The organism is Flavobacterium sp. W22_SRS_FP1 (genome assembly GCF_052113685.1).
GTDB lineage: Bacteria > Bacteroidota > Bacteroidia > Flavobacteriales > Flavobacteriaceae > Flavobacterium.
The window spans coordinates 1-57,671 of the sequence record NZ_JBGQOE010000005.1; the positions used below are offsets into that span (position 1 = coordinate 1).

The 57,671-nt window shown below is 35.5% G+C and carries 50 protein-coding genes (1 of these 50 running past the window's edge); 40 read left to right on the plus strand and 10 right to left on the minus strand.

Annotated features, from left to right (window positions below; all coding sequences use genetic code 11):
* Positions 1–858 precede the first annotated feature (858 nt).
* The 4 genes from ACEN2H_RS04315 to ACEN2H_RS04330 form a co-directional block, all read right to left on the minus strand.
* Complete coding sequence (locus ACEN2H_RS04315; RefSeq protein WP_441730745.1) at positions 859–1,914, minus strand: NAD(P)-dependent alcohol dehydrogenase; 1,056 nt, start codon at positions 1,912–1,914, stop codon at positions 859–861.
* Between the two features lie 49 nt (positions 1,915–1,963).
* Entirely contained in the window at positions 1,964–3,058 is a 1,095-nt protein-coding gene (locus tag ACEN2H_RS04320) for an alkene reductase (RefSeq protein WP_441730747.1), read from the minus strand.
* A gap of 444 nt (positions 3,059–3,502) precedes the next feature.
* The gene (locus ACEN2H_RS04325; RefSeq protein ID WP_441730749.1) at positions 3,503–3,697 is read right to left on the minus strand and encodes a hypothetical protein; all 195 of its coding nucleotides are present in this window, start codon (positions 3,695–3,697) and stop codon (positions 3,503–3,505) included.
* A 337-nt stretch (positions 3,698–4,034) separates the two neighbouring features.
* Complete coding sequence (locus ACEN2H_RS04330; protein WP_441730751.1) at positions 4,035–4,709, minus strand: NAD(P)H-dependent oxidoreductase; 675 nt, start codon at positions 4,707–4,709, stop codon at positions 4,035–4,037.
* Between the two features lie 363 nt (positions 4,710–5,072).
* Here ACEN2H_RS04330 and ACEN2H_RS04335 point away from each other — a divergent pair, with 363 nt between their 5' ends.
* The gene (locus ACEN2H_RS04335) at positions 5,073–7,328 is read left to right on the plus strand and encodes an FUSC family membrane protein (RefSeq protein ID WP_441730753.1); all 2,256 of its coding nucleotides are present in this window, start codon (positions 5,073–5,075) and stop codon (positions 7,326–7,328) included.
* A gap of 354 nt (positions 7,329–7,682) precedes the next feature.
* Here ACEN2H_RS04335 and trhA read toward each other — a convergent pair whose 3' ends face one another.
* The 3 genes from trhA to sbcD form a co-directional block, all read right to left on the minus strand.
* Positions 7,683–8,330: a PAQR family membrane homeostasis protein TrhA gene (trhA, locus tag ACEN2H_RS04340; protein ID WP_441730758.1), complete on the minus strand. Its 648-nt coding sequence runs from the start codon at positions 8,328–8,330 to the stop codon at positions 7,683–7,685.
* Between the two features lie 366 nt (positions 8,331–8,696).
* A complete protein-coding gene (locus ACEN2H_RS04345) occupies positions 8,697–11,714 on the minus strand; it encodes an AAA family ATPase (protein WP_441730760.1) in 3,018 nt (1,005 codons plus the stop codon).
* 23 nt (positions 11,715–11,737) lie between these two features.
* Complete coding sequence (gene sbcD / locus ACEN2H_RS04350) at positions 11,738–12,955, minus strand: exonuclease subunit SbcD (RefSeq protein ID WP_441730762.1); 1,218 nt, start codon at positions 12,953–12,955, stop codon at positions 11,738–11,740.
* 720 nt (positions 12,956–13,675) lie between these two features.
* Between sbcD and ACEN2H_RS04355 the strand changes: the two genes are divergently transcribed.
* Positions 13,676–14,398, plus strand: a complete 723-nt coding sequence (locus ACEN2H_RS04355; protein ID WP_441730764.1) for an SDR family oxidoreductase — start codon at positions 13,676–13,678, stop codon at positions 14,396–14,398.
* Between the two features lie 1,505 nt (positions 14,399–15,903).
* Positions 15,904–16,236 (plus strand): hypothetical protein, encoded by a 333-nt coding sequence (locus ACEN2H_RS04360; protein WP_441730766.1) that lies wholly within the window; start codon positions 15,904–15,906, stop codon positions 16,234–16,236.
* A 360-nt stretch (positions 16,237–16,596) separates the two neighbouring features.
* Here the strand turns inward: ACEN2H_RS04360 and ACEN2H_RS04365 are convergent, their stop codons facing one another.
* On the minus strand, positions 16,597–17,076 hold the full coding sequence (locus ACEN2H_RS04365; RefSeq protein ID WP_441730768.1) for a hypothetical protein: 480 nt from the start codon (positions 17,074–17,076) through the stop codon (positions 16,597–16,599).
* Positions 17,077–17,485: 409 nt separating this feature from the next.
* Here ACEN2H_RS04365 and ACEN2H_RS04370 point away from each other — a divergent pair, with 409 nt between their 5' ends.
* The 17 genes from ACEN2H_RS04370 to ACEN2H_RS04450 all read left to right on the plus strand — a co-directional run bounded on the left by ACEN2H_RS04370 (position 17,486) and on the right by ACEN2H_RS04450 (position 34,607).
* A complete protein-coding gene (locus ACEN2H_RS04370; protein ID WP_441730770.1) occupies positions 17,486–18,283 on the plus strand; it encodes a sulfite exporter TauE/SafE family protein in 798 nt (265 codons plus the stop codon).
* A gap of 83 nt (positions 18,284–18,366) precedes the next feature.
* Positions 18,367–19,641, plus strand: a complete 1,275-nt coding sequence (locus tag ACEN2H_RS04375) for an FAD/NAD(P)-binding oxidoreductase (RefSeq protein WP_441730772.1) — start codon at positions 18,367–18,369, stop codon at positions 19,639–19,641.
* Between the two features lie 172 nt (positions 19,642–19,813).
* Positions 19,814–21,214: an MBL fold metallo-hydrolase gene (locus ACEN2H_RS04380; protein ID WP_441730774.1), complete on the plus strand. Its 1,401-nt coding sequence runs from the start codon at positions 19,814–19,816 to the stop codon at positions 21,212–21,214.
* Between the two features lie 18 nt (positions 21,215–21,232).
* Positions 21,233–21,502: a rhodanese-like domain-containing protein gene (locus tag ACEN2H_RS04385; RefSeq protein WP_441730776.1), complete on the plus strand. Its 270-nt coding sequence runs from the start codon at positions 21,233–21,235 to the stop codon at positions 21,500–21,502.
* A 263-nt stretch (positions 21,503–21,765) separates the two neighbouring features.
* Positions 21,766–22,074 carry a DUF202 domain-containing protein gene (locus tag ACEN2H_RS04390; RefSeq protein ID WP_441730778.1) on the plus strand — a complete coding sequence of 103 codons (309 nt, stop codon included), beginning with the start codon at positions 21,766–21,768 and terminating at the stop codon, positions 22,072–22,074.
* Between the two features lie 45 nt (positions 22,075–22,119).
* A complete protein-coding gene (locus ACEN2H_RS04395; protein ID WP_441730780.1) occupies positions 22,120–23,331 on the plus strand; it encodes an MFS transporter in 1,212 nt (403 codons plus the stop codon).
* 22 nt (positions 23,332–23,353) lie between these two features.
* Complete coding sequence (locus tag ACEN2H_RS04400; protein WP_441730782.1) at positions 23,354–23,923, plus strand: redoxin domain-containing protein; 570 nt, start codon at positions 23,354–23,356, stop codon at positions 23,921–23,923.
* A gap of 487 nt (positions 23,924–24,410) precedes the next feature.
* Positions 24,411–24,980, plus strand: a complete 570-nt coding sequence (locus tag ACEN2H_RS04405; RefSeq protein ID WP_441730783.1) for a YeeE/YedE family protein — start codon at positions 24,411–24,413, stop codon at positions 24,978–24,980.
* 12 nt (positions 24,981–24,992) lie between these two features.
* Complete coding sequence (locus ACEN2H_RS04410; protein ID WP_441730785.1) at positions 24,993–25,490, plus strand: DUF6691 family protein; 498 nt, start codon at positions 24,993–24,995, stop codon at positions 25,488–25,490.
* 6 nt (positions 25,491–25,496) lie between these two features.
* Positions 25,497–26,570, plus strand: coding sequence for a c-type cytochrome (locus ACEN2H_RS04415; RefSeq protein ID WP_441730787.1), 1,074 nt, complete (start codon positions 25,497–25,499; stop codon positions 26,568–26,570).
* Between the two features lie 13 nt (positions 26,571–26,583).
* The gene (locus tag ACEN2H_RS04420; RefSeq protein ID WP_441730788.1) at positions 26,584–27,012 is read left to right on the plus strand and encodes a DsrE family protein; all 429 of its coding nucleotides are present in this window, start codon (positions 26,584–26,586) and stop codon (positions 27,010–27,012) included.
* Between the two features lie 516 nt (positions 27,013–27,528).
* Positions 27,529–28,809: an OmpP1/FadL family transporter gene (locus ACEN2H_RS04425; protein WP_441730790.1), complete on the plus strand. Its 1,281-nt coding sequence runs from the start codon at positions 27,529–27,531 to the stop codon at positions 28,807–28,809.
* A gap of 29 nt (positions 28,810–28,838) precedes the next feature.
* On the plus strand, positions 28,839–30,539 hold the full coding sequence (locus tag ACEN2H_RS04430) for a bifunctional metallophosphatase/5'-nucleotidase (protein ID WP_441730792.1): 1,701 nt from the start codon (positions 28,839–28,841) through the stop codon (positions 30,537–30,539).
* Between the two features lie 104 nt (positions 30,540–30,643).
* On the plus strand, positions 30,644–32,074 hold the full coding sequence (locus ACEN2H_RS04435; protein WP_441730794.1) for an OprD family outer membrane porin: 1,431 nt from the start codon (positions 30,644–30,646) through the stop codon (positions 32,072–32,074).
* Between the two features lie 444 nt (positions 32,075–32,518).
* The gene (locus tag ACEN2H_RS04440; protein WP_441730796.1) at positions 32,519–33,583 is read left to right on the plus strand and encodes an L-dopachrome tautomerase-related protein; all 1,065 of its coding nucleotides are present in this window, start codon (positions 32,519–32,521) and stop codon (positions 33,581–33,583) included.
* Between the two features lie 103 nt (positions 33,584–33,686).
* Positions 33,687–33,908 carry a hypothetical protein gene (locus ACEN2H_RS04445; RefSeq protein WP_441730797.1) on the plus strand — a complete coding sequence of 74 codons (222 nt, stop codon included), beginning with the start codon at positions 33,687–33,689 and terminating at the stop codon, positions 33,906–33,908.
* Between the two features lie 273 nt (positions 33,909–34,181).
* Positions 34,182–34,607, plus strand: coding sequence for a hypothetical protein (locus ACEN2H_RS04450; protein ID WP_441730798.1), 426 nt, complete (start codon positions 34,182–34,184; stop codon positions 34,605–34,607).
* Between the two features lie 424 nt (positions 34,608–35,031).
* Here ACEN2H_RS04450 and ACEN2H_RS04455 read toward each other — a convergent pair whose 3' ends face one another.
* A complete protein-coding gene (locus tag ACEN2H_RS04455) occupies positions 35,032–36,078 on the minus strand; it encodes a zinc-dependent alcohol dehydrogenase family protein (protein WP_441730800.1) in 1,047 nt (348 codons plus the stop codon).
* A gap of 510 nt (positions 36,079–36,588) precedes the next feature.
* Here ACEN2H_RS04455 and ACEN2H_RS04460 point away from each other — a divergent pair.
* The gene (locus ACEN2H_RS04460; RefSeq protein ID WP_441730802.1) at positions 36,589–38,055 is read left to right on the plus strand and encodes a glycoside hydrolase family 130 protein; all 1,467 of its coding nucleotides are present in this window, start codon (positions 36,589–36,591) and stop codon (positions 38,053–38,055) included.
* Positions 38,056–38,152: 97 nt separating this feature from the next.
* Here the strand turns inward: ACEN2H_RS04460 and ACEN2H_RS04465 are convergent, their stop codons facing one another.
* Entirely contained in the window at positions 38,153–38,920 is a 768-nt protein-coding gene (locus ACEN2H_RS04465) for an XRE family transcriptional regulator (protein ID WP_441730804.1), read from the minus strand.
* 87 nt (positions 38,921–39,007) lie between these two features.
* On the opposite strand from ACEN2H_RS04465, the gene dinB reads away from it, so the two are divergent.
* The 19 genes from dinB to ACEN2H_RS04560 form a co-directional block, all read left to right on the plus strand.
* Positions 39,008–40,189, plus strand: a complete 1,182-nt coding sequence (gene dinB, locus ACEN2H_RS04470; RefSeq protein WP_441730806.1) for a DNA polymerase IV — start codon at positions 39,008–39,010, stop codon at positions 40,187–40,189.
* Positions 40,190–40,193: 4 nt separating this feature from the next.
* Positions 40,194–43,247, plus strand: a complete 3,054-nt coding sequence (locus tag ACEN2H_RS04475) for a DNA polymerase III subunit alpha (protein ID WP_441730808.1) — start codon at positions 40,194–40,196, stop codon at positions 43,245–43,247.
* A 329-nt stretch (positions 43,248–43,576) separates the two neighbouring features.
* Positions 43,577–43,987: a rhodanese-like domain-containing protein gene (locus ACEN2H_RS04480; protein ID WP_441730810.1), complete on the plus strand. Its 411-nt coding sequence runs from the start codon at positions 43,577–43,579 to the stop codon at positions 43,985–43,987.
* Positions 43,977–44,579, plus strand: a complete 603-nt coding sequence (locus tag ACEN2H_RS04485) for a TIGR04282 family arsenosugar biosynthesis glycosyltransferase (protein WP_441730812.1) — start codon at positions 43,977–43,979, stop codon at positions 44,577–44,579. The genes ACEN2H_RS04480 and ACEN2H_RS04485 overlap by 11 nt, the downstream gene beginning before the upstream one ends.
* Positions 44,580–44,587: 8 nt before the next feature.
* Positions 44,588–45,460, plus strand: a complete 873-nt coding sequence (locus ACEN2H_RS04490; RefSeq protein ID WP_441730814.1) for a sterol desaturase family protein — start codon at positions 44,588–44,590, stop codon at positions 45,458–45,460.
* 69 nt (positions 45,461–45,529) lie between these two features.
* Positions 45,530–46,288: a DUF547 domain-containing protein gene (locus ACEN2H_RS04495; protein ID WP_441730816.1), complete on the plus strand. Its 759-nt coding sequence runs from the start codon at positions 45,530–45,532 to the stop codon at positions 46,286–46,288.
* On the plus strand, positions 46,281–46,973 hold the full coding sequence (locus tag ACEN2H_RS04500; RefSeq protein WP_441730817.1) for a TIGR04283 family arsenosugar biosynthesis glycosyltransferase: 693 nt from the start codon (positions 46,281–46,283) through the stop codon (positions 46,971–46,973). The genes ACEN2H_RS04495 and ACEN2H_RS04500 overlap by 8 nt, the downstream gene beginning before the upstream one ends.
* A gap of 73 nt (positions 46,974–47,046) precedes the next feature.
* Positions 47,047–47,802: a hypothetical protein gene (locus ACEN2H_RS04505; protein WP_441730819.1), complete on the plus strand. Its 756-nt coding sequence runs from the start codon at positions 47,047–47,049 to the stop codon at positions 47,800–47,802.
* Positions 47,803–47,889: 87 nt separating this feature from the next.
* Positions 47,890–49,185: an NAD(P)/FAD-dependent oxidoreductase gene (locus ACEN2H_RS04510; protein ID WP_441730821.1), complete on the plus strand. Its 1,296-nt coding sequence runs from the start codon at positions 47,890–47,892 to the stop codon at positions 49,183–49,185.
* Between the two features lies 1 nt (position 49,186).
* Positions 49,187–50,779, plus strand: coding sequence for a 4Fe-4S binding protein (locus ACEN2H_RS04515; RefSeq protein WP_441730823.1), 1,593 nt, complete (start codon positions 49,187–49,189; stop codon positions 50,777–50,779).
* A gap of 1 nt (position 50,780) precedes the next feature.
* Positions 50,781–51,182 carry a toxin-antitoxin system YwqK family antitoxin gene (locus ACEN2H_RS04520; protein WP_441730825.1) on the plus strand — a complete coding sequence of 134 codons (402 nt, stop codon included), beginning with the start codon at positions 50,781–50,783 and terminating at the stop codon, positions 51,180–51,182.
* Positions 51,179–51,868: a glycosyltransferase family 2 protein gene (locus ACEN2H_RS04525; RefSeq protein ID WP_441730826.1), complete on the plus strand. Its 690-nt coding sequence runs from the start codon at positions 51,179–51,181 to the stop codon at positions 51,866–51,868. Before ACEN2H_RS04520 ends, ACEN2H_RS04525 begins: the two co-directional genes overlap by 4 nt.
* 4 nt (positions 51,869–51,872) lie before the next feature.
* Positions 51,873–53,354 carry a cellulose synthase family protein gene (locus ACEN2H_RS04530; protein ID WP_441730827.1) on the plus strand — a complete coding sequence of 494 codons (1,482 nt, stop codon included), beginning with the start codon at positions 51,873–51,875 and terminating at the stop codon, positions 53,352–53,354.
* Complete coding sequence (locus ACEN2H_RS04535) at positions 53,351–54,694, plus strand: glycosyltransferase 87 family protein (protein ID WP_441730829.1); 1,344 nt, start codon at positions 53,351–53,353, stop codon at positions 54,692–54,694. Before ACEN2H_RS04530 ends, ACEN2H_RS04535 begins: the two co-directional genes overlap by 4 nt.
* 26 nt (positions 54,695–54,720) lie before the next feature.
* Positions 54,721–55,302, plus strand: a complete 582-nt coding sequence (locus ACEN2H_RS04540; RefSeq protein WP_441730831.1) for a sigma-70 family RNA polymerase sigma factor — start codon at positions 54,721–54,723, stop codon at positions 55,300–55,302.
* Between the two features lie 22 nt (positions 55,303–55,324).
* Entirely contained in the window at positions 55,325–55,594 is a 270-nt protein-coding gene (locus tag ACEN2H_RS04545) for a hypothetical protein (protein ID WP_441730833.1), read from the plus strand.
* Between the two features lie 123 nt (positions 55,595–55,717).
* Entirely contained in the window at positions 55,718–56,743 is a 1,026-nt protein-coding gene (locus ACEN2H_RS04550) for a glycoside hydrolase family 113 (RefSeq protein ID WP_441730835.1), read from the plus strand.
* Positions 56,744–56,753: 10 nt separating this feature from the next.
* Positions 56,754–57,443: a haloacid dehalogenase type II gene (locus tag ACEN2H_RS04555; protein ID WP_441730837.1), complete on the plus strand. Its 690-nt coding sequence runs from the start codon at positions 56,754–56,756 to the stop codon at positions 57,441–57,443.
* Positions 57,436–57,671 carry the 5' end (the start) of a helix-turn-helix domain-containing protein gene (locus ACEN2H_RS04560; RefSeq protein ID WP_441730838.1) on the plus strand. 565 nt of this gene lie beyond the right edge of the window, so only the first 236 of its 801 coding nucleotides appear in the window; its start codon is at positions 57,436–57,438; the stop codon falls past the right edge of the window. The genes ACEN2H_RS04555 and ACEN2H_RS04560 overlap by 8 nt, the downstream gene beginning before the upstream one ends.

Genomic DNA, 57,671 nt, shown 5'->3' on the forward strand with positions numbered 1-57,671 from the left:
CTTTAATGTCCTTTCTTTTGAAAAAATTATCCTATCCCTTTTCCTGAGAGTTGCATTAACTAATTGAATCTAGTTTTAAAGAAATATATTGATTTAAATGTTCCAAAAGATAGAGTTTCTAATTTGTTGGCGCCCGCATTAATAGCCTTTAAAATATAGTTTTGTAAAGCATCAAATCCATTGGCTTGAAGCGAATAACTAAAGAACATCTTTACCTAATTCTCTGGATAGTTCTGAGATATTAGCTCTCGAATAACTCAATTGAACTGTTTTCTGCGCGAGTGAATTGCCCTAAATCTTATAAAAAGGCGCTAGGTTTTTTTATACAAAATATCTCTACAATCAATTCCTTTTATTTTTTATTAACTTTAAAATAAAAATGGAATCACATAAATTATCCGTAAAAAAATTTCCTATCGATTTACTTGCATCAACAATAAATTGAAAATGCATTTCAATAACAAAACTGAATATGGAACCCTCATAAATTTCCTTACCGAAAAATATTATTATAATGATGACGATATCCCTTATAAGCTGTTTGTTATTTTAGCCCACGAATAAAAAATATTTGGGAAGACACGAAAAAATGAAACAATTGACATGACGAGTTCATGCATGCTTTTGGCCCTTCTGGTTGGAGCCATGATGGAAGTTCCCCCCTTACCATAAAGCAAATAAGGAGCGAAATGGTAGAAGAGTAAGCAATGTATCAACATAAATTTATAGGCTGTAAATCTGACCCATTTTAAGAAAAAGAAATGGAACTTAATTTAACTCGGTTGTTTACTGCAAATAAAAACAGCATCTAAAAGTACTTTTAGATGCTGTTTTTTTAATACGCTTTAAAAATCGTTTTTATTTAAGCGATTTCATGTCAATTACAAATCTGTATTTAACATCATTTTTTGTAACACGATCATAAGCTGTGTTAATATCTTGCATATTGATAAGTTCAATATCACTAGTAATATTATGCTCACCACAGAAATCTAACATCTCTTGTGTTTCTTTAATACCTCCAATTAAAGAACCAGCAATACGCTTACGTCCGAAAATGATATTTCCTCCATGAAATGGCTTTAACGGCTCTACTGCACCAACTAAAACCATTGTTGCATCAATTTTAAGTAGCCCTAAATAAGGATCCATCTCATGCCCTACAGGAATAGTATTTAAAATGAAATCAAAACTATTTTGGTGTTTTTTCATGTCGTCTTCATCTTTCGACACTAAAACTTCATGAGCACCTAAACGTGTAGCATCTTTTCCTTTTTCTGGAGATGTTGTAATCATAACCACATGTGCGCCTAAGGCATTGGCAAATTTAACACCCATATGACCTAATCCTCCTAAACCTACTACTCCTACTTTATCTCCTTTTTTTACGTTCCAATGACGTAACGGTGACCAAGTAGTAACTCCTGCGCATAATAGCGGTGCTGTTGCTGCCTCGTCTAAATTTTCTGGAATGCGTAGTACAAATTTTTCATCAACAACTACTGACGTTGAATAACCTCCGTAAGTTTGTTTGCCTTCAAGATGTTTGTCTGGACTGTTGTAAGTAAATGTTGCTCCATTTTCGCAAAATTGTTCTAAATCTTTCTGACAAGAAGAACATGTCTGGCAAGAGTCTACCATACAACCTACTCCAACTAAATCACCTACTTTATGGCTACTAACACCATTTCCTACCTCAACTACTCGACCAATGATCTCATGCCCAGGTACTACAGGATAGGTTGATCCATTCCATTCATTTCTTGCCGTATGTATATCACTGTGACAAACACCACTATAAGTGATATCAATTTTTACGTCATCTGTTCCTACAGCTCTTCTTTCAATATCTAAAGGTTTTAAATCTTCTGTTGGTGCTGTCGTACCATAAGCTTTTACTGTTGTAGTCGCCATTGTTATGTTGTTTTTAAAGTTACTATTAATTCGATTTCTGTATTACTATTTATTTAGAAGCTGCTGGATAATCTGTATACCCTTCTGCTCCTCCTGCGTAGAATGTGTTTTGATCCCATTCTGCTAAATCTAAGTTATTTTCAAAACGTTCTACTAAGTCTGGATTAGAGATGTACGGCTTACCGTAGGCTACTAAATCAGCATATCCGTCTTCAATTACTTTATTTCCTTTTTCCTGATCAAATGCCGAGTTAATCATTAATGTTCCGTTATATAAAGGACGGAAATGTTTAGCAATTTGTGTCACAGCATAAGGTATTTCTGAAACGTCTGTAAAAGGTTCAGAAAGATGCACATATGCTAAATTATAATCATTCAATTTTTTAATAATGTATTCAAACGTTGGGATTGTTTCTTCATCCATGGTCGTTCCGAATGGACCGTTTAATGATGGATTAAATCGGGCTCCAATTTTTTCCTGCGGAATAACTTCTTTGATCGCGTCTAGAACTTCAAAAAATATACGGGCTTTGTTTTCAATACTTCCACCATACTCATCTGTACGGTGATTAGACGTTCCGTTAAAGAACTGCTGAAACAAATAGCCATTAGAGGAATGTATCTCTACTCCATCAAAACCCGCTTTTACCGCATTTGCAGCTGACTTTTTAAAATCTTGTACCGTAGTTTTAATATCTTCAACAGACATTTCTCTTGGCGTAACAGTAATTTTAAATCCTTCAGGGGTAAATGCTTTATCGTTAGGATTTATAGCTGAAGCGGATAATGGTAATGCTCCATTATGAAAATCAGGATGAGACATACGTCCTACATGCCACAATTGGATAAAGATTTTCCCTCCTTTATCATGTACACGTTTGGTTACTTTTTTCCAACCTTCTACTTGCTCATCTGTATAGATACCAGCTGTATTGATATAACCTACAGCATCACTAGACACTTGAGAGCCTTCTGTAATAATTAAACCTGCTGATGCACGTTGCTCGTAATACAAGCCATGTAGCTCATCTGTGGCAACATTGCCTTCATTATCTGCTCTACCACGTGTCATAGGCGCCATGACAACTCTGTTATTTAGGTTTATATTTTTGTTATATGGTGTTAATAAATGTTGCTTGCTCATATTGTTTTTTATAAATATTAATTTATACAAATTTACATTACTGTAGCACGAATATCATTGACCTATATCAATTAAGATGGATTTAACTGTTTTCCTAACTCTACTCAAGTTTTCTGGAGTAACTCTTAAATAGTTTCTACCTATTCTAGCTTAAAATGAATAGCTTGTTCCAAGACAAAGGGCACTATTCCTGAAAGTGTTTTTAAGCCATTTGCTCAAGTACGAAGCACGATCGATTTTATGCCCCTTCTTGAGAGTCAAATATTGGGCTAAATCTTATTCTGTCTTTGTGATTAAAAGCCATTGCGGAGTTTCTTCTGAATCAAATGGGTTATAAACCAAATGTCCTTCATCTAGAAAAATTGAAAAAAAAGATCTGTTTTTGTAAAAATGCTCTTAATATCATTTTCGGCAACTTTTGTATTAGTGAAGTTGCTGTAAATACTACCTACTTTTGCACCTACATTTTCTTTCTGTAATCGATATGTAAAAGGAATCGCTCGTCCAGTACATCCTAAATTCGTTGTTATAGAGTATGTCCAAAATAGGTTTCCTTTGGTACTCTTTTGCAAGATCGATTGGGTTGCCGTTAAAATCCTGAACCGAAATTAAATCAACAGCTCTGCCTCCTCTATTCATTTATTTCGGTTTTGATTTTAGCTTACTATTACAAAATAGATGAAACGGAGTTATCCATTAGTTGTTATTGTTCTTTTCTGATAATTTTTATTTGTTTCAAGTAATTTTGTATCTAAAATTGATCAGTTAAGAAGAAAAATCTCATTAAAAGGGCTATTCCACTATTTTAAATATTTATCGCCAGCGGTTAACAAAGTTATGGTTTAATAGCTTCTAGCGGAACATTTTCTTTAGATCCTATCGCTTTCCTTTTTATATTTATATTAAAAATGGTTCCAAAGTTGTGACACTTTGGAACCATTAATTATATTTTGGACTAAAAGTAAACAGTTAGAAATTACATCCAAGTGATAATATCTTCTGTATTTCTTCTTGATTTAGGATTTGCTGGATCTGCTTTTCTGTAACCAAAAGCAACCATAAAGGACAAACCGTATTTGTCTGTGTCAACACCAAACTTTTCTCTCAATAAAGCTTCTGCTTTTTCTTGATGAAAACCTTCAATAGGGCAGCTATCAATACCTACTAGAGCGGCTGATGTCATCATATTTCCCAAAGCAATGTAGGTTTGCTTTGATGACCAATCGAATAATTTTTTATCCGTATCTAAATCAAAGTCATTCTCTTGAAATTCTCTGTAGAATTTAGTATACATTTCTATAGTCTCTGTTGGCCATTGTTTGACGTCTTTCATCATCGACATGATATAATCAGCATCGTATTTCACCATTGGTGCTTTCATAGACAAACCTAATACAAAATGACTTGCAGTATCTAATTTTGCTGGGGCTCCCCAAGCTACTGGTTTTATCAATTCACGCAACTCTTTATCTTGTACAACAATAAAATGCCAAGGTTCAAAACCAAAAGAACTTGGCGATAAATGTGCGGTTTCTAAAATAAATTCCATGTTTTCATCTGAAATAATTTTAGTAGCGTCAAACTCTTTGGTGGCATGTCTAAATTGAAATGCATTGATAATGTCTTCTTTTGCTATGTTAGGTGTGCTCATATTCTGTTTTATAAATTTTTAATGGCTGCAAATTTACAATACTCTCGCAGAAACCTACTTGACCTAAATCAAGTAAAAGAGATTTAATATTTTACTAACTAAGTACCTTTTGAGTTTGACTCATACGTTTGTAGTCCTAAATAACGTGGACTTTCTATTTCTTTTTTTGTAGTGCAAAGAGAAAAGTGAACTTCCTCAAAAAAACAGTGCAGCCGAGCTGGATATTGGCAATAATATGCGAAATCAGTCGACTTCCAATAGGTTTTATACAGCTAATTCACATTCCGCAATTCTTTTAAATCTATTAACTAGACCATACTTCACCACAAATATTCTACCTTTAGAATAAAATTAGAAACCTGCTTGAAAGAGAAACTCAAACAATTAGAATTATTTTTAAAGAGCTCAAGCTTTGACCGAGGAATTCGTATTGGATTTGGGATTGCCGTACCCCTTGCAGTGTTGTATCTTTTAGGGTATTTTGAATATGCTCCAGCTGTTGTTATCGGTGCTTTTTTAAATGCGCCAGGCGACATTCCAGGCAGCACCAAGCGTAAAGTCAATGCCATTTTAGTCAGTATTGGATTAACAATGATTATTACTACTGTAATCCTATTTTCAAAACCTTTCCTACCCCTATTATTGGTGGCACTTACAATTATTACGTTTGCTGTATCGCTGCTTTCAGTTTATGGTTTTAGAGCCTCTTTAGTGTCCTTTTCTGGCTTGTTGTCAATGGTAATAGCAATTGCCATTCAAAAAGAAACAGCCTATGATATTTTAGTTCAAGTTGCCTTAATGGGAGTTGGAGGTCTTTGGTATTTAGTCGTATCCTATGTTTTTCAAAAACTCGCGCCTGTAAAAGATCAAAATCAGCTCTTGTCAGATACGCTTCTCCTTATTGGTGAATACCTAAAAATACGAGCTAAATTATTAACAAAGAAAACCGAGCGCGACGAATACCTTAAACAAAGCTTAGTCCTGCAAAATCAAATAAACGAAAAGCAGGAAACACTCCGAGAGACACTGCTTACCGCACGTAAACGTTCCGGACGTTCACATTATGAAGAAAAGCAACTATTAATCTTACTCTCTTCTATTAATATCTTCGAATTGATAGAGGCTAAACATTTGGATTATAAAATGATCGATACTATTTTTGGCGAGCACAAAGAATTTCTAAGAGCTTCCAAAAATCTGAGTAAAATCATGGGCAACCACCTCATCCGTTTGTCTGAATTATTGATTCAAAAGGATAAAATACCAAATAAAGATAGTCTATTAAGTGCATTAGCAGAAGCGAACGAGTCTATCAAAAATTACGTCGATACCGTCAAATTACCTGAAGCGCGTGAAGGTGCTTTAGTATTAAAAAATCTATATGATTACCAGGAGCAACTGCTACAAGAAATCAGAGTTATTAGACGTGTAATGGCCAATGTAAAAGAGGCTTCCAAAGTGTCCTTAAAAAGACAAGATTCGAGTCAGTTTTTAACGCTCCACGAATACAGGCTGAATGTCCTTATTGAAAATTTCAGTTTGGATTCCACTATGTTTAGACATTCATTGCGCCTTACCATTGCGGTAATATTTGCCTATCTGTTGGGCTTTCTTTTTGACATCCAAAACACCTATTGGATTTTGCTGACCGTCATTGTTATTATGCGACCTAGCTATGGTCTAACCAAAGAGCGATCCAAAGATCGTATCATCGGTACACTCATTGGCGCGGCTATTGCTGTTGGTATTGTACTGCTTACCCAAAATGTAGTGGTTTATGCAGTATTGGCATTTGTTTCATTGGTATTCGCATTTGCATTGATTCAGCAGAATTATAAGTTTGCCGCCGCATTAATAACCATTAGTATCATCTTTGTGTATTCCTTAATCAATCCTGATGCATTTGAAGTGATTCAATACCGCGTCATCGACACTGTCATTGGAGCCACTATTGCTGTCGTTGCAAATTATATACTTTTGCCAAGTTGGGAAGCCAATAATCTAAAACAGGTACTTTTGAACGCTTTAAAAAGGAACAAAGAATATCTTTTAGCAACACAAGAGCTGTATCAAAATCCTTCAAAAAACAAAGTATCCTATAGTTTAGCAAGGAAAGAAGCCTTTCTTGCTATTAGTAATTTAAATGCTGCCTTCCAGCGATTAACCCAAGACCCAAAATCGAAACAGAAAGAATTTCAACTGATTTATGAAATTGTGACGCTTAACCAGACAATGGTTTCTGCTATCGCATCCATCGGTAATTTTATCAGTAATCATCAAACCACTCCTGCTTCTATAGAATTTAATGTGCTAATCAAAAAAATCTCCAATACGCTACAGATGTCATTCGACAGTTTAGACGATACTCAAATAAAGAAAAAAGTCGCTAAAGAACCTGCCGAAGATGCAGAGGAAAAGTTGATGGGTAAATACCAACAATTATCAAATTTGCGAGATGAAAATATCAGATTAGGCCACACCGAATTAGATACCGAAACGCTTCATGGTCTTCAGGAAGCTTATTTGATTGCCAATCACATGACCTGGTTAAAATCCCTTTCAGAAAACCTACAAAAGACAACGGAACGCTATCGTTCAGCTATTATAGAGGAGGAGTAGCAATTCTATTGGGTTTTAGTCAGTAATTCCCAACCTGACTGTAAGTACTACGACAGCACTTCCTCACGAACTGAATTTGACAGTTGTCAACATCATCTTTTATCTACTTTAATTGCATTCAGTCGTCATCTTATTTGACAACTTGAATTACCTAAAGACGAAAAAAAACAACTCCCGATTTATAAGATAGCTATTTCTTATTACTGCCGCTTTCTACTATTTGGTTTATCCTATTTCGGAATTCGAACTTCCTTTTAATCGAATATCAATTGGTTTATGTTTACAATTAACCTCTTCATTGCCACCATTAAGCTTGGCTTTTTTGTTTTCTGACAAATCGAATTCATTTTAGACTCAATTGGACGCAACCGCCATTAAAATGGCCACGTAATGACAAACAGCAGCTGCGAGCACAAAAAAGTGCCAGACAGCATGGTTGTACAGATATTTCTTCCATAAGTAAAAAACAACACCTATAAGGTAAAGTCCGGCTCCAATTAAGATCATTGTGAGGATATTAGTAGGAATACTTTCAAAGAAAGTACGTCCGCCAACAACCATAATCAAACCCATTCCTATATAAATTATTGTAGATAAAATCTTCCATTTTCCTATAAAAAAAATCTTATAAATGATACCCAACACGGTAAGACCCCACAAAACCGATAGCAAGCTTATACCAAAAGAATTAGGCATATACATTAGTAAAAACGGAGTGTAAGTACCTGCTATCAAGAAATAAATACTGATGTGATCAAGAATTTCAAGTGTGCGCTTTGCCTGAGCGTGCTGGATTCCGTGGTAGAGTGTAGAAAAAGTAAAAAGTTGTAAAAAACAAAATCCATATATAGCCGCTCCGATAATGCCAGAAGTATTATCACTTTTAATAGCAAAGGCGATTAAAATAGGAATACTTACTATACCAAAAATAATTCCAAAACCATGTACGATACTGTTTACGAGTTCTTGCCTGATTCGTATATTTGAATTTTGAGTTTGCATAAAATTGATTTGATAAGGCGTATTGTTTTACCCCCCTTTTGGTAAAATTACTCAAATCTAATCCTAACTTAGTCTTAATGGCTATATAATTTACCATTTACTTCCTATCTATTCTACTTCCAAGAGGTCCCCAACTCTCGGATGAATCCTTTCGTATGGTTTATTTCCCTTAGTGACTTTAACTTCCATCTCCAACATATTGAACAATTTACTTTTTCGTCTTTAGTTGATTTAATAGCCCTGAAATATCATAGTTGACTTTCTATTGCTACTTTTATATTACAAAGAGATGTTGTCACATTTTATGATAATATAATTGTTCTTTTATTGTGAGTTTTAGTTGATCGGTACTTTATGTTTAGTCAGCTATTCTATTTCAATCGTACTGTAACCAGCCCCGGTTCGAACTAATTTGATTTTCGAAGCAATACGGTCCTTCAATTCTCCAACATGTGATATGATACCAATTGATTTGTTACTTTCATTTTGCATGTTCTCGAGTATGCTTATCGCCTGATCTAATGATTCTGGATCTAAAGAGCCAAAACCCTCATCAATAAATAACGACTCAATTTCAACATTTCGCGCCGCCAAATCGGATAATCCGAAAGCCAATGCTAGGCTTAATTTAAAGGTTTCTCCCCCTGACAAAGAAGATACAGAACGTTTGGTATTTCCCATATACGTATCAATCACTTTTAAACCATCAGAATCATTGGCAACATCCAATAAATAGCGGTCTGAAAACCCTCTGAGACGCTGGTTACCATATTCAAGTAACTGTCTCAATGTTAAGTCCTGTACAAAGTTGGAAAACTTTTTACCCATAGCGTCTCCAATAAGCATATTCATTTTATTCCAAAGAGACAAATCTTTAGTTAAAGCATCCAGAAGTTCCTGACTACTCTTTTGCTTCGCTCTATTTTGTGTGTCAATTTCAATTCGCTTCTCTTGGTCCCAAATGTGTTTTTGAAGTTCAGTCAATTCTTGTACAAGTTTCGGCAGTACTTCCTTTAGTTCATCCAGCGTAACCGAAGTATCATTTAATCGTTCTTCTTCGGCCAAAGCTTCATCAATTGCCTTAAGATTAGTCTGCAGTCGGATCTCGTTGTTCTTAAGTATTTGTAGCTTTTTACGAATTTGGTTTGCAGTAGATTCCTCCAGTATTTTTGATTTTAACATTACCAATGAATCAATCTCCTTTTTTTGAAGTTCAGGTATAAGAACGGCTAATAATTGCTCTTTTAAATCTGAAGTTTTGGTTCTACTGGCTGTAAATTCGACAAGCTGTGTCCTCAGTCCGTTGATTTCCGAACGGCATACGCTGAATTTACTGTTCAAATCACTAACAGCCGTATTAATATCATTCTTGTTATAAACAGATACTAGCGTTTCCTTTGCTTGAAAATAAGCCTTTTTCAAAATGGAATAACTCACGTTTAGGACTTCAATTTCGTTCAATACCACTTTGGCCCGTATGTATTTCTCTAATTTTTCTAATTCTGTCTGCTCTAGCTGTAATGCTGTAAACTCGGATTGCCATTTTTCAAGCGTATCTTCTTTATTCCAATTCAATTGTGAACACAATTTCGCGATATCATTTTCTAAAACCTTAAAAGCTACTTCCCTTTTTTCCAAGTCAAATTCGTCCTTTAAATTACTGGCTTGCAAACCTGCTTTCTTTGCTTCGGTTTGAACCAAAGTTGATTTTAACTCTTCTAATTTTTTGCTGAGTTCATCCGCTTTTTCCTGCAAGCTGCTAACCAAAACATCTTCAACACTTTCTGCATAGGGATGGTTTTCAGATCCGCATAACGGACAAGGCTCGCCGGGTTCAAGCTCAGAACGATGTTGATCAAGACTTTTACGTTGCTTCCAGTCTTCCAACTCCGACTTTGCTTTTTCAACTATTGGAAGAAGATTTTCTAGTTCCACTTTTTGGAGTTTTTCGCTTGCGATAAAACCACCGATTTCGGTGAATTCCTTCTTTATTTTCGTTTTTAATTCCGCTATCCCCCTATTTTTTTCATCATATAATTTTCGCTCGCCAATCAATTGATTGGCGGGCAAAACCAATTTTGAAAGCTCGTCCTTTTTTTCGCGAACGGCATCAATGGTCGAGAGCCCTTTAAGTGTTACCTCAGCTTCAATAATTTTTAATTCCTGTTCAATTTGCAGCGGCAGGTTTTCGTTTTCCATTAAAGTTATTCCGTAGCCTTTAAGTTGCTGCAACTTGTCCTTAATGCGCTGTGCTTCCAGCCTGGCTTCATTCAATTTTTCCTTTTCTGATTCCTGCAGAGAAACTACTTTTTTCCTGAACTCCTCGAGTAAAAACTCTAGTTTATCTTCAGTCACTTCTTTGGCTGTCAATTCACAGGCTACCTTAATCAACTCCTTTTTTGTCGTTTCAAAATCTAATGCACGTAGTTTTCCTTTTTCTACTTGCGCGGAAAGTTCTACTACCGTTTTATCTGCCTGTTCTATCTGAAGCATTTGGTCTTTAAAAACCACAAGCTTATCATGGACTTCCAGTTGTCTTTCCTGAGTTGCAACTTCTTTTTTATCCGTCAAAAAAGTGCTCCATTCGGTTTGGTTTATCTCTCTTCTTTGGTTGTTTTTAAGGATACTTTCTTTCAGTGCTTTTTTACTTTCGAGTTCCTTTAATTTTGCCTCATTAGCAATAAACAAAGGCTTTTTATCTACTATATCATCTTTGATCTCTTTTAAAACTTCAGCAGCCAACAAAACCGTTTCCCCCATTTTAATCTGTTGGGTTTTTACGGCCTCTTCCACTCCCCTGAATCTTTGGAATACTGCCCTACCTATTTTTCGATAAATGGAAGATCCCGTTATCTCTTCCAGAAGCGCATTTCGGTCATCTTTTTTAGCCAAAAGTAATTTGGAAAACTGACCTTGGGCAAGAATCATCGATTGTACAAACTGATTGTAATTCAGACCGATGATGCGTTCGTTTTCACTTACCACCTCGTTTACGCCCGAAACCAAAATTTTGCCCGTTGAAACTTCCGTCAATTCTTGTTTTCTTTTGTCTAACGAGCCCGTTCTGGTTCTGCGAATGGACCAGGAAGACAGGTATCTCTTGCCCTTAACCGCATACTCCACTTCCGCATAACAATCCAGGGCATTTTTAGTCAGCACAACTCCTTCCTCCTCAATCACTTTTTCAGTAATTGATTTTTCTATTCTGGGAATTTTATTGTACAAAGCCAAAGTGATCACATCCAAGATGGTTGATTTACCAGTTCCAGTCGCGCCCGTAATCACAAAAAGCCCCGCTTCCCCGAGAACGCCATTTTCAAAATCGATGGTATGCTCCCCTTTCAGGGCGTGTATATTTTTAAATTTTATTTTACAAATTTTCATAGGACGGTTTTATTGGTGGGCTATTAATCGATCGAATCCGAGGATTGCAAAGATTCCATTATTTCCTTAAAGGCATTTACAAAATCCTGGCTGCTTTCTATGGAGGCATCCTGCTCCAAGCGCTTTTCGAACAATTGCACTGGTGAAAAATCATTAATGTCTTCTCCTTTTGTCAGTAATTTTGAAGTTCCAGCAATCTCATTCTTGAATATTATACTGCCCTTTAAAATCTGTAGTCCATTTAGCGGTTCGGTGGTCAGTAATTCCTCCAATGTTCTAATGTGTTCAATATTCTCATTTTCCTCTTCAATCAGGACTTCGGCCAAATCGATTAACGGGGATTCTGATCTGTAGTTTGAAATTACTTTTTTTACTTCTTCAACTGTCCCCTTGATAGATATCAACTTTCTGAACTTTGGTATTGGAAGCGAAGAAATATTAAAATTATTTCCTTCCAATTCTAAAATAGTAACTTCTTTACGGTCTTCTTTTTCGCTGAAACTCAATGCGATTGGCGAACCGCTGTATCTGATATGAGATTTTCCTACAATTTGCGGTCTGTGGATATGTCCTAAAGCGACATAATCAGGTTCGTCTCCAAAAATTGCAGATTCAACACCCGCCTGGTTTCCAATTTGAATTTCGCGTTCACTTTCTGATACAGAAGCACCCTGAGCATACAAATGTGCCATAACAATAAATGGAACACCATTGTGATTGGCAGTATAATATTCATTTACTTCACTAAAATACGTGGCAATTCCATGTCTGATGAGTTCAATTTTGTCGTCATAAGATTCTCCGGGAGCTACATTACGAATATCTTTATCCCGTAAAAAAGGAACTGCGGCAACAACCACTTTTTGGCCCTCCATTTCGATTTCGACGAACAATTCAGAAATTGTCTCAGGAACACCTCCTACGACTTTAATGTCTAGGATTTCCAAAAGTTCTTTTGGAGCATTGATAACATGGGGAGAATCGTGATTCCCACCAGTTAAGACAACCTTGCATTTTAAGGGCAGCAATTGTTTTAAAAAATAGTAGTACTGCTTCATTGCCATCTGTGACGGATTTGCCTGATCAAACAAATCCCCCGACATCAATAATACATTTATATTATTCTCCTCAATACATTTGATCAACCAATCAAAAAAGAGATTCATATCCTCTGCAAAATCAATTTTCAGTAACTGCTTACCAATGTGCCAATCGGCAGTATGTAAAATCTTAATACTCATCTCTTAGTTGTTATATTTATGCAATTACTGACATAATTGCTGTCTTATGAAAATCGTTTATCTTTTAGCATGTTTCACTTTGCTGTACTAGCTATCTTTTTGTAATAAATATTCGAAAACTATTTTTAAAGTTTCTGCATACCACAGGCTAATCACAAATACTTCGCTCGATAATCCAACCGTCAAATATGTGACTTAAAATAGGCCTGCGCAATACCCACTTTTAATGATATTCAACGGGAATGCTGACATTTTTTTCTACGATTCCTTAATATCAAAGGGATTTCATTTGCCAACGATGAAATCACAGTAAACATAAACTTTAAAAAGAGAAAAACTTTATGGTTTTACGTAAAATAGCAGTTTTCTTTGCACAGCTGCCCCCCTAATTCTTACCATTTTATGTTGCACCTAAGCAACAGTGGTACTTACTCTGAACATATGTACTATTGACAAAGCAAACAGACTTTGTTTTATCTAGCTAAAAAAGCACGATCAAACGTCTAATTCACAAGCAACATATTATTAGTCAAACGATCGCAGCATTAAAAAGTCATTTTTACAATTTGAAGGTAATTATTCCTACTTTAGCATAGCATAAAAACAAGACAAACAAAACGACTCAGATGAAGTTGCGTTGCGATAATTTTAGCAGAACGAAATTCAAAGCGCTGATTATTGTCCGACAACCATTGAGTATTTATAAAAGAAACAATTATCATGAAGTTAACAAACAACAAGATTCTAATTACAGGAGGAGCAAGTGGTATTGGCTTAGGGCTTACCGAGCGCTTTATTCAAGAAAACAATACAGTAATCATCTGCGGCAGACGAGAAGCAATATTAAAAGAAGTAAAGAACAAATTTCCAACAGTCATTACCAAAGAGTGTGATTTATCCGTTGAAAAGGAACGTATTGATCTTTACAATTGGGTTGCTGAAAATCATTCTGACTTAAATGTTCTGGTAAATAATGCAGGCATTCAAAATTGGATGTCGATTTCAGATACTGACTTTTACCAAAAAGCAACAAATGAAATTAATACAAATGTTATTGCTCCCGTCCACTTAACAACACTCTTTATAAATTTAAAGTCCCTAGACACGATTATCAACGTAACATCAGGCTTAGCATTTGTTCAACTATCAAAAGTGCCTGCCTACTGCGCCACAAAAGCCTTTTTCCATTCCTTTACACTGTCCTTAAGGCACATGCTAAAGTCAAAGAATATTGAAGTAATCGAAATGATACCACCGGCACTAAATACAGACCTTGGTGGCAAAGGAATACATGATGGCCAGCCAGAAGTCTCTGATTTTGTAAATGCAGTATTCCAGCAAATGAAAGAAGGAAAAACAGAATTAACCTTTGGCTTTAGTGAAATAATGTCAAAAGCAGCTCCAGATGTAATCCATGAAACTTTCAACAAAATGAATCCCTAAATTACGGACTCTTTTTTATCCACTTAAAACCTGATACAACAAAGACAATCTAAAAAATATATTGCAAAACCTTGACGATTAAAAAAAAGGGAAATGAAACCAAATCTGGTATTGGAGTAATTATAGTGAAAAGACAGCAAAGTTCTACTCGGTAGAACAAAAAATGCAGATGCTAAAAGAAACTATTGGCATTCGTAATACCTAAGAGCTATAACCAAGCATCTATTGTTGGCTCAATTTCAAAATGAAGGGTTCTCATCTCCTGTTTCAATTTTGGCAGTCAAAGTGTACTTTCTTATTTCTTTGTCCTTGGCCCATGATGGTATTAAACCTCAATTATAATGACAAATTTCAACTGGATATTTATCAATAATAATTGGTGTTTGAAGGAAGGTTGTCGTTTATCCAAATCTTTAATTTTTGCTTTAAAGCGGCATTATAATTCTTTAGGAAACTTAGTTTGTTTGGCATGAAAGCACATTTTAATTTATTTTAAGCTGTTTTTTTTAAACACAAAATTTAATAATAAGTGTGATGAAAAGAATTGCTCTTTTAGATAAGGATGTCATTTTATATAAATACAAAGCGTTATTCCTTGAAGTAACACAAACAATTCTTTATTTTACATAAATTAAAGTAATTATTCTCCTATAAATTTGTAACTTAGATTTTTACACAATTTGAATGATTACTTTTTATAAATAGAAAGGAAAACATAGACAAATTGTATTTAAATTCAGTTTACTTCTAGAAGTCAACTGAATATAAATTGAATCGCTACTTGTTCAAACGAAGGTCACGGGTTGTCAGGTTGTCGAAGTAACTGTAACGAGGTAAGTATTTTCCATCCGTTCGTACTTACAACAAACTCTACGTCTCTGCTTTATGCAAAGATCAGTCACACAGCAATGGAACAAGTATTGATCAATTTTTGATTCTCAAAAAAAAATATAAATCATCAAGAAGAACAACTTTTTATCAGGTCTTGGTGATGCACTATTTCTAACTATACTTATTGAAGATACAAAATGTATTTTTTAGTCTGGATTAGCCAATATAACAAGTAATGCCACCTACTATAGTTTGATTAGTAAGGAAGGTAATGAATTGCGCACTAAAGCAGTTTCTTCGGGTCTTTTTGGATCGATATGACACCTTCCCTATTCCAAGTAAAATAGAATTATATAATACTTCAGCGGCTAAAAAATTCACGACATAAATCTGGACCATACGTTATTACATTATTGCTGCGCTTACTACAGCAACAGTTCTTCAGTTTTTAGACAAAAGGAATAGGTCACTAAAAAAACACAACTTATCACTAAGTAATTAGATTGATTTTACCTAATTTTAAGGGTAATTAAAGGTTTTTATTGCCTTACTCGACTACAAAATAGTAATAACTAAATCTAATTATGAAAAAATCAAAATTCCATTTACACTTCATAATCTTATTATTAAGTGTATCGTTGCTTCAAAGCTGTAAAGTTCATCAAACTAAATCAATGACAAGTGATGAAGCAATTGAATTTCAAAGAAATATAAAAATTAAAACTACTACTAATGAAACGTACAAGTTTGAAAGTTTACAAAAAGAGGATGGTAAATTGTATGGCATCGCTGAAAGTAATTCTCGAACTGCTATAAAATTAAAAGATAAAATTATTAAGAGTGATCCAAATAACAAATTAGTAAAAATCTTATTTCCAGATGATTTCATAGCTGAAATTTCTCATCAAGACAAGACAACATTTTCTAAAGGCACTTCTGTTTTAGACACGATGCTTTTGGTGGGGTCAATCGCAATACTCTCATTTATGCTGTTATTGTTACTCTAATTTTATTGTTGAACTAAAAATAAAATACTAGCTAAATAAAAAGGAATTGCAGCAAAGCAATTCCTTTTTTGTTTTTTAATCTAAATATATAATTGTTTTTGAATACAAATTAATCAATTCATTAACACAGCAATACTTCGTTTGATCTTCTGCCACTACACTACTTATTTTCATAGCTTCTGCTGCGCGGTAGCCTCAGGCATAGCATTTACTCACACAACTTCATAATTCCTACCCTAAATAAAAAAAAGCTAAAATCGTCGATAGCTGAGTATTCTCCGGAACAGATCTTCAAAAAAGACGAAACCACATAGTTGCAGCATTATAACCTAACAATTTTGCCTTTGTTTATAACATCAATTATTCAACACAATCAACAGTTGTAAATCTATATTTTACACTCTCAAAATCAATTGGTTCCCCTTTAACGAAGTAAGAAGCACCCATAGCAAATTCAATTTTCCCATTACCTAAAATGAGTTCGTCACCTTTCTTTAAAAATGCCATCGGATTTTTGTACGTCTTTTTTTCATACCCACCTTGTATAAAAGTATAGCTGGCAAATAATGTATCACCACGGAATTCTCCAGAGATTTTGCCATGCTTTTCTGGCATATTAAAAACGATCATCTCCATATCACCGGTTATCGTTCCGTCTTGTAAGGTGTTGATTTTTAAATCAATAGTGTCTTTTTCATAAAGTGCTTTGTAACAAGTTACGCTCACGATTTTTTCAGCCTCGACTTTCTCAGAGTCAACGACTTTTTCATTTTCATTATTTTTACAACTTCCGAATCCAATGCAAGCGAAGAGTAAACAAAAAAGGCTTAGGTTTTTCATAATAGTACGTATTAATTAATAATTTCGGCAACTGCCAGCACTAATCTACACATAAATATCGAAATAGGTATATTATTTGGCATCCAATTATATCTATATAATTTTCAAACCAGCTGCTATTGAACATTACTAGAGTGCCAAAACCCTCTAACAATGATTATAGAAAATCACTAGTTACTCCAGATTAAAATAACTCTAGTATAATCCTAAAATCGGCATAACTATCTCTAAAACAACAATCCATAACTAATACAATCTATTCAAAAAATCTGAAAAATTTTCCTTAAATTTATGTTGAAATGTTCATGGATTTTGAAAAAAACTAGCTGTGTGATAAATGTTACTTTATGTACAAAATAAACTGACAATATTTGTATCAGAAAATTTACAAATAATAAAATTTACGATTATGGAATATTTCGGTTATTTAGCATCCATACTTATTGGTACGGCTTTAGGACTAATTGGTGGTGGAGGAAGTATACTTACAGTTCCTGTTCTAGTATATCTATTTTCAGTGCAACCAGTCGTTGCGACTGCGTATTCACTTTTTATCGTTGGTCTAACGAGTGCGGTAGGTACGGTAGGATATTTTAAAAAGGGATTGGTTAATATAAAAACTGCTATCGTTTTTGGTATTCCATCTGTTATTTCTGTTTTTACCACGAGAGCATTAATAGTACCTGCGATTCCTAAAGAAATCTTTACTATTGGAAGCTTTACACTGACTAAAGACCTCTTTTTAATGCTATTATTTGCTATAATAATGATTATTGCATCCTACAGCATGATTAAAAAAGACAAGAAAAGTATCGCAGAGGAACCACAAGAACAAAAATTTAATTATCCGCTCATCATTGTTGAAGGTATGCTCGTTGGTATTATTACCGGTTTAGTAGGTGCTGGAGGAGGCTTTTTAATCATCCCTGCTTTAGTTATTTTAAGCAAACTACCCATGAAAGAGGCCGTTGGTACTTCATTAGTAATTATTGCGGCTAAATCTCTTATCGGTTTCTTTGGCGAAGGCGGAGAAACTGCCACTGACTGGCAGTTCTTATTTACGATTTCAGCATTTGCTATCGTTGGAATATTCATTGGGACAGCTTTATCAAAAAAAATCGATGGAGAAAAACTAAAACCAGCATTTGGTTGGTTTGTTTTAGTAATGGGAATTTATATTATAACAAAAGAGCTTATTCTAAAATAAATTCTCGTATGACTTAAGTCTACAGGCAACAAATTGTTTATTAATATAATCGATAGTTATACTATCTTAAAAATTTACACAAAATGTCAAACCATTATCAAGTACTTATCATCGGAGGAGGAAACGCGGGACTTTCTGTAGCTTCAAAATTGCTTATCAAAAAAAGTGGTCTTAAGATTGGAATCGTGGACCCTTCAGAAAAACATTATTATCAACCTGCTTGGACACTTGTAGGTGCTGGAGTTTTTGATATAAAAAAAACTATTCGTAATGAAAAAGACCTTATCCCCAAAAACACGACTTGGATAAAAGATGCAGTTTCAGCATTCGACCCAACTACAAACACAGTTAAATGTATTTCTGGAACTGAAATCACTTATGATTACTTGGTGGTTTGTCCTGGAATTCAATTGGATTGGAATAAAATAGAAGGACTTAAAGAAACATTAGGCAAAAATAATGTAAGCAGTAACTACTCCTTCCAATACGCACCCTACACTTGGGAAATGATCAAAGATTTTAAAGGTGGTACAGCAGTTTTCACAAACCCATCAACACCTATTAAATGCGGTGGAGCTCCTCACAAAATCATGTATCTAGCTTGTGATTATTGGCACAAAAAAGGGATTTTAGATAAATGTGACGTGCATTATATCTCAGGAGCGAGTATGATATTTGGTGTAAAAGAATATGCCGACACTTTACAAAAGGTATTAACCAAATATAACATTCACACCCATTACGGAGCTAACGTTACTTCGATCAACGGAGAAACGAAAATGATTGAATTTGAAACAAAAGAATTAGATGATAATTTAACACAAAAACTATCTTCGGAAAATGGAGCATCCTACGGAGCTGTAGAAAATACTTCTACACCGGACCTTAAAAAGGTAATTCTGAAATTTGATATAGCCCACCTAGTCCCTCCACAATCAGCTCCTGACTTTATAAAAACTAGTCCTTTAAGAGATGAGGCAAATCCTATGGGCTATGTAGAAGTTGACAAATACACACTGCAGCACAGTCGTTTTCCGAATGTGTTTTCTTTAGGAGACAGTAGCAGTGCTCCTGCCAGTAAAACAGGAGCGGCGATACGCAAACAAGCCCCAGTAGTTGTAGCTAACCTATTGGCAGTTATGGAGAATAAAACTCCTATAGCACGCTACGAAGGCTATAGTGCTTGCCCTATTCCTACACAATACGGAAAACTAATGCTAGCTGAATTTGATTATTCAAATACTCCAACAATGACCTTCCCTATCAATCAGGCAAAGCCAAATTGGGCTATGTGGATCCTTAAAACTAAGGTATTACCTTGGTTGTATTGGAATAAAATTTTAAAAGGAACTGCGTAAATGTTTGTTCTTATTTACATTAAAGTGTTTAAAATAACACAAAACAAAATGTTTGATTTATTATTACTTATATCGAGCAAAAATAATTCGGTTCTGTAACATTAGTCACAAGCTCTAATGAATCTACAGACTAATTTTGTAAAATAAATTAAAAATCTAAAAAATAAAAGATATGTTTTTTCAACACATTTACGACAAGAGTCTTGCACAAGCAAGTTATTTTATTGGCTGTCAAAAAGCGGGTGTAGCAGCGGTAATCGACCCTAAAAGAGATGTCGACACCTACCTTGAAATTGCTAAGCAGAACAATATGAAGATTACTCATATTTTAGAAACACACATCCACGCTGACTTCCTTGCGGGATCAAGAGAATTAGCTGCTTTGACGGGAGCAGAAATGTACCTTTCAGCCGAAGGCGGAGCAGGTTGGGAATATGAATTCCCGCACGTTGATATAAAAGGGGGAGATGTTTTAAAAGTGGGTAATTTAAAATTAGAGGTTGTACACACTCCAGGCCATACGCCTGAAAGCATCAGTTTTCTTTTGACCGATACTCCTGCTAGCGATGAACCCGTAATGCTATTCACCGGTGACTTTGTATTTGTAGGTGATGTGGGAAGACCTGATTTACTAGAAAAAGCAGCAGGAATAAAAGGAACTCAAGAGATTGGTGCGAAACAAATGTACCAATCGATCAACAAATTTGACGCACTTCCAGATTTTCTACAAGTATGGCCAGGTCATGGTGCAGGTTCAGCATGTGGTAAGGCTTTAGGAGCTGTTCCAAGTACAACTGTTGGTTATGAAAAAATAAGAAACTGGGCATTCCAACATAAAAATGATGAGGAAGGTTTTGTGAAATATTTATTGGAAGACCAACCGGAACCACCCAAGTATTTTGCGATGATGAAAAACCTCAATAAAGTAGACCGTCCGCTTCTTACCGAAGTTCCAACATTAAAAAAACTAGACGCTGTGGAGCTATCGTCAGCTTTAGCAAAAGGAATAAAATTAGTTGATGCCAGAGACAAAACAGAATTTTCTAAAGGTTTTATCCCTGGAAGCATTAACATACAGGGAAATAATTCCTTTGCCACCTGGGCGGGATGGTTTCTTAGCTACGACGAACCTTTTATCATATTGGCTGATGAATCTAAATTAGATGATCTTACCAGAAAATTAATGAGAATTGGACTGGATAACATTTACGGTTACATCCCTTCGACAAAAATATGGGAAGAAAAGAATGGCGCTTTAGAAACAGTGAATCAAATCACAATTGAAGATTTCAAAACTCTGCAGAAAGACGAAGACATACAAGTTGTAGACCTTCGTGGTGTTGCCGAATATAATGCGGGCCATATCAAAGGTGCCGATAACGTCTTTGTAGGAACCTTACCTAGCAATCTAGATAAAGTCAGTAAAGATAAAAAAGTGGTAATCCACTGCCAATCTGGTGACAGGGCTGCTATTGGCTATTCCTTATTAGCTAAAAATGGATTTAAGAATATCTTAAATTATTCTCCAGGAATGGCTGAATGGGTTAAAGAAAATAATCCAACTGAAAACTAATTAAAATAAAAGATACAAATGAATCACTTAATAAAAAAAGATGCTTTCCTAGTAGATGTACGCACAGAAGCTGAATTTGCTGAAGGTCACGTAAATGAATCAACAAATATACCATTAGACCAAGTAGCCAGCCAATTGGAAAAGTTTAAAGGGAAAGAGCAAATTATTGTTTTTTGCAGAAGCGGAAATCGCAGCGGTCAAGCCAAAATGATATTGGAACAAAATGGTTTCAAAAACGTTATTAACGGCGGCACCTGGCAAGAGGTAAAAGAGGCGATCAGTAAATAAGCTATAGTGATGTTAAAATAATGTGCAATTTAAAACAGATATTTTTCTTGTTTTAAACTGCACATTGTTTTTTTAGAGATCGAATTTAATTTAAACAACGACGATTTGATTTATATTGTGTTTATAGAAAGCATTTTATTCTTTAAATTGATTTAGATAAAAAACTAAATTTGACAGTCTCTTCAGAAATGCTAATAGAACTATAGGGTTCTGTAAAACAAATATGAATAGACAACTTATTCAAATTAAGAAAACAAATTGAAATGGAAACAAAAAACACAAAGAACAAAGATTTAATTTTAAGAGAGAAATTAGCTTTACAGCGAACTTTATTAGCTAATCAATCCACTTTTCTTGCCTTTTTGAGAACATCAATGTATTTTTTGATTGCGGGTTTGAGCTTGAGAAACTTGTTGAAAATTGAGAATAGCTTACTTATTGAAATAGTATTATTTATTACTTCATTTATCATTTTTATATATGGGGTGTTTAACTATTTCAAGCATAAAAAATCCATTTTAGAGAACAAAAAACACATAGGTGAATACCAATTAGAGTATTACAAGTTATAGCAGTACAACTATTTTTGACTTTTTACAATAAATAAAAGACAACAATTGGAAATAAATACCGCAAAACTCGGACTAAAAGAAAACTGGAAACAATTTACCCTTTTGATCATCATAAATGCCTTTGTGGGCGGAATGATTGGAATGGAAAGAACCATTATTCCAAAATTTGCCGAGATTGAATTTGGTGTCGCTTCAAAAACGGCAATTCTGTCTTTTATAATTGCCTTTGGTATAACCAAAGCAGTTACCAATTATTTCGCGGGCAAATTAGCAAATCGATATGGTAGAAAAAATCTACTGTTATTTGGATGGTTTTTAGCATTGCCAATACCCTTTATTCTGATACATGCAGCCTCATGGAATTGGGTAATTTTTGCTAATATTCTGTTGGGGATTAGCCAAGGACTAACTTGGAGCAGTACAGTGATAATGAAAATCGATTTGGTTGGAGAAAAAGACCGCGGTCTGGCAATGGGACTCAACGAATTTGCAGGTTATTTCGCCGTTGGACTAGTTGCTTTCCTATCAGGCTATATTGCCGAAAAATACGGAATTACCCCCTACCCATTCTATCTGGGGATTGGAATTTCAATAATTGGATTTTTACTGACTTTACTTTTTGTCAAAGACACGCGCTTATTTGTACAGGCAGAAAGTACATCTAATAAAAAGGAAAAACTTGATAATATTTTTATCCAAACCTCTTTCAAAAACAAAACATTAAGCGCAATAACCCAAGCTGGGTTAGTTAATAATTTGAATGACGGAATGATTTGGGGCCTTCTACCCATTGTCTTGCTTTCGATGAGTTACGATTCTCAAAATATTGGCATTATAGCAGCCATCTATCCTACAGTCTGGGGCTTCGGTCAATTATTTACAGGAAGAATGTCTGATCTTTATTCGAAAAAGAAAATGCTTTTTTGGGGAATGTTAATGCAGGGTACTGCGATTCTATTTATTCCGTTTGCACAGGAATTCTATCAATTAGCTAGCATTTCGGCAGTATTAGGTTTGGGAACAGCATTGGTATACCCTACTTTTTTATCTGCTATTGCACAGGCGACAACTCCACACCAAAGAGCCGAAAGCATAGGTACGTTTAGACTCTGGCGGGATTTAGGTTATGCGATAGGCGCCATCATTTCTGGAATAACCTCCGATTTATTTGGCGTGAATTATGCTGTCATACTAATAGGCCTCATTACAATTATATCGTCAGTAGTTATAGAAATCCGGATGCCAAAAGACAATTAATATATTACTAGAGAAAAATAACATGAGCTGGAAAAAACCAAAAAAAACAAGCATTCAAAATATTGCTTTTATCCTATTTATAGCACTATTGCTTTTTAGTCCACTTGGCACTTTTGTTAAAGTACAATTAAATCGACTGCTGGCCTTTTCGCCAAAGACAATTATCGCTTCAGAACAAAAACAAATTTCAAGCAACCAATGGCAATTAGTCAATGCTGCGGGAAAGACGGTATCACTAGATCAATATAAGGGAAAATTAGTTTTCGTTAATTTCTGGGCCACTTGGTGTCCTCCTTGCATTGCTGAAATGCCAAGTCTACAGAAGTTGTACAACGACTACCAGAATAAAATTGTTTTTTTATTTGTCACCACGGATTCCTTCGAAAAATCGAATGCCTACTTAATTAAAGAAAGCTTAAACTTACCTGTTTATCGATCAAAAACAAATCCACCACTCGAATTGGAATCAAGCACGATACCGGCCAGCTACCTTATTGATAAATATGGCAATCTTGTTGTTGCAAAAATTGGCACTGCTGACTGGAATAGTGATTCTTTCAGGAAAAGCCTAGACGAACTGCTTAAACAATAAACAAAAAATTAAACAGCAGCTCATTAATTAGATACTCATCATACTTAACTCCTTTAGTTGTAATTATAAAAAACAACAATTCGTATATTTTATTGAGTAATAAAGCGAGACAAAAATTGATAATATGCTTAAGAATCTAAGTGAGCTATATCGAGAATCGTTTTAAATTATAATTTTTGATGTTCTCACTACATTTTTCTGTCGAAGATTACTCGAACGAACGAAACTTATCTCTAAAAGTTAATCACAACGAATCGGGTCTACTTATAAAAAACATAACTGTATTATTTTCTAGTTATTAAATTAAAAACGTCCGATAAAACGGATATTTTAATGATTTAAATCACTTAATAACAAAATATTACGCCATTTTAAGCTTCGATAATAATAAATTTATCATTTTTTTTTAACTTTATTACGTTGTGTGACAAAAGTAACATAAGGCACCATTTTAATGATGCATATTTGTATCAAATAAAAAACAAACATGGAAATTTTAGAATTAATCAGACAACCCTGGCCTTGGTATATAGCCGGACCATTAGTTGGACTTACAGTACCAGCGTTATTAATCCTTGGAAACAAATCATTTGGTATAAGTGGCACTTTACGACACACTTGTGCGATGTGTTTACCCGCAAGTATTCCTTTTTTTACATATGATTGGAAAAAAGAAATCTGGAATATGTTTTTCGTACTGGGAATTTTAATTGGTGGTATAATAGCATTTAGCTTTCTGTCAAACCCAGATCCAATTATTATTGACCCTAATCTTAGAACAGAATTAGCAACATATGGAATTACAAACATCGATGGTATGCTACCTGAACAGATTTTCTCTTGGGAAAATGTTTTGACCCTCAAAGGATTTATTATGATTGTTGTTGGCGGTTTCATGATTGGTTTCGGTTCACGTTACGCAGGCGGTTGTACTAGTGGTCACTCCATTTCAGGTCTGTCTAATTTACAATGGCCATCTCTAGTTGCGACCTGTTGTTTCTTCATTGGCGGACTGATAATGGCAAATTTTATTTTACCATTTATTCTTTCACTTTAAAATTTATTCGATATGCAAAATAAAGATCAAAATACAGATTTCGAAACTCGTTCGCTAGACACCGCATGTGTCAATGAAAGTAAATTGGAGCAAAAATGGTATTCTAATATAAAATACTTAATCGTTGGAGCCTTATTTGGTATCCTATTCATTAAAGCGGAAGTCATCAGTTGGTACCGCATACAGGAAATGTTTCATTTCCAGTCTTTTCATATGTACGGGATAATTGGAAGTGCAGTTGTAGTGGGAGCAATATCGATTTTCATCATAAAAAAATTCAATATTAAGACCATTAATGGCGAAAAAATTGAATTCCACGACAAAACTTTTAATAAAGGTCAGATTATCGGTGGACTCATATTTGGTTTGGGTTGGGCAATGACTGGTGCTTGTCCTGGTCCTTTATTTGCGCAAATAGGTACGGGCGCGACAGTAATGATAGTTACACTTTTATCTGCCATAGTGGGAACTTGGGTATATGGATATTTTAGAGAAAAATTAGTTCATTAGAAACTTATGCGTAAGGACAAAATTAATATCGAATATTTCAGATCGTTTGTAAAAAGTCTGTTTTTTCTCTTTACCACCGTTCTTTTCTTGGTTGGCTTTGTGTTTTTGTTCCTGTTTTATCGTCCATCCATTAACTCTTGGTTTGATAATAATGATAAAAATGTGGATTTACTATTTGTCGAGGCAGAGAAAAAAATTCTTTTGCAAAATGAAATGGCGAGCTTCTGGAAAGCTGCTGATATTAATTTAGTTACAGATGAAGTCTTAAAGCAACAGTTGGAGTATGGAAAAGATTTGATCTCCCATACCTCTAAGTATTTAGGACCAAATGGTAGTGTCAACAAAATCACTAACGGAATGAATTGCAGCAATTGCCACTTAGATTCAGGAACAAAAGCCTGGGGTAATAATTATGGTTCCGTGTTTTCTACGTATCCAAAAATGAGAGGTAGAAGCGGCCAAATTGAAGGTATTTACAAAAGAATCAACGATTGCCTAGAACGAAGCCTAAATGGTTCGCCTCTAAATGAAAAAGACAAAGAAATGCAAGCCATGATTGCTTACATTGAGTATATAGGAAAAGATGTACCTAAAGGCGAAGACGCCAAGGCCTCTGGAATTTATGATTTAGAGTTTTTAGACAGGGCCGCTGACCCTATTAGAGGAAAAACAATATACGATGCTAAATGCGCCAGCTGCCATCAAGTCGATGGCCAAGGCATTTTGGCAGAGGATAAAAAAGAATATACCTATCCGCCATTGTGGGGTGCTAATTCCTATAATAGCGGTGCGGGACTTTACAGAATAAGTCGTTTTGCTGGATATGTAAAATACAATATGCCTCTAGGTGCGACATATGACAATCCACAGTTAACCGATGAAGAGTCCTGGGATCTTGCAGCTTATGTAAATAACTTGGCTCGACCATCCAAAGATTTAAGTAAGGATTGGCCTAACATTTCCAAAAAAGCGGTCGATCATCCGTTTGGTCCCTTCTCAGATAAATTCTCTGAAACGCAACATAAATTTGGACCTTTCAAACCAATAAAAGAGCAAAAAAAGAAAGACGCGAAAAAGTAATTTTAAAAAATAAATGATGAAAAATCTGACGATTATATTTATTCTATTGTTAAGCCTCATTTCCATTGGCACATTTGCCCAAAAAAGAGAGGATAAACATAAAATAGTGTTTCAATTTACTAATGCCAATGATACCATTCAACAGAAAGCATTTACAAACCAGCTAAATAACTTAACTAATCATTGGCCGAAAGCAAAATATGAAGTTGTGGTTTACAATATGGGATTAGAGTATTTAATGACCACAAAATCAAAACATATTGCAGCCATTAAAGCGCTTCATGCAAAAGGAGTTCATTTTTTAGTTTGCGAAAACACAATGAAAAATAGAAAAATAACTAAAGAGCAACTTATCCCTGAAGTGGAATACGTTCCTGCCGGCATTGCTGAAATTGTTGAAAAACAAGAACAAGGCTGGAGTTATATAAAAGGAGGTTTTTAATTAATTTCTATAAGACTTTTACAAAATCGTTGTTCTTTAGCAGTGTAACTAAGATCAGCGTTATGAAAATCAACGTTTATATTATGTTTCAAGTTGCTATACAAATTTGATTGCGTCGATAAGTGATGGATTAACATTGTCAATAGATTGTCGATAGATTTTAAACAGTTAGTCATACTTTTTATTTTCATTATCGTTTTGAAAATATATTAGAAAACTGCGCAGAAATAACGAAATCGATTGCGTTACTATCAAATGGAAAATGCGCTCAATAAAAGATGAATTCAAGTAGTCATTAAGACATCATAAATAAAAATCAGAGGTTGTTGATTTTAGATATAGTGCTTGATCCCTTTTAGATAAAATTTAAATATAAATACCATACTTAAATTAATATGGACAATAATTAAAAAAAATGTTTCGAGTGTTCCGCAAGATAAAACGGCACAATAAATATGTTTATCAGCAATTTTTATAAAAATCATAATTAAATCTATTAACTAAGCTAAATAACCAATGAAAAACAGACTAACCATCATTTCGATTTTATTTATTACAAACATTTTTGCACAATCTGGACATTTAATGCAAGGGATTGGAGCAGTGAATATGTCTATGGGCGGTGCTTCAACGGCACAACCAATTGATATTAGTGGAGCTTTAAAATGGAATCCTGCAGCAATATCTGTTTTTGAAGGAAGAACTATTTCTTTAAGTGCAGGTTTGTTTATGGCAAATCCGGCAATTTCATCGACCGTGCCTACGCCCAACGGCCCAATGAGCGGTACATCTACTGATGTAAAAAGTAATTCAATTATGCCTTCTTTGGGTTTTGTTTACGGAAAAAAAGATAGTAAACATACTTTTGGAGCATTTGCATTTGGAATAAGTGGTTTTGGTGTTGATTTTCCTGAAAGCATGACAAATCCAATAAATATGCCTCAATCTATGGGTGGGTTTGGAAATTTAACTTCTAATTATATGATGCTTCAAACGGGTTTAAGTTATGCCTATAAACTATCTAAATCAGTTTCTATTGGTGTAAGTCCGAACTTCAATGTTGCTACATTAGAATTAAAACCAAATCCTACGGCTAATCCGACAATGGCTGGTTATCCTACCACTAATAATGCTATGGCAACAGGTTTTGGGGGACAAATCGGTATTTTTTACCAAAATAAAGAAGGTTTTAAATTAGGGGCCAGTTACAAAACAGAACAGCAGTTCTCTGATTTTAAATTTGAAAACACCTATTTAGACAATTCTGCTTCGGAAAACTCTTTTAAAATGAATTTCCCTGCGGTTTATTCATTAGGCGTTGGGTATTCAAACAGCAAATTAGATTTAGCCTTTGATTTCAGACAAGTGGAATACTCAAAAACGGAAGGTTTTCAAGAGTATGGATGGTCTGCAACGGGAGCTGTAAAAGGTTTTGGATGGAGCGATATGCAAATAGTTTCTCTAGGGGCACAATACAAAGGAATTAAAAAACTGCCTCTACGATTAGGTTACACCTATAATACCAATCCTATTAAACCGGAATTGGCTTTTTTCTCAGCCTCTGCAACTGCAGTAACTCAAAATGCCTATCAATTTGGTTTTGGATATGAATTTTCTGAAAAGTTAACCTTAAATACGGTATATCACAACGCTACAAGCGACGGTAGTACAGGAGGGCCAATATACAACCCAAGATTAGCCGGGCAAACTAATCCTTTAGGAGCAGTTCCTACCAGTAAGGTTTCTTATAAAATGGACACAAGCATGATAATGCTGGGAATTTCATATAAAATATAGTTTTCAATAATAATTTTCAAATAAATAAAATGGAATCACATAACAACCGTAGAAATTTCCTGAAATCAGTGGGAACGCTGAGTCTGGGAGCCGCCATTATTTCTCCCCTTTCTGCTCTTCCAAATACGAAACAAATAGAAGAAACCGACCTGACGAAAGATGTTGATACCAGTAAACCTCAAACCATCTCAATACTTCAGACCACTGACGTGCATTGCCAGATACATCCCCATGACGAGTTGTTTTGGGAAAATGAAAAAGCCGTTTTTAGAAAAACTGGGGGTTATGCTTATGTGGCAACCCTCTTGAAAGAGTTGAAAAAGAAAAACCCCAACACCTATACCATCGATACCGGTGATATGTTTCAGGGAAGCGAATTAAGTGTAGAAACCACTGGTGCCGCTTTTGTTCCCATTTTGAATGCACTAGATTATGACTTATACTTACCCGGAAACTGGGAAGTGATTTACGGCAAAAAGAGAATGCAAACACTATTAGGTTCACTTGACGCGCCAAAGATATGTACCAATATGTACCACGATTTAGGTGATGGAAAACGTGGGGAACTTATTTTTCAACCCTATACCATTTGGCATGTAGCAGGTGCAAAAATTGGTTTTTTAGGATACACAGATCCATTGGTTCCTATAAGACAAAGTCCAAATTACAGTAAAGGAATTATTTATACAAATCCCGAGGAAAACCTAGCTCATTACGTGGATGTCCTTAGAAATCAAGAACAATGCAGTTATGTAATTATAATTGCACACCTTGGATTATCGCAACAAATAGCATTGGCAAACCGTGCGGAATGTGAAGGTGTTAATTATATTTTAGGAGGTGACACACATGAAAGAGTCCGCGAACCAATTGTTTGCAAATATTCGAAAGTCGTAGAACCGGGAGCATTTGGCTCTTTTATTGGAAAATTAGATTTGACAATTTTAAACGGAAAAATCATCGAAGATAAATATGAACTACTGGAAGTTGATTCACCAAAAATAAAACCAGACGCTGCAATTGAAAAATTATTAATACAAAAAGAGTCTGTTTATCAAGAACAAATTAATACGGTGGTCGGATACAGCACGATTCCTCTGTACCGCTATTTTGTGGTAGAAAACCCGATTGACACGATGATTCTGAGTGCCCTGCACTGGAAATTTCCTGAAATCGATATTAACCTTTCAAACGGATTCCGTTTTTGCCCGCCAAAAACCACGGCAGACGAAACAGGAAATATTCCAATTACAAACGGATTCGTTTTTGATATGTTACCTGTTGACAGTACCGTACGAACCGCGAAAGTTAGCGGGAAACAATTGATAAACTGGTTAGAGAAAGAATTAAACAATGTTTTTGCTACAGACGCCTCAAAACGTTTTGGCGGCTGGGTCGTAAAGTTTAAAGGAATGAATGTGCAATTCAACGCATTTGCCGAAATGGGAACAAGAGTGCAAAGCATTACCGTAAAAAATTCGCCGATAGATCCTGAAAAAATCTATTCGATTATGGCCTGTGAACGCGATGGCGATCCTGTGGATATGCTTTGCAGAATGAAGGGAGTTATGGATCCCAAAAACACAACTTCAACCTTACACTCTGTGTTGAAAGAATACTTAAAGGAAAACTCTCCCGTTACGCCTACACCTCAAAAAAACGCCATAATTCTGGATGCTCCGGAGACATTATTGACGCAGGTTAGTGGTGTTGATTACACTTTCAGATAGTGTTCTAAACATTTAATTTTTAATCTTATTTGCCCAACTGTGATAAATGTTACCTAATTTTATTTCTGTTGGGCTTATTTTTGACAAAAATTAAAGACTCATAAATGAAATGTTTTTTCTCTAAAATAATTTTAACTTCTTTACTCATATTAAGTATACATTCGTCGGCCCAACATCAGGAAATTTCAGATAAACCAAGGGTATGGAAAGAAAAAAGTAATGAAAAAATTGATTCTACTTCAATTTTAAACGCTTTCAAAAACGGAAACTTTAGTGGTCATTTCCGTTATTTCTTCATGGCTACTAAAAACGAAAGCAGTCTATCCGATTATTATGCTAATGCGATGGGAGGTGGAGTGAAATTTGAAACGGCTAAATTCCATAATTTTCAATTTGGAGTCAGCGGATATTACATTCATAATATAGGATCCTCGGATTTATCTGAAAAAGACCCGAGAACGAATTCTTCCAATAGATATGAAGTAGGGCTTTTTGATGTTCTAAACCCAACAAACAAAAACAATTTAAGTCGTGTAGAAGAATTATATCTGAAATACAACTTTAAAAATTCAGATATAACCATTGGTAAGCAGTTATTGAACACCTCATTTATAAATCTGCAGGACGGCAGAATGCGGCCTACAGAAGTGAATGGAATCTGGGTCAATTTAAATGAAATCAAAAAAACTAAAATTAATCTGGGCTATCTCTACGGAATTTCGCCACGGAGCACGCTGAAATATTTTGACGTGGGAGAATCTATAGGGATTTATTCAACTGGCGTGAATCCTGATGGAACAAAATCCAGTTATGCAGGAAATTTAGACAGTGACGGCATTTATATTGTTGGCATACAAAATGAATCAGTAAATAATTTAAAAGCGCTTTTATGGAACCAATATGCGGAAAACCTATTCAATTCTGCTCTGTTTCAAATGGACTACAAATATGATTTAAATGCCAACTCAAAAATACTTTTTGGATTTCAGACAATATACCAAAGTGCTCTGAATTTTGGCGGAAACGAGGATCCCAGCAAAACATATTTTGAAAAAGATGGCAATTCTCAGACCTTTGGAGGAAGATTAGGTTGGCAAAATAAAAAAATAGAAATCACTCTAAGTTACAATCGAATAACCGCCAAAGGAAGGTATTTAATGCCTCGAGAATGGGGACGCGACCCCTTTTATACTTTTATGCCCAGAGAACGAAACGAAGGTTTTGGTGACGTTAATGCGATAATGACTAAGATACAATATACGAATCCTCAAAAAACATTCAAATCTCATCTGGCAATGGGATATTTTGCTTTGCCCGACGTGAAAACATTTGAATTAAACAAATATGGATTCCCTTCTTATGTCCAAACGAATGCCGAAATCCGTCACCAATTTCAGGGTATGTTGAAAGGTTTTGACGCACAATTATTGTACGTGCACAAATTTAATGTTGGTGAAACTTATGGCAACAAGAATTTTGTTTTCAATAAAACCAATATGAGTAACATCAATTTTATCTTCAATTTTAATTTTTGATTATGAAGCGTGATGTGATGGAAATTCCAATCGTCGCGCCCAACGAATTGAATTGGAAACGACAATCTGATTTCTTGCAAAAGTCCTTTAACCTGGGCCCGGGTCACAGTTGAAACCCTATGGGGTTTTAAAATACGTTTCTAATTCTTTTAACACATCAACCACAAAAAATTGATAATCGTGCCGAAATGCCTTGAAACCTTGCTGCGCTTTTCCTTAGGCCATGCATAAATCATGAGATTTGGTCTTTTACATATTGTAGTGTTAAAAAAATTAAGCTCTTTTTCCCTAAGTATTAAGATGCCACTATTGTTATAATATATTCTAGAATTAGGGTAGCTACAATTTCGTTAACAGTACCTTTGTACTGTGATTAGTATGTTACAGACATCAAAAACCTAAATCTAGATTAGACAAAACGACTTTAAGTAAAACGATTTAAAAATGAAAAAAGCAGCCTTATTACTGTTTTCAATATTAAGCTTAACTAGCTGTAAAAAGGAAAACACAAAGACCCAAAATGCAGAAGACAAAACGGAAATGGCACAAACTGTTCAGGAAATAGCCAAGTTTAAAGGACAACAAGTTACGGGGGTTACTGTGTCACAGCAAGGACGCATTTTTGTAAACTTTCCGCGCTGGAGACCGGCTGTTATCGCTTCGGTAGCAGAAGTGGTTGACGGAAAACCAATTTCGTATCCCAATACAAAATGGAACAATTGGGAAATAGGCCAAGAGGTAAACGATTCTGTTTTTGTTGCCGTACAATCAGTCGTGGCATTTGAGAATGATTTATATGTTTTAGATACAAGAAGCCCTTTATTTAAAGGGGTGATTGGTGCTCCAAAATTATTTGTCTTTGATCTAAAAACAAACACACTAAAAAGAACCTATACTTTTCCTAAAGAGAGTTTTCACAAAGATTCTTACATCAATGATTTGAGAGTGGACAAAGAAAACGAAAGTATTTACCTAACGGATTCCGGTCATGCGGGTTTGATTATTCTAAACATAAAAACGGGAAAGGCAAAACGAGTATTAGACAATCATTTTTCAACAAAAGCGGAAGCTGATCATTTAACCATTAATGGAAAAGAATGGAAAAATACGATTCACTCTGACGGTATAGCATTAAATCCCATCAATAAAAAGTTGTACTTCCATGCTTTAACTGGGTATACATTGTACGCCATTGATGTACAAACTTTACTGAAAGGAACAGAAATTGAAATTGAAAAAGCGGTAGAAAAAGTGGCAAAAACAGTCGCTCCTGACGGAATGATATTTGATGCCAATGGAAATTTATATTATGCGGATCTGGAACAAAATGCCATTATGAAAATGGATGCAGCAGGAGCAGTCACTACGCTGGTTAAAGGAGAAAAAGTACGTTGGGCAGATACTTTTAGCATTCATGATAACGTATTGTATTATACTAACTCCAGAATCAACGAAATTACTGGTCCTATTGATGATATGATTTTTGGCCTGAATACAATCAAATTATAATGTTTTCATAAGTTCATTCGACCAGAAAAGAATTGAACAAAAATCTGACTCAAGTAAGATTGTTGCTCGGTATTTTTTGAATGGTGATCAACGGACCCAAAAAATGCTGAGTCATATTATGACTTTGAATGAAAAACAAGTTATACATACGTTAGAACAAACACTCCGAGAATTTGCCAGACGATATCGAAATATTTTAAGTATGTTTTATAAACATTACGAGAATATAAGAGGAATAATTGAAGGAATGCCAATCAATTATGACAGCCTCTCAGATGAACAAACAATACTGATTGGTTCCTTTGTACTATGGAATATACCATAGAATCAGCAACTATTTTCAACCATTCCATTGTTGAAGATTTCCATCAGTAGAATCTAAAGAAAGTCAAACCTCATCAATTGTTTTTTAAAAGGAGAATCTTAGCTATCAATAATAATTTTCAGCTGCTGTAAATTGTTGATAACATTGATAAAGCAGAGATTATATCCATTAAAGAACGATTTTTTATAAAATAGGCAGAGATACATACCCCAAATACTCATTTAGTATTATGCAAGAACTGCTTAGGAATTTGAGTTTGCGGCCTTAAAAAACTTGGTAGATAAAGCATTCTCTAATCAAACAGTCAGTCAAGATAGAAAAATTGCACTCGAAGAAATTATCTGGTTGGCGGGTTCATTTTATGATAGACAATTTGGATCCGATTTTGAAAGCCGCGGTTTTGAAGACGCTTTTTTTGTGCGCTTTGTTGCTTATGATAAATCCGAAAAAAAAAAGAGTGCAACTGATACCGCTTATAATGGTCATATCATTCTTCCAAAATCGATTTTGACTGCAAATTTTTGTACGTTTCGTGTAATGCCGTTGTCTGGAGCTGGTCCTCAAAATAAAAATTTAGCATTATTCCCCAGAAAAATTAAGGGCAAGTATGCCATGCTTTCCAGAATTGATGGTGTCAATAATTACCTTATGTTTTCAGAAAAACTCACACAATGGGATAATGCCGTTATCCTTCAATAGCTTAGTTACAAATGGGAATTTAAACAAATTGGGGATTGAGGATCAGCCACTTTGTACGGGCAATAAGGCAGTATTGCTCAGACAACTCTCTATTTGACTTTGATAATACTTCAAAGAAAATTGGAAGACTCAAAGATCTCTTACTTTCGTCGCGAGAAGGACAACAACCTAATGTTGTCTATTCTTGTGGTTGATTATTTACAAAAACAGTCTTATCTTTCCTTATGCCAGATCAGACTACTACTCTACTTGTGCCTGGATGGATATCATAGAGCTGCTAAATGCAATGAGAAAAAGTTAATAATGGCTAGGTATTTGAAAACAACCAACTCGATCCTCCCTATTTTTTTCGTATAAAAAACCCGTCTTTATAATGGTAAAAGACGGGTTTTAATATCTAAAAATAAACTAGAAGTCGTTCCTGCTATGGCTCGATAATTACTTTCATCGCTTTTTCCGTAGAAGCATTCCCAAAGACTTCATAGGCTTTCAGAATTTGGTCTAGTTTAAAATGATGTGTTATCAACTTATTGGGATCTATTTTTTTTGAGGAAACCGTTTTTAATAACATTGGAGTGGTATTGGTATTTACCAAACCAGTTGTCAAGGTAATGTTTTGAATCCAGAGGTCTTGAAGTTGTAAATCGACGCTTTTACCATGAACCCCTACAATAGCCATATGCCCTCCTGGTCTGATTATTTTTTGGCAAAGATCAAAAGTAGCCGATATTCCAGCGGCTTCTACAGCTACATCTACTCCGTCCTTAGTTTCCGATAGAATTTTCTTAGCTGCATCTTCTTTACCCGAATTGATGGTATCAGTAGCCCCGAATTCCTTGGCCATCTTTAATCGGTTTTCATCGAGATCAATCATATAGATTTTGGCAGGTGAATAAAACAGTGAGGTCAGTAATACAGACATACCGACGGGACCTGCGCCCACAATAGCGATTGTATCTCCTGGTTTAACTTGCCCATTTAGTACTCCTATTTCATGTCCTGTGGGTAAAATATCGCTCAACATCACCAGAGCCTCTTCATCAGATTCTTCAGGTATCAAGTGCAAACTATTATCAGCATGCGGAATGCGAACATATTCGGCTTGAGTTCCATTGATAAGGTGCCCTAATATCCAGCCACCGTCTTCACAATGAGAATACATTTGCTTTTTGCAATATTCACAAGTTCCATCCGAAGTAATGCAGGAAATAATCACATGGTCTCCTTTTTTAAAATTTCGAACACCATCGCCTATACTTTCAATGACACCAACTCCTTCGTGTCCCAAAGTGGTTCCGGGCTTACAGCTCGGAGTTTTACCATGCAAAATCCCTAAATCTGTCCCACAAATCGTAGTCTTTAAAACTCTAACTAGTGCATCTGTTGTTTTTTCAATACTAGGTACTGGTATTTCTTTCAGTTCAATTTTTCCGGGGCCTCCATAAACAAGACCTTTCATAGTTGCTTTCATTTCTTTTTTTTTTTTAAAGATTAGTGCATTGGTGGTTGAATTATATTCACTGTTTCCTCAAACTACTTATGCTGATTTGAGATCGGAAAAGAGATAGGTACCAAAATTTGGTTGAATATAATATACGATAGCTAGCGATCAAATAACAAACGATTTGTACGTATATATCCCCATAAAGATAGCAAAAAAAGCTGAGGTTGTCTGAATATACGGACTTTTTAACATAACAGATAAACTACAATGCTTTGTTTATAGCGATAAAATGCTGGAAACATTATTAACAAACATCAAATTAAAAGATGGTTGGATTAAGTTATAAATACAACTTTTTAGTTAAACATTTAATTCTATTTTATTTATTTATTTTGTAATTTTAATAGTATTGTGTAACTGAGAATTTTACTTTGAATATCCTTTGTTTTTAGTTTTTTTTAAACAATTCAATATTCTTCATCAAGCTGTCACTACATAAAAAGCGCACTTATTTTATTGTAATTTAAAAATAAATCTATGCGAGTTCCAGTTATTCGAAAAAATGTATTATTTACTCCTGATTCAAGTAGGATTGTTGCCCGTTATTTTATGAATGGTGATCAACGGACCCAAAAAATGCTGAGCCATATTATGACTTTGGATGAAAAACAAGTCACAGACACCTTAGAACAAACACTCCGAGAATTTGCCAGACGACATCGAAATATTTCAACTATATTTTATAAACATTGCGAGAATATCAGAGGAATAATTGAAGGAATGCAAATCAATTATGACAGCCTCTCAAATGAACGAAAAATGCTTATTGGTTCCTACTGCACCATGGAATACGCGATAGAATCAGCAGCTATTTTTAACCCCTCCATTGTTGAAGATTTCGATCAGTCGAACTTGGAGAAAGGAGAGAAGCGTGTGATTATTTCTTTCCGTGCAACCGGAGAAGGACATATCTCATCAATCGTTTTTAGAAGGGGAATCCTTGATATAAATAACGACCTTCATGTGATGAAAACGGGTAACGACATTGATAAAGCAGAGATTGTACACAAAAAGTCATACACCAAAGAACGATTTATCATAAAATTGACCGAGATGCATACTTCGGATAAATACTCAACTAGTATTATGCAACAACTGCCTGAGGAATTTGAGTATTCTACATTAAAAGACTTGGTCGGTAAAGCCTTATGCGATCAATCAATCAGTCAAGACAGAAAAATGGCACTCGAAGAAATAATCTGGTTGGCGGATTCATTTTATGATATAGAATTCAAACACGATTCAGATCTCTCCGAGCGTGTCATATTCCCAATTTCAGACTCTGAAAGCCGAGGTATTGAAGATGCCCGTTTTGTGCGCTTTTTTAATGATCATGAGTCACACAGAATAATTGGAACGTATACCGCTTATAATGGGCATACCATTCTTCCAAAAATGATATCTACTGAAGATTTTTATACGTTTCGTGTGATGCCTTTATATGGAGCCGGTGCTCAAAACAAAAACCTGGCATTATTCCCTACAAAAATTAAGGGCAAGTATGCCATGCTTTCCAGAATTGATGGTGTCAACAATTACCTTATGTTTTCCGATAAGCTCACACAATGGGATAATCCTGTTATGCTTCAAGAACCTCGTTTTCCATGGGAATTTACACAAATTGGGAATTGCGGATCTCCACTTTGGACAGCAGAAGGCTGGTTAGTTATTACCCACGGTGTAGGAGCTATGAGACAGTATTGCTTGGGCGCTTCTCTATTTGATCTTGATGATCCTTCAAAGGAAATAGGTAGGCTGAAAGACCCCTTACTTTCGCCACGTGAAGAGGAACGAGAAGGTTATGTGCCCAATGTCGTGTACTCTTGCGGCTCTATTATTCATAACAACAGTCTTATATTGCCCTACGCAGTCTCAGACTACTCCTCTACTTATGGGGTGGTTGATATGCTAGAATTATTGGATGCATTGAAGAAAAGTAAATGAATGGATTAAAGCTTAGCTATTTTATGTTTGTCTTGTCCAATAGCGTTAAGTTCTTTACGCTAGGAATTCAATAAATATTGGAATAAAATAAATTCATTTAAGAAAGCTTCTCCTTCACTTCTCTAACCTCTCTTCTCAATTCCGTCAGTAGCTCTTTTAAACTTTCTGGACTCAAATCATCAGGTCCAAATTCTTCGGTGGCAAAACTACAGGCGAACTCCCAGATTTCAAGAATTTCTGAGGCCTTAACCTCGTAGGATTTATAATAGGCATTATCCGAATGAAGTACCAATGCATTTTTTCCGTTTTTGTTCAGTCTCTTGTAAACGATACCTTCGTTTTTGGTCAATAATATATACGTCTTGCCATCCATTACATCTCCTAGTTTTTCCACATAACGGCCCACAATAAAGAAACCACTTTTATGGGGCGGCATAGAATCTCCATCTACGGGAAAAGCTCTGAATTTACCATTGCGCAGCCAGGGCAACGAAATATGCTGTAGACTTTCGATAAATTCGGGATCAGAATAACCGCTGAGATAACCGGCCCTCGCTTTATGGGGAACAATTTCAATAAAGCTGTCTCCTTCCCTATCCACCGTAATGGGTAATAATATCCTGTTATCCCCGAGTTTCATCAGATCATCCATGGGAATTTTCCGCACATCGACCGAAAGCAGTAGGTCAATACTGATGTGGTAATACTGGGATATCTTTTTCAGAATTTCATAAGGCGCTTCCGAAGTTCCGTCTTCATATTTGACGTATCTCCCTCTAGTTATTGCCAGCGACTCAGCCAACTTTTCCTGTGAAACTTTCTGTTTAACCCTAAGGTTCCTGATATTATCGGAAAATAAAGACATCTTAATTTTGTTACAATTTGGAACAACAAATATACTTAATTTTGTTACAATCCGTGCTAATTTTGTCGTGTATAAAATGAGAAGATTATGGGAAGGGCAATTGTACATATGGATTTGGATACGTTTTTTGTGTCCTGCGAAAGATTGGGAAATTCAAAACTAGAAGGAATTCCTTTGATTATTGGCGGTGGCGACCGTGGTGTGGTTGCGTCTTGTTCTTATGAGGCGCGCACTTTTGGGGTACGTTCCGCAATGCCTATTAAGATGGCGCTCCGACTTTGCCCGCAGGCAAAAGTCATGAAAGGGGACATGGAACTGTACTCCAAATTATCCCATGAGGTTACCGAGGTGATCCAAGTAAACGCACCAATCGTAGAAAAAGCCAGCATCGATGAATTCTATCTCGATATTACCGGAATGGATAAATTTTACGGTAGCTATAAATGGACCGATGAACTAGCACATTCCGTTATCAGAGAAACTGGTTTGCCTATAAGCTTTGCCTTATCTGTAAACAAAACGGTATCCAAAATTGCTACCGGAGAAGGAAAGCCACTGGGAAACCTGGAAATACCCGAGAACAGGGTAAAGCAATTTTTGAACCCACTGTCCATACAAAAAATACCCATGGTAGGTGACGTAACTTTTCAACTACTGTCCCGAATTGGCATCCGCACCATTCAGACGCTTTCAGAAATGCCTGCGGAAGTGTTGCAACGCATGATAGGCAAGAACGGCATCGATATATGGAAAAAAGCAAACGGCATTGACAATAATCCCGTGGAACCATATACAGAACGAAAATCAATTTCGACCGAACATACCTTTGACCAAGACACCATCGATATTCAAAAACTGAAATCGGTGCTTGTGGGCATGGTCGAAAAGCTGGCTTTTCAGCTACGCTCAGAAGAATGGTTGACTTCAACCGTGGTTATCAAAATTCGCTACGCCAATTTTGACACTGAAACCAAGCAATGCAAAGTAGCTTATACCTCAGCCGATCATACCCTCACAAAAAACGTCAATGACTTATTTGATAAATTATACCAGCGCCGCATGCGACTTCGCTTGATTGGGATTCGCTTCAGCGGACTCGTGCGAGGTACTTACCAAATAAATATGTTTGAAGATACTGAAGAAATGTTGTCATTATACCAAGCAATGGACAAAATGAAAAGTAGGTATGGCTTTGATGCCGTAATGCGTTGTGCCGGCGCAACATTCAAGCCCAATAACAAATCCGAAATTTTGAAACGCAAATCATAACGCAATGTACCTCAACTGTCATTCTTTTCACTCGCTGCGCTACGGGACTATCCCGCTGGCTGATCTAATACAGCAGGCCGCTACTTGTAATGTTAAGGCAATGGCATTAACGGATATTAATACGGTAACAGGAATTTATGATTTTATAAAAGGCTGCAAAGAACTCAACATCAAGCCAGTCGTGGGAATAGAATTTCGCTGTAACAATCAATTGCGTTATATCGGCTTAGCCAAAAATGCAAATGGGCTGGCAGAAATGAACCGCTTCCTGACCAAACATAATTTCGAAAACACTGCTTTGCCATTAGCTGCTCCTGAGTTTAATGATGTATGCATTATTTATCCTTTCGAAAATTTACCAGCGATTTTGAAAGAGTATGAATTTACAGGAATTTGTCCAGATCAGCTTCCAAAATTATTCCTCCCAGAATGGCGAGCCAGACTCGACAAAATGGTCGTCCTACAACCGATAACTTTTCGAACAAAAAGAGAATTCAATCTGCATAAAATACTCCGTGCTATTGATACCAATGTCATTTTATCAAAACTTACTGCAGACGATTATTGCAAAACGTCTGAGGTAATGATTCCTTTGGAGGAATTGTTATCCAAATTTGAAGAGTATCCGCAAATTATTGAAAACACGGAAAAACTCATTGATAAATGCAATTTCGAATTTGAGTTCCAAACACCCAGAAACAAAAAGTACTATTCTGGAAGCCGGGAAAGTGATATGCAGCTTCTGACGAATCTAGCTTACGAAGGATTATCAAAAAAGTACGGTAACGACAATCCGCAAGCCAAGGCAAGAATCGAAAAAGAACTAAAGGTGATTGACCAACTGGAATTCAGCGGTTATTTCCTGATTACTTGGGATATCATTCAATACAGCATCAGCCAAGGATTTCTACATGTCGGTCGCGGCAGCGGGGCCAACAGTATCGTTAGCTATTGCCTTGGGATCACTGCCATCTGCCCTATTGAACTGGATTTATATTTTGAACGTTTCCTGAACATCAACCGCAAGAGCCCGCCTGATTTTGACATTGACTGGTCTTGGAAAGAACGCGATACCATTCTGACGTACATTTTTGACAAATATGGTGCTGAGTATGTCGCTTTTTGCGGAACCAACGTGGAGTTTAAATACCGCTCTATATTTAGAGAAGTAGGTAAAGTTTTTGGTTTACCCAAAGAAGAATTAGATCTGTTGGCCAAAAAACCGATGCAGTTACACGATAAAAACCCAATCGTAAAACTAGTCCAGGAATATGGAATGCTACTCGAGAAATATCCCAATCAAAGAAGCATGCATTCCTGTGGTATAATCATTTCGGAAGAACCTATTACTAATTATACCCCTTTGGAAATGCCCCCAAAAGGTTTTCCAATCGTCTTGTTCGACATGCACGTTGCAGAAGACATTGGCTTCGAAAAGTTTGACATTCTGAGCCAGCGCGGCATTGGTCATATTGATGATAGCGTGAAGCTAATAGAGAAAAATCGAGGAATAAAAGTCGATATCCGTGATATTGCTTTATCAAAAAATGAGACAAAATCTAATGCCTCTCTAAGTCATGGAAAAACCATTGGCTGTTTCTATATCGAAAGCCCAGCCATGCGGGGACTATTGCGCCGCCTTAAATGCGACAACTACAAAACCCTTGTTGCAGCCTCGTCGATTATCCGCCCAGGTGTCGCCCAATCTGGAATGATGAAAGAATACATCTTCCGCCACAACCATCCGGATCAGTTCGAGTATTTTCATGATGTTTTTAAGGAACAACTTGGCGAAACCTACGGTGTTATGGTCTATCAGGAAGATGTAATTAAGATTGCCTTACATTACGCAGGGCTTCCCGCTGCCGATGGGGATATTTTGCGTCGCGCCATGAGCGGCAAAGGTCGTTCGAAGGCCACTTTGCAAAAAGTGAAAGACAATTACTTCACCTGCTGTGCTCAAAAAGGGCATTCCGTAAAGTTGAGCGAAGAGATATACCGACAGATTGAATCCTTTGCCGGTTACTCGTTCTGTAAAGCACACTCCGCTTCTTATGCGGTCGAAAGTTACCAAAGCCTCTATCTAAAAGTGTACTATCCTATTGAATTTATGGTCGCCGTCATAAATAACCATGGCGGTTTTTACCGTACCGAAGTCTATGTACATGAGGCAAAGATGTCTGGGGCGACCATACACAACCCCTGTGTGAATAAAAGTGAACACGAAACGACATTGTACGGTATCAACGTTTATTTGGGTTTTATGCAGCTCGAAGGTTTGGAAAGCAAAATAGCGCATTTTATACTTAGGGAACGGGAAACAAATGGCGAGTTCAAATCATTGGAAGATTTTATCAACCGCATTCCCATAGGTATTGAAGGCATACAGATTTTGATTTTTATTGGGGCCTTCCGCTTTACGGGTAAAACAAAAAACCAATTATTGGTAATTGCCAGGCTGATTCTGGTCAACTTCAAACCCGAAAACAAAAATCTACTGCTCCTTCAGGAACCGATAAAAGAATACACGCTACCTGTACTCGAACGCTCCGCTTTTGAAGATGCTTTTGACGAAATTGAGCTTTTGAGCTTTCCGGTTTCCTGCACCCCATTCGATTTGTTACAGACAAAATATCGCGGACAGGTATTAGCAAAAGACTTATTAAGCCATCATAAAAAAACCGTAAAAATGCTAGCCTATCTTATTTCTAGGAAACATGTACCTACCAAAATGGGGACTATGTATTTTGGGACCTGGGTTGACCATGAAGGAGAGTATTTCGATACCGCACATTTTACAAATAGCCTTCAAAAATATCCTTTTCAAGGTGGAGGATGTTATCTGCTTCTTGGAACCGTTGAAGTTGACTATCATTTCCCCACAGTTACCGTCAGCAAAATGGCCAAAATGCCCTTTGTACCCGATCCGCGTTATTCTAACACAAACGATAGGCAATATAAAGTACATGAACAGATTAAAGAAGATGTAAGCATGACACATCGGGCACCCTATCCACAAGAACACGAAATTAATCTGCCGAGGTATAAAATGGGTTAAAAACAACTATTAGTTAAAAAGATCTTGTCAATAATTAAACAGTAGTCACATCATATCGGAGTATTTTCGAAGCTTTTATATAGTTGAATATTTTGCGCTATTTTTATCTGTAAGCAAATTCATTATAGATTAAAAGGAGAGCTAATTTCCTTTCATTATTACCTATTTATCAATAGTCTAAAAGTTTTGTCAGTAAATAAGTTTTATTACGTCTAATTATTTAAATATCTTTATACAAAAATAATATGCGCTTCTATTTATTTATTATTATCCACTTTTTCTGCATGATGGTTTCTGCACAAAGCAGTATTCCACAGGTGCTAAAAAACTTGAATAAACAGAGCGTTCCTTATATCAAAGTCGACGAGCTAAAAAGCAACAGTGAGCTTATTTATCTTGATGCGCGCGAACCAAAAGAGTTCAACGTAAGCCACATCAAAAATGCAATTCAAGTTGGTTTTGACCATTTTAAAATACAAAACGTCACTTCTGCAGTAAAAGATAAAAATGCGACTATCGTTGTCTATTGTTCCATAGGTGCTCGCAGTGAGAGAATCGGTGAAAAGCTATTAAAATCGGGTTACAAAAATGTTTATAATTTATACGGTGGTATTTTCGAATACAAAAATACAGGCGGCAAAGTCGTAAATAACCTAAATATAGAAACGGACAGCGTACATGCCTTCAACAAAGAATGGAGCGTTTATCTAACTAAAGGAATCAAGGTATATGAAAACTGATGCCTTACTCATTTTTATCCGAAATCCCGAATTAGGGAAAGTCAAAACACGTTTGGCAAAAACCATCGGTGATACTGATGCATTAAAGGTATACAAAGACTTGCTCCAGCACACCATGGAACAAACCAAAAATATAGGCTGTGATAAATTTGTTTTTTATGACAGTGCAATTGTTGAAGGAGATATTTGGACAGATGCAATGTATCAAAAAAAAATCCAGTCCAAAGGCGACCTAGGGCACAAGATGCAGACTGCATTCGAACTGCTTTTCGAGATGGGATATAAAAATTGCATTATTGTTGGCAGTGATTTATTCGATTTAAAATCGGAATTAATTGAAACTGCTTTTACGGAATTACAAAAAAACAAGGTGGTATTGGGGCCCGCAGAAGATGGCGGTTATTATTTGTTAGGTCTAAAAGAAATGAACGGCAAATTATTTAAAAATAAAAATTGGGGTACGTCATCGGTTTTTATAGATACGATGAAAGATTTAGAAACTCAGAAAATTCATTTAATGCCGACCTTAAATGACATTGACACTTTTGAAGATTTAATGAATAGTACCTATAACTATCTTCAAAATAACTAAAAATAAAAATGGAAAAATATATTGACATCCTACTTAATTCTTATAAAGGTTATTTTAATTACCTAATTAATGAAATTTTATATTGGAACTGGGATAATTACTTTTATGGCTTAGTAGCCATATCTCTTGTCGTTTGGACACTAGAAATTGCTTTTCCTTGGAGAAAAAATCAAGCCGTATTTCGTAAAGACTTTTGGCTCGATTTATTTTATATGTTTTTCAATTTTTTCTTATTGAATCTCATCCTTGTTATCGCGCTATCTAATGTATCGGAACAGCTAATCAATGATTTTCTATCGTTTTTTGGAGTCCAATTAGTCTCGATTCAGCTTTTCTCCATATCAGAATTGCCAAAACCCATCGCTTTACTGTTATTTTTTCTGATCAGTGATTTTATTCAGTGGAACGTTCATCGATCGTTACATATGATTCCCTTTTTATGGAATATCCATAAAACACACCACAGCGTAAAAGAAATGGGGTTTGCAGCACATTTTAGATACAACTGGATGGAACCTATAGTATACAAATCGATACTTTATGTACCTATAATTTTGATAGGTGGCGTAAACTTACAAGATGTGTTTATTGTACACTTTGTAACCATTGCAATTGGTCATCTGAACCACGCAAATTTGGGTTGGGACTATGGTCCATTGAAATATATTTTCAACAATCCTAAGATGCATATTTGGCATCACAGTAAAAAGTTACCCAATAAGTATGGAGTCAATTTTGGAATTTCGTTAAGTATATGGGACTATTTATTCAAAACCAATTATGTACCAAGTGACGGAAGGGATATTGAAATTGGGTTTGAGGGCGAAAATAAGTTCCCGAAAGATTTTATAACACAAGAACTCTATCCTTTAAAAAAATAACATTCCTGTTGTTTGTCAGGAATGAGCCTTATTACTGTCTATTTCTGAAATAACTAAATAATACTACTGATGAAAATGTTTTTTATAAGCCTGCTACTTTTGCCGTTTCTTTATTGTGGAAAGAGTGGACAGAACAACAAAATTCCTGATTTAGCTTATCCAATAAATACCTCCGAAACGATACAAAGTGCAGATCATGCTAAGTGGAATATCTTGCTACAGAAAAACGTCTCAAAAAATGGGATTGTAGATTATAAAGGGTTTCAAAAAGACAGCAAGCAATTGCAATCATATTTAGATGTTTTGGCAGCTAACGTCCCTAAAAAATCGTGGTCAAAAAATGCAGTTTTGGCCTATTGGATAAATGCTTATAATGCCTATACCGTGAAATTAATATTAGATAATTATCCCGTTAAAAGCATAAAAGACATCAATGATCCTTGGGGGAAAAAGTTTTTTACTTTAGGTTCTAATAAATACAGTTTAGAACAAATAGAACATGAAATTCTTCGAAAAATGAGTGAACCTAGAATTCATTTTGCCATCAATTGCGCTTCTTTTTCTTGTCCAAATTTATTAAATGAAGCTTACACCGAAGCCAATTTAGAAAAGCAATTAACTACCGTTGCCAAAAACTTCATTAACGACAAAAGCAAAAATACCATTGCCTCTAATAAAGTGGAAATATCAAAGATATTCGATTGGTTTTCTGGCGATTTCAAGAAAAAAGGAACCGTTATTGACTTCCTGAACCAGTACAGCAGCATTAAAATAAATAGCAACGCAAAAATTAGTTATAAAGAATACAACTGGACATTGAATGATTAAGATTTCGATCATTATACCCATATACAATGAAGAAGAGGCAATTGACAAACTTTTATTGTATATTGAAAAAAATGTATCACAATCAATCCCGTATGAAATTATAGTCGTTGATGGAGGAAGTACTGACAGTTCAAAAAATAAAGTAATAGAACACAAAAATGTCACTCTAGTTACCTCTGAAAAAGGAAGAGCCAAGCAGCTAAATGCAGGTGCCAAAATTGCCAATGCTGAACTGCTCTATTTTTTACACTGTGACAGCTTTCCGCCTAAGAGTTTTGACCGCTTCATTATGGATCAGGTTCAAAAGGGGAATGGCGCGGGTTGTTTCAGAATGAAATTTGATTACTCGCATCCTGTTTTGCAATTCTCCCAGTGGTTTACCAGAATAAATCATATTTCCTGCCGTGGCGGAGACCAATCTCTATTCGTATCTAAAACACTATTTGATGAAATAAAAGGCTTTAACGAAGACTATATCATATATGAAGACAACGAGATCATTTCAAGATTGTACCAAAAAAAACAGTTTGTGGTGATTCCTGAAGATTTGATTACTTCGGCAAGAAGATATAGGGAAAATGGTGTCTGGCGTTTGCAATACCATTTTGCAGTTATTCACTTAAAGCGAAGGTTAGGACATTCGGCAGAAAGCATGTTGAATTACTATAAAAAAAGAATAAAATAGCGAGCTAAAGTCTTGTAATCATTTTACAAAAATTAAAAACAATCATTTACTAAATATTAAAAACAATACGATAATGAATAAAATTTTTGCTACTATCTTGTTTTCCATACTTGTCTTTGCAGGATGTAAATCAAATGAAGAAAACGAAAGCTTTACACAAAAAATAGAAAGAGGGCACCAAAAAGAAAAGTTTTTAAATAAGCAAGCCATTCAATATGATTTTAAATTGGAGTTTGGAGGGAAAGAAAGAATGGATGCTAAATTTACTATTCTTACCAACTCTAGCCAAGGAGTAATTGAGTATAAAAACGGCTCCAAAATTATTTTTGATAAAGACAAAGTCTTCTATTCTTCCAATATCCCCAATGAAAAAGGAGTACGATTTGATGCTTTTACCTGGGAATATTTTTTCTTATTCCCTTATAAATTGACTGACCCAGGAACAAAATGGAGCACATACGACAATATAGAAGCCGATCAGGAGAAATACCTTAGCCAAAAACTGTCGTTCGAATCAGGTACAGGCGATGCTCCAGATGATTGGTACGTGGTTTATGCAGACAAAGCGACCAATTTAATCGAAAAAGCGGCCTATATTGTTACTGCAAATGGAACTAAAGAGGAAGCAGAAAAAAATCCTCATGCTGTTCAATATTTAGAATATAAAGATGTCGATGGAATTCCTATCGCTACAAAATGGCTTTATTGGGAATGGAAAGAAGGCCAAGGACTTACGAATAATATTGGAAACGCAAGCCTAAGAAACATTAAGTTTGTTACCGTTAACGAGGACACTTTCAAAACAGATTCAAGCTTTAAAACAAAATAAAAACTGTCCCCTTACGTCTAAAATAATACCTTTATAGTTGAATAGCCATTCTTACTTGCCCTAATTATTTAACGAAAGCCTTTTTCTATGGAACATATTGTCATCATTGGTAACGGAATTTCGGGAGCGACGCTCGCACGGCACATCCGAAAACATTCCGATTCAAAAATCACCATCATCTCTTCAGAAACAGAATTTTTCTTTTCTAGAACGGCATTGATGTATGTTTTTATGGGCCATATGAAATTCGAACATACCCAACCTTATGAAAATGATTTTTGGAAAAAGAACAACATCAATCTAGTGCATAAGCTGGTAACCAAAGTGTCGACAATAGAAAAGTCTCTTTTATTGGCAGATAATTCAAGCATTCCGTTTGATAAATTAGTAATTGCTACTGGTTCCACTCCCAACAAATTTGGTTGGCCGGGCCAAGATCTAAATGGAGTAACAGGTTTATACGACAAACAAGATTTGGAAGCCTTAGAAAAATGGGCCCCCACAACAAAGCGTGCCGTTATTGTAGGTGGAGGTCTAATTGGTATCGAATTGGCCGAAATGCTCCGTTCCCGCAATATCCCCGTTACTTTTTTAGTTCGGGAAAAAAGCTTCTGGAGCGGTGTTTTACCTTTGGGCGAAAGCCAGATGATCAATCGTCATATTCTCGAGTATCATATCGATTTGCGTTTGGAGACTAATCTAGTTGAAATACTCTCCGATCAAAATGGTCACGTAAAGGGTATTATTACTGACAAAGGAGAAACCATTGACTGTGAAATTGTTGGTTTAACTGCGGGAGTTTCTCCAAATATCGGTTTTTTGAAAAATTCTGGAATTGAGTTGGGGCGCGGCGTTAAGGTAAATCGTTTTTTCGAGACAAACGTCAAAGATATTTATGCCATAGGCGATTGCGCAGAACAGCACGAAGGCATTGGTTTACGAAAGCCAATTGAAGCGGTTTGGTATACAGGAAGAATGATGGGCGAAGCCCTTGCACAAACGCTGACAGGTAAACCAACTCAATACAATCCTGGCCATTGGTTCAATTCGGCTAAATTTTTAGACATAGAGTACCAAACCTATGGATGGGTTTTTGCAGAACCAATGGAACATGAAATTCAATTTTATTGGGAACATAAAGACGGTAAAAAAGCAATCCGAATTTCCTTTCATAAAGAAAGTCGTGTGTTTCTGGGGATCAATACTTTTGGAATACGCTTGCGTCATGAGTTCTTTGATAAGCTGCTTACAGATGAAAAAACGGTTGATTATGTTATGAATCATTTGGCGGAAGCCAACTTTGATCCAGAGTTTTTTACCAACTATAACAAAGAGATACAACAGCAGTTTACAACCGAATTCATTGGATTAAAAATAGAATAAAATGAGCAAATCAGTAAAAAATATTTCCATCGCTTCCCATCAGGACAATAAGTTAAGCACCATTCAAAAACTAGGATTAACAATAGGTTTTATTGGCCTTTTCATCATGACATTGGCCTTATTTAATATCAGTTTTCCAAATAAAACAATATGGTTTACTATTTCCATTTCCTCCATATTAATTGGAATAATAATCTATTCCAGAAACACTTATTTGACTAAACCCGCAGGGATTAGTAATAACGGACTCTACCATAAATCACTTACTAACCGGGGTGTTTTTGCTTATATGCTGGGTATTTTACTAACTTCATTTTACGTTGTCCTATATTGGTATCCCAGCTATTTAGGTTTTGGGGAAAATGGATCGGCAAATTCTGGAATTGTCGGTTTCTTTGACCCTTTCAGTTATTTTATAAATGGACATGCAGCTAGTCAATGGTTTGTATATGGAACCTTTTATACCCTTGCGATTTTAGGTTTGGGTTACAAATTTATTTTAAAATATAGAAATAATAAATACCAATTAGTCCGCACTATTTCTGTAATGTTTTTCCAATTGGGTTTTGCCTTCCTAATACCTGAAATTCTATCTAAATTAAATCCTAACCTACCTTATTTTGCTAAAGATTTGAAGAATATGTGGCCCTTAAACTACTATTTCTTTGAAGAATGGCATTTGAAAAATATGATCCAAGGTGGAAATCTGGGAATGTTTATGCTAATTTTTGGTGTTGCCATGATATTTATTATTTCACCGATCCTGACCTATTTCTATGGGAAAAGATGGTATTGCTCTTGGGTTTGTGGCTGTGGAGGTTTGGCAGAAACGGCAGGAGATCCTTTTCGTCATTTGTCAGATTCAAGCCAAACATCTTGGAAAATTGAACGTTGGATGATCCATTCGGTTTTGGTCTTCTCGTTTGTAACCACTATTGCAGTAATCTTCACTTTCTTATCTAATAATCCTGAGTTAAGTTTTATTACAAGAAACCAGTTTATATATGGGATTGTTAGTTTTTTAATCCTTTTTACTGGGGCTTTATATTACTTCAAACGTAAGGATTTAGATGCAGATGCTAAATATACTATGCTATCATTGGTTGCCATAATCATCATCGCAATAGCAATTAATTTCTTTTCTGGCAATCAAAATATTCTTTTTATAGATAGCTATGCCTTAAAAAAATGGTATGGTTTTGCTATTGGCGCTGCATTTAGTGGTGTTATTGGAGTAGGCTTTTACCCTTTGTTAGGAAATCGTGTTTGGTGTCGATTTGGATGTCCAATGGCCGCCATTTTAGGCCTTCAACAAAGGTTGTTTTCTAAATTTAGAATTACCACAAACGGTGGGCAATGCATCTCTTGCGGAAATTGTACAACGCAGTGCGAAATGGGAATAGACGTAAGAAGTTATGCCCAAAAAGGAGAAAATATTGTACGATCCTCCTGTGTAGGTTGCGGAATATGTGCGGCAGTATGTCCTAGAGGAGTATTGAAATTAGAAAATGGTTCTGAAGAAGGAAGAATTAATTCGAATGAAATTCTATTAGGAAATGATGTCAATTTGATGGATCTGCTCAACAATAAATAGAGTGAAAAAAGGAATATACATCTTGATTTTATTAGCTTTTATAAAAGTATCTGCGCAAAAAAGCTACTATAAAGAGTACTACGAAAATGGAAAAATAAAATCGGAAGGCTGGTTAAACCAAAATAAAAAAATGGATTACTGGTTTTATTATTTCGAAAACGGAAATAAAAAAGAAGAAGGTCATTTTAAAAATAACAAAAAATGCAAATGGTGGGTTTTTTACAATTCTAATGAAGAAATCAACAAAAAATCTCAGTTTGAAAACGATGAAACAAATGGTTTTTCCCTGTTTTATAGAAACAGTCAAATTATTCGAGTCGAAAAATATGTTATGGGTAAAAAAATAAAGGAATGGAATTCATCTGCTGAATTCAAAAAAGACAATAACAGAAGCTTCTTATGAGTAAAATAAAAGTAATTATTCCAGCTTATAACGAAGAAAAAGCTATTGGCAATGTCATTGCTGAAATTCCAAAAATTGTCCATGAAGTAATTGTCATCAGCAACAGGTCAACGGACAATACAATAAAAGCTGCAGAAGCTGCTGGAGCAACAGTACTTTCAGAAAACAGAAAAGGCTATGGTTATGCCTGCTTAAAAGGAATGGAATACATTGCTAACCAAAAAATAAAACCCGATATAGTAGTTTTTCTGGACGGTGATTACTCAGATTACCCAGAGGAATTAACTAAACTAATTGCTCCAATACTAAATGACGATATCGACTTTGTCGTTGGGGCGAGAGTAGATTCCCTACGAGAAAAATATTCAATGACACCACAACAAATTTTCGGAAACCGGCTTGCTACTTTTTTGATGGGGCTGTTTTTTAAGGCAAAATTCACTGATTTAGGTCCTTTTCGAGCCATTAAATATGAAAAACTACTAGCTTTGGACATGCAGGACAAAACATACGGTTGGACCGTGGAAATGCAGCTAAAAGTCTTGAAACAAAATATGAGCTATGTCGAAATCCCCGTACGTTACAAAAATAGAATTGGGCTATCTAAAGTATCTGGAACGGTTAAAGGATCGGTAATGGCAGGAATAAAGATAATCAGCTGGATTTTTAAATATACCTTCAAATAAAAATATGTTACAAGTTTCCTATATCATTTTATTTCTATACGCCGTATCCATCCTATTGATATTTTTATATGGTTTGGCTCAATTTAATTTATTGATCAATTATCTAAAAAACAAAAAACAAATAGATCAGTCCGCCCAGTTTGACTTTTCTAATGGGGACGTATTTCCTCCAATAACAATTCAGCTACCCATTTTTAATGAGAAATACGTTGTGGAACGTTTGTTGACCACTATCGCAGCATTAGAATACCCGGGAGAAAAACTAGAGATTCAGGTTTTAGACGATAGCACTGACGATAGTGTTATTGATACAGCCCGTTTAATTTTAAAATTAGCAAGCACTGGATTGGACATCAACCACATCACCCGAAGCAACCGACTGGGTTTTAAAGCGGGAGCTTTAAAAGAAGGTCTAGTTACTGCAAAAGGAGAATTCATAGTGATTTTTGATGCCGATTTTGTTCCTCAAAAAAATTGGCTGCTGCGCACTATCCCTTATTTTAAAGATACAAAAATTGGTCTAGTGCAAACCCGTTGGGGGCATTTAAACAGGAATTATTCCGTGCTTACAAAAATACAGGCTTTTGCACTTGATGCACATTTTACACTGGAGCAAGTTGGACGAAACTCCAAATCTCATTTCATCAATTTTAATGGAACTGCTGGGGTTTGGCGGAAAACCTGCATTCTCGATGCCGGAAACTGGGAAAGTGATACCCTTACCGAAGATCTAGATTTGAGTTACAGGGCACAATTAAAAAAATGGAAATTTAAATACCTCGAACATATTGAAACACCCGCTGAACTTCCCGCCGTTATCAGCGCGGCACGTTCCCAACAATTCCGTTGGAATAAAGGGGGTGCTGAAAATTTCAGTAAAATAGCATCTCGAGTGCTACAGTCGGATACTATAGGATTCAAAACCAAAGCCCACGGTATTCTGCACTTATTAAACAGTTCTATGTTCTTGGCACTTTTTACTATGGCGATTTTGAGTATTCCAGTTCTTTTTATCAGACATGAATACGTGCAATTTGAATCCTTTTTCAATATTCTAATCTTTTTTATCATTACCTCCATTCTCTTTTTTATTAGTTATTGGGTTTCCTACAAAAGCATACATGGCGGCGGTAGCAAAAACTTCATTCAATATGTATGTTTGTTTGTTACTTTCTATACAATTGCTATGGGGTTTTCGTTCCATAATTCTGTCGCTGTTCTAGAAGGCTTGTGGGGTAAAAAAAGTGAATTTATACGGACTCCAAAACTGAATATTGAAGGCCTGAAAGACAAATGGAAACAGAACAATTATCTCTCTAAAAAAATATCTAAGAATGTATTTATCGAAGGTGCCTTGATGCTTTATTTCACTTTCGGGATCTACAGTGCTTTCTTATTGAATGACTTCAGCTTAGTGGCTTTACACGGTATGCTTTTCTGTGGGTTTGGATTTGTTTTCATAAAATCCATCACTGACCCACGATGAATTCTACCGTTACAAATAACCTAAAGTCATACAGCTACCTTGCAGCAAGTCTCGGCTTATATGGATATATTGCTTATATACTCGAACGAACCGATTTTGTAGCGCTTATCATTTCATATAGTTTGTTATTTTTATTGTTTTTTCAAATTATACAGCTTCAAAAGAATAGCTTTATTTTTCTAATTACTGCCACAATACTATTCCGATTAGTTTTCAGTGTGGCTTTACCAAATCTTTCTCAAGACTATTTTCGTTTTATTTGGGATGGTCGCCTGTTATTAGAAGGAATAAACCCCTATCTACATTTACCTAAGGATTTGATGGCTCAAAACGGTTTTACTTTGGCTAATGCCAAGGAGCTTTATACCGGAATGGGAAGCTTGAGTGCGAGTCATTACTCTAATTACCCTCCTATAAATCAATTGTTCTTTGCCATTGCTGCTTTTTTTAGTGCTAATTCTGTAATTGCTGCAGTCATAGGAATGCGAGTAATAACCATCATAGCAGATCTGGGAACTTTTTATTTTGGAAGTAGATTATTAGAGAATTTAGGGCTGAAAAAATACCGTATTTTTTATTATCTATTGAATCCATTGGTGATTGTAGAACTTAGCGGAAATCTTCATTTTGAAGGTGTGATGCTATTCTTTTTTGTTTGGAGCATGTATTTGCTGCACGAAAACAAATGGAAAACTGCTGCTGTGATTTTAGCATTATCTATTTCTGTAAAGTTGCTCCCTTTGTTGTTATTGCCCCTATTTTTTCAAAAGTTAGGCTGGAAAAAGGCAATCGTTTTCTACAGTATTGTTATTGGGGCTAATATTATTCTCTTTTTGCCTTTTCTTTCTTCTGAACTAATTCAAAATTACAGTGAGACAATAGGGTTGTGGTTTACCAATTTTGAATTTAACGCCAGTATCTATTATCTTATTCGTGAGCTTGGTTTTTGGATAACAGGCTATAATATTATTCATACCACTGGTAAAATCATACCTGTCCTAATGATTCTTTTTATCGTTTATAAAGCATTGATAGGAAAAAATAAAACGACTCCCGAATTGTTTCAAAGTTCCCTAGTGGTTTTAACAATTTATCTTTTTACGTCTACAACAGTTCATCCCTGGTACGTCATCAATTTAGTTTTGATTTGTGTATTTACAAAACACAACTATCCGCTGGTCTGGAGTCTTACCGTGGTTTTGAGCTACATCGCCTACTCCAATCCTGAATTTCAGGAGAACTTTTGGTTAATTGCAATCGAATATATACAAGTTATTGCTTATTTAATTTGTGAAAACACTAACTTTCCGCGCAACAAAAAAATAGTACATTTGGCGTAATTAAAATTAATGAAGCCTAAAGATATATGGATGTTACAACCGAAAACCCAAAAATGCTATTGGAAAATTGGGTCAATCAATTTAGCGACGAACTCTATTGTTGGGCATTCTACAAAACCTCTTCAAAAGAAACTGCCGAAGATTTAGTCCAAGAAACTTTTTTGTCGGCTTTTCATAAAATAAATACATTTCAAGGGAATAGTCAGCCCAAAACCTGGCTGTTTTCTATCCTCAATAACAAGGTAATTGACTATTACCGAAAGAGTGCTAAAACTACCAAAAAAACCTTTAGTTTAACTGAAACTAGCGGTGTCAACTTGTCCGAAGGCTTATTCAACACCTATGGCTGCTGGAACAGCAATGATATCAAAGCGATCTGGGAGCAGGAAGAAGAGTTGTTGGACAATCCCGAATTCAATCTAGTCATGCAGGAATGCATGAATGATTTACCCCATAAATGGAAAATAGCTTTGGTTTCCAAATACTTATCAGATAAGGATACTACTGAAATTTGTCAGGAACTGGAAATCACTCCGTCTAACTATTGGCAGATTGTACATAGATCAAAGCTGCTTTTGAGAAAATGTTTGGAAATGAAATGGGTTTAATAACGCTTTAACTTTAAATAAAATGCACATAGTAATGAGAATGCTGTTGAGGACCTGCAAAAAATCAACAGAGTTAATAGACAAACAAATGTTAACCTCCTTAACATTAAAAGAAAAAATGCAATTACAGGCGCACAAAGCCATGTGTGAAACCTGCAATGCCTATGAGCATCAGTCCAAACTAATTGATGCGCTACTTGGCCAATGGTTTGCTCCAAACCAAGCAAATGGAAGCATGCAAATGGTAAAAGCAAAGAAGCTTACCATTATTGAGAAATTAAAGAAAGCGTAACCTGAATTTTTTTACGCCAAAATATTAAAAAATGGCAGCGCGGTAAAATAAATAATAAACTGTAAAATAATACTTTCATACGAGAAACTCAGTTAGCCAGTTTTAAATGTTAACTTTAGCACTATGAAAAAAAACAAGCTTGCCATTTTAATCTTTTTCATCCTAATTATTAGTGGCTATTCCTTTTACAATGCGAATGATAAAACTGAAATTATTCGCCTTAAATACAATATGGAGTATAAAGGTATTAATTTAGTAGCTCCTGTTAAAAAACTGAATAATAGTACCTTTGAGTCTTTGAAAGAAAACAATATAAACGCTATATCCTTAATCCCATATGCCTTTGTAGATATTGATCAAGCTTCTGTATCCTATAATAATGAACGACAATGGTGGGGCGAAAGGTCGGAAGGAATCCGAGCAAGTATTCGTAAATCACATGAGTACAAAATGAAGGTAATGCTAAAACCACACCTTTGGGTCAATCATAATTTTTATACCGGTGACTTGGATTTTTCAAATGAAAAGGAATGGGAACATTGGGAAGCTGATTATGAAAAATACATTCTTGACTTTGCAAAATTAGCCGAGGAAGAAAAAATAGAGCTCTTTTGTTTTGGTACAGAGTTAGAAAACCCAATTGCTAAGCGACCGGAATACTGGATACAACTCATTCAAAAAATAAAAAAAATATATTCTGGTAAACTCACTTATGCAGCAAACTGGGATAGTTTTGAAACGATTCCGTTTTGGAATGAACTCGACTACATAGGGATCGATGCGTATTTTCCACTAGCAGTTGAAGAAACCCCTTCGATAGAAGCATTAAATGAAAGCTGGAAAAAACATATTGTAAAAATAAAAACTGTTCAGCAAAAAACAAACAAAAAAATACTCTTTACCGAGTTTGGCTATCGCAATTCCAATAAAGCTGCTGAAGCCCCTTGGACCGAAACTGAAACTGAAATCAATAATTTGGCTCAAGCCAATGGGTATGAAGCCCTTTTCCAGAGCTTTTCAAAACAACAGTGGTATGCTGGCGGATTTGCATGGAAATGGTATGCTGACGATTATTACAAGAAAAAGAATATTGACTACACCCCACAGGAAAAACCAGCTTTAGAAACACTAAAAAAATGGTATAAATAAACCTCAACTTATGAATTCAAATAGAACAAAACCAGTTATAGTCTTTGATGTAAATGAAACATTATTAGACATGGCACCCTTGAAAACTAATATCAATACCCTGCTCGAAGAACCACAAGCATTCCGAATTTGGTTTGGTATGGTACTGCACTATTCGCTAGTGGATAATTGTACGGATCAATATCACGACTTTAGTAATATTGCTGGAGCTGTACTTAAAATGACCGCAGCTTCATTAAATAAAACTGTATCTGACGAGGATATGAAAAAAGCACTGTCGGCAATTAAGACTCTGAAAGCCTATCCGGACGTGGAAAAAGGATTGACGCTACTACAAGACAAGGGTTTCAGGCTGGCTACATTGACAAACTCCCCTGAATATGCACTTAAAGAACAATTGACCAACTCAAATCTGACAAATCATTTTGAACTTGCATTAAGTATCGATGCCATAAAAAAATACAAACCCACTGCTGAAACTTATGTTTGGGCGGCTGAAAAACTCAGCGTGAAACCCGAGGAAATGATTATGATTGCCGCACACGGATGGGATCTGGCAGGAGCTGCCAATGCTGGTCTGGCGACGGGGTTTATAGCCCGTGAAGGACAGTCGTTATACACATTATCCAAAGGGCCTGATTATGAAGCTAGTGATATTTTAGCAATGGCAGAAAAATTAGTTGCTGCTTATAATGGATAAACTAGAAAAAGGTGAATTTTATGGAACACATTACAAAAAGTCAGCTTTTAAAAATATAATTGTTACAGATACTGAATACACACATGCCAAAGTGGACTGGCATTATCACGAAAACCCTTATTTTACTTATCTACTTCAAGGGAAATTATTTGAATCTAATAAAAAAGAATCTTATTATTTAGAACCAGGAAGTTTATTGTTTCACAATTGGCAAGATGCCCACTATAA

Excerpts from the sequence above, each read along its gene's own strand:
- ACEN2H_RS04315 (WP_441730745.1), bottom strand. The coding sequence starts at position 1,914 with ATGGCGACTACAACAGTAAAAGCTTATGGTACGACAGCACCAACAGAA.
- ACEN2H_RS04320 (WP_441730747.1), bottom strand. The coding sequence starts at position 3,058 with ATGAGCAAGCAACATTTATTAACACCATATAACAAAAATATAAACCTA.
- ACEN2H_RS04325 (WP_441730749.1), bottom strand. The coding sequence starts at position 3,697 with ATGAATAGAGGAGGCAGAGCTGTTGATTTAATTTCGGTTCAGGATTTT.
- ACEN2H_RS04330 (WP_441730751.1), bottom strand. The coding sequence starts at position 4,709 with ATGAGCACACCTAACATAGCAAAAGAAGACATTATCAATGCATTTCAA.
- trhA (WP_441730758.1), bottom strand. The coding sequence starts at position 8,330 with ATGCAAACTCAAAATTCAAATATACGAATCAGGCAAGAACTCGTAAAC.
- ACEN2H_RS04345 (WP_441730760.1), bottom strand. The coding sequence starts at position 11,714 with ATGAAAATTTGTAAAATAAAATTTAAAAATATACACGCCCTGAAAGGG.
- sbcD (WP_441730762.1), bottom strand. The coding sequence starts at position 12,955 with ATGAGTATTAAGATTTTACATACTGCCGATTGGCACATTGGTAAGCAG.
- ACEN2H_RS04355 (WP_441730764.1), top strand. The coding sequence starts at position 13,676 with ATGAAGTTAACAAACAACAAGATTCTAATTACAGGAGGAGCAAGTGGT.
- ACEN2H_RS04360 (WP_441730766.1), top strand. The coding sequence starts at position 15,904 with ATGACAAGTGATGAAGCAATTGAATTTCAAAGAAATATAAAAATTAAA.
- ACEN2H_RS04365 (WP_441730768.1), bottom strand. The coding sequence starts at position 17,076 with ATGAAAAACCTAAGCCTTTTTTGTTTACTCTTCGCTTGCATTGGATTC.
- ACEN2H_RS04370 (WP_441730770.1), top strand. The coding sequence starts at position 17,486 with ATGGAATATTTCGGTTATTTAGCATCCATACTTATTGGTACGGCTTTA.
- ACEN2H_RS04375 (WP_441730772.1), top strand. The coding sequence starts at position 18,367 with ATGTCAAACCATTATCAAGTACTTATCATCGGAGGAGGAAACGCGGGA.
- ACEN2H_RS04380 (WP_441730774.1), top strand. The coding sequence starts at position 19,814 with ATGTTTTTTCAACACATTTACGACAAGAGTCTTGCACAAGCAAGTTAT.
- ACEN2H_RS04385 (WP_441730776.1), top strand. The coding sequence starts at position 21,233 with ATGAATCACTTAATAAAAAAAGATGCTTTCCTAGTAGATGTACGCACA.
- ACEN2H_RS04390 (WP_441730778.1), top strand. The coding sequence starts at position 21,766 with ATGGAAACAAAAAACACAAAGAACAAAGATTTAATTTTAAGAGAGAAA.
- ACEN2H_RS04400 (WP_441730782.1), top strand. The coding sequence starts at position 23,354 with ATGAGCTGGAAAAAACCAAAAAAAACAAGCATTCAAAATATTGCTTTT.
- ACEN2H_RS04405 (WP_441730783.1), top strand. The coding sequence starts at position 24,411 with ATGGAAATTTTAGAATTAATCAGACAACCCTGGCCTTGGTATATAGCC.
- ACEN2H_RS04410 (WP_441730785.1), top strand. The coding sequence starts at position 24,993 with ATGCAAAATAAAGATCAAAATACAGATTTCGAAACTCGTTCGCTAGAC.
- ACEN2H_RS04415 (WP_441730787.1), top strand. The coding sequence starts at position 25,497 with ATGCGTAAGGACAAAATTAATATCGAATATTTCAGATCGTTTGTAAAA.
- ACEN2H_RS04420 (WP_441730788.1), top strand. The coding sequence starts at position 26,584 with ATGATGAAAAATCTGACGATTATATTTATTCTATTGTTAAGCCTCATT.
- ACEN2H_RS04425 (WP_441730790.1), top strand. The coding sequence starts at position 27,529 with ATGAAAAACAGACTAACCATCATTTCGATTTTATTTATTACAAACATT.
- ACEN2H_RS04430 (WP_441730792.1), top strand. The coding sequence starts at position 28,839 with ATGGAATCACATAACAACCGTAGAAATTTCCTGAAATCAGTGGGAACG.
- ACEN2H_RS04435 (WP_441730794.1), top strand. The coding sequence starts at position 30,644 with ATGAAATGTTTTTTCTCTAAAATAATTTTAACTTCTTTACTCATATTA.
- ACEN2H_RS04440 (WP_441730796.1), top strand. The coding sequence starts at position 32,519 with ATGAAAAAAGCAGCCTTATTACTGTTTTCAATATTAAGCTTAACTAGC.
- ACEN2H_RS04445 (WP_441730797.1), top strand. The coding sequence starts at position 33,687 with ATGCTGAGTCATATTATGACTTTGAATGAAAAACAAGTTATACATACG.
- ACEN2H_RS04455 (WP_441730800.1), bottom strand. The coding sequence starts at position 36,078 with ATGAAAGCAACTATGAAAGGTCTTGTTTATGGAGGCCCCGGAAAAATT.
- ACEN2H_RS04460 (WP_441730802.1), top strand. The coding sequence starts at position 36,589 with ATGCGAGTTCCAGTTATTCGAAAAAATGTATTATTTACTCCTGATTCA.
- ACEN2H_RS04465 (WP_441730804.1), bottom strand. The coding sequence starts at position 38,920 with ATGTCTTTATTTTCCGATAATATCAGGAACCTTAGGGTTAAACAGAAA.
- dinB (WP_441730806.1), top strand. The coding sequence starts at position 39,008 with ATGGGAAGGGCAATTGTACATATGGATTTGGATACGTTTTTTGTGTCC.
- ACEN2H_RS04475 (WP_441730808.1), top strand. The coding sequence starts at position 40,194 with ATGTACCTCAACTGTCATTCTTTTCACTCGCTGCGCTACGGGACTATC.
- ACEN2H_RS04485 (WP_441730812.1), top strand. The coding sequence starts at position 43,977 with ATGAAAACTGATGCCTTACTCATTTTTATCCGAAATCCCGAATTAGGG.
- ACEN2H_RS04490 (WP_441730814.1), top strand. The coding sequence starts at position 44,588 with ATGGAAAAATATATTGACATCCTACTTAATTCTTATAAAGGTTATTTT.
- ACEN2H_RS04495 (WP_441730816.1), top strand. The coding sequence starts at position 45,530 with ATGAAAATGTTTTTTATAAGCCTGCTACTTTTGCCGTTTCTTTATTGT.
- ACEN2H_RS04500 (WP_441730817.1), top strand. The coding sequence starts at position 46,281 with ATGATTAAGATTTCGATCATTATACCCATATACAATGAAGAAGAGGCA.
- ACEN2H_RS04505 (WP_441730819.1), top strand. The coding sequence starts at position 47,047 with ATGAATAAAATTTTTGCTACTATCTTGTTTTCCATACTTGTCTTTGCA.
- ACEN2H_RS04510 (WP_441730821.1), top strand. The coding sequence starts at position 47,890 with ATGGAACATATTGTCATCATTGGTAACGGAATTTCGGGAGCGACGCTC.
- ACEN2H_RS04515 (WP_441730823.1), top strand. The coding sequence starts at position 49,187 with ATGAGCAAATCAGTAAAAAATATTTCCATCGCTTCCCATCAGGACAAT.
- ACEN2H_RS04525 (WP_441730826.1), top strand. The coding sequence starts at position 51,179 with ATGAGTAAAATAAAAGTAATTATTCCAGCTTATAACGAAGAAAAAGCT.
- ACEN2H_RS04530 (WP_441730827.1), top strand. The coding sequence starts at position 51,873 with ATGTTACAAGTTTCCTATATCATTTTATTTCTATACGCCGTATCCATC.
- ACEN2H_RS04535 (WP_441730829.1), top strand. The coding sequence starts at position 53,351 with ATGAATTCTACCGTTACAAATAACCTAAAGTCATACAGCTACCTTGCA.
- ACEN2H_RS04540 (WP_441730831.1), top strand. The coding sequence starts at position 54,721 with ATGGATGTTACAACCGAAAACCCAAAAATGCTATTGGAAAATTGGGTC.
- ACEN2H_RS04545 (WP_441730833.1), top strand. The coding sequence starts at position 55,325 with ATGCACATAGTAATGAGAATGCTGTTGAGGACCTGCAAAAAATCAACA.
- ACEN2H_RS04550 (WP_441730835.1), top strand. The coding sequence starts at position 55,718 with ATGAAAAAAAACAAGCTTGCCATTTTAATCTTTTTCATCCTAATTATT.
- ACEN2H_RS04555 (WP_441730837.1), top strand. The coding sequence starts at position 56,754 with ATGAATTCAAATAGAACAAAACCAGTTATAGTCTTTGATGTAAATGAA.